This window comes from Amycolatopsis tolypomycina (assembly GCF_900105945.1).
In the GTDB taxonomy this organism is placed as follows: domain Bacteria; phylum Actinomycetota; class Actinomycetes; order Mycobacteriales; family Pseudonocardiaceae; genus Amycolatopsis; species Amycolatopsis tolypomycina.
The window spans coordinates 3352414-3410084 of record NZ_FNSO01000004.1; the positions used below are offsets into that span (position 1 = coordinate 3352414).

A 57671-nucleotide genomic window follows, 5' to 3' on the forward strand; every position below is an offset into this window, starting at 1 on the left:
AGGTCAGGCGTCCGTCGGACAGGGCGCCGTAGACCGACACGGTGGTCGCGGCCGGGCTGCTCAGCTCGTCGACGATGCGCTGCGCGTCCGCGGCCTGCGGCTGGTAGCGCTCGGGGAAGGCGGAGCGCTGGACCCGCTGGCAGACCTCGCCGATCGGGGCGGTGCGCCAGCTGCCGTTCGGGTAGAAGTCCGCCATCACGTCCAGGAACGCGTTGGTGGCCCAGGCCGGGTTGAGCCGCTGCGACTCGGTGCCCCAGGAGTCGAGCTGCTGGAACAGGCCGAGGCTGCTGTGGTCGACCTTCTCGCTGATGTTCTCGATCAGGGACTCGACGATCGTGGTGGTGATCGCGATGACGGCCGCGCGCTCGTCCAGCCCGCGGGCCTGCACGGCGTCGATGACGGCACGGGCGCACGAAACGCGGTAGGGCGTCATGTGGCCTTTCAGGGTGCCGGTCAGGACGCTGTTGAGCCGGGTGGCCGCGGCGGTGTCGGCCGCGGTCGGGCCGCCGGGGACGCAGGCCGCGGTCTGGTAGGCGGCCAGCTGCGCCATCCGGGCGGCCATGGTGTCGGCTTCGGTGGTGGCGTTCGCGGCGGTGGCGCCGGCGGTCAGGATGGACAGGGCGGCCAGGGCCGCGGCGATCGATCTGGTGGTACGCAAGGGAAACTCCAGGGTTTGTGGAGGGCGGTGCCGCGGCCCGTGCCGCGGCACCGCCGGGAAAACGGGGGAAGGTCAGGCGCCGGGCGGGGAGACGTAGCCGGAGATCAGCACGTTGTCGCGGCCGGAGCGGGCGGTGTCGGGGTCGATCACCTTCCGCGTCACCCTGCTGTCGACGTTGCCGCCGACGACGGTCAGCGTGCCGTCGGGGTGCACGGAGGTGATCACGTCGACGTGACCGCCGGTGGTGCCGTCCGGCGCGCCGTAGATGACCCAGTCACCGATCTTCGGGCTGCCGTGCGTGCTGCTGGAGCGGTACTTGAACAGGTCGTGGTCGACGCCCCACTTGCCGAGGGCACGCGCGATGAACGTGCCGCGCGGGACGCCGGAAACGCCCGCCGCGGACCAGGTCCAGGTCGCGAACATCGCGCACCAGTCGAGCGCGCCGCGGTCGCAGGCGTCGTTGTACTTGTCGCAGCTCGCCTCGCCGGTGCCGACCTCGCCCGTGGCGAGCGTGGCGATCTTCGAGCGCAGCGGCTTGACCGGGGTGGTGCTGGTGCAGCCGGCCGGGTCGGCCGAGAGCAGGTACTGCGTCCAGCCGCGCGAGGCGACCGGGTCGTTCAGGTGGTAGGCGATGTCCGTGCCGGAGCCGTCGGCCGGGTCGTCGTCCTCGTACCAGTACATGGCGCCGTCGGGGTTCTTGCCGTAGTACAGGCCGCCGCCGGGGGAGACGAGGTTTTCGAAGCTCTGCCAGCCGGCGTCGTCGAGCTGCGCGCGGGTGTAGGTGGTGCCGGTCTGGGAAACCGTGTAGCTGATCAGCTGCCCGTCGGCCGCGGTCGCGATGAGCCGGTCGTCCCCGGACGCCGAAAGCGTCTTGAGCGCGAACCCGCCGCTGCCGATCTCGCGGCGCTGGCCGATCTGGTTCGCGCCGGGCTTGGGCGCGGAAACGAGGTACTGCAGCAGGGAACCGCCGGACGTCGTGCCGTAGAGGTGCCCGTGGCCGTCGTAGGCCAGCAGGTTGTGGGTCCACCCGTGCTGGACGTCGATCGGGTCGTTGAACGTGAGGCTGCCGCTGTTGGTGACGACGTCGACGCGGTAGAGGACACCAGCCGGGGACGTCACCAGCAGCGTGTTGAAGTTCAGCGTGGCCAACGCCTTCGGGGTGAACCCGAGCGACTTCGAGGAGACGACGACGTGCGTGATGTTGCCGTTGTCCGGGTCGATCGTGGTGTAGGAGAGCCGGCCGTCGGGCAGCACGCCGTAGACCGAGACCCCACCGGCGCACGACGCGGCGGCGGACGCGGGAGCGGCGGTCAGCACGGTCGTGGTGAGGCCGCTCAGCAGGACGGAGAACGCCAGCAAAGCGGCGCGCATTCTGTTTCCGAACATGGGAAAACCCCTCATCGAATGGAAAGATTTGCGTCGGCCACGACCCGGGAAGGCGGCTCGACGCGGCAGAGCATATGAGGGTTTTCCGGGGCGCCGCATGAGCGAATCCGGCCGCTGGCCGCATGCGGACACGGCGACGTTCAGGAAACCGTCGCCGCGATCCTCAGTGCCTCTTCGACGGCGAACGCGCCTTCGAGCCGGTAGGTGACCGCGCCGCGCTGCCAGAGCAGCGACTGCGCCGAGAGCCGGGCGGTTTCGGTGCGCCACTGCCCGGTCCGGTCGACGTACATCAGCTCGTGCGGCCGGTCGATCCAGATCGCCGGTGCCCCGGCGACGCTCACCCGCCGGCCGCCGGACATGCCGAGGAACTTCTCGAAGACCGGCCCGAGCTGCCCGTCGAACTCGTCGATCCGGACCGTTCCGCCTTGGTACAGCAGCGAAACCACGCGCGTGGGGGCACCGGTGACCCGCACGTCGTCCGGTGGCCCGAGCGCCGCCGGGACCCCGATCGGGAACGCCGTCAGCCGACGCGCCTCGGCGAGCTCCACCGAGCGCTCGCCGGGCAGCAGGCCCTGGCCGCGTACCGGGGGACCGGGTTCGGTGCGCAGCTCGATCCCGGCAAACCGCAGCAGGTCGGTCACGGTCGCGCGCACGGCGGGGGAGAAGGTGACCGCCGCGGCGAACACCAGCAGCAGCGCCGCGGCGATGCCGGCCCAGCGCGGCACCACCGGACGCCGTCGCGGCCGGGCGGGCAGCCGGGCCAGGACGGCCTCGCGCACGTCGGGCGCCGGCGGCACCTCCAGGCGTTCGCCGAGGGCACGCAGTGCCGCGGCCAGCCGCGCGTCCTGGGGATCAGTCACCGACCGCCTCCTTGGCCGGTTCGGCCAGCAGCTCCCGCAGCCGGGCGAACGCGCGGTGCGCCCGCGACTTCACCGAGCCCCGCGGGCACCCGAGCACCTCCGCCGTCTCGCCTTCGGTGAGGTCGAGGAAGTACCGGCAGACCACGACGGCCCGGTTCTTCTCCGGCAGCGCCCGCACCGCGTCGAGCAACGCGGCACCGGCGGCGTCCGACAGCGCCTGTGCCGCCGGATCGCCGTCACCGACCGGTGCCAGGCTCGCCGCGCGCAGCTCGGTCGCGGCCCGCCGGCGCCGGGAGCGGACGAGGTTGTGCGTCTCGTTCGCGACGATCCGCAGCAGCCAGGCGCGGAACGAGGCACCACCGCGAAACGACGGCAGCGCCCGGAAAGCCTTCACGAACGCCTCCTGGACGACGTCTTCGGCCTCGTGCCCGGCGCCCAGCAGGCAGGCCGTCCGGTGGGCGAGCGCGGTGTACCGGTCGACCAGCGTCCCGTAGGCAGCGCTGTCGCCGTCGCGAATCCGGGCCACCACTTCGTCGTCGTCCGTCGCCCGCCCCTTCCCACCGGTGTTCCACCCTCCTCTACACCGGCCGCGGCCGCGAGGTTCCGCGGGAACCGGATCGCTTCCCGCGGTGTAGGGCGGGCATGAAACTGCGACTCCTTTCCGTGCTCGGCGCCGTCCTGGTGGCCATGCTGGTGCCGGCACCCGGCGCGCGGGCGGGCAACTGGGCGGTGACCTACCCCGACCCGCTGCCGGACACGTTCCGGGCCGGTCAGCCCTACACCGTCGGGTATTGGGTGCTGCAGCACGGTTCCCACGTCACCGACGGGGAGCTGGGCGTGACGGCGCTCGTCTTCACGCCCGAGCAGGGCGGGCCCGTGGTGTTCCCCGGGGTCGCCCTGCGCGAACCCGCGCACTACGCGACCGCGGTCGTCCTGCCCCACGACGGGGTGTGGCGGGTGTCGGCGCGGCAGGGCATCTTCGCCGACTACGAAATCGGCACGCTGACGGTGCCCGGTCGGCTGGCGGTCCAGCCACCCCCGGCCCCGATGGCCTGGGCCGAAAAGCAGCCGTGGGGCGCGATCCGGCCCCCGATCGCCCCGAACGACGGCCGCACCGTGCCGATCCGGACGTTCGCGCCGACTGCGGTGGCGGCCACGCCGGAGGCACCGGCGTCGCTCGGGGCCGTGCTGGCCGTGGCCGGCCTCGTCGTCGCCGGGGGAGCCGTGCTGCTGGTGGGCGGCCGCCGCGTGCGGCGACGGCTGCGCAAGGACGCTCGGTCGCGGATTCGAACGTCATGAACGACTCTTTCATGACGTCCCACGTCATGAAAGAGTCGTTCATGGCATCCGCTCCAGCAGCGTGTTCGACGACCGGACGAACGAGTCGGCGCAGCCGCACGAACCCCGGGTCGTCAGCCGGGTGGGCAGGGTGTGCAGCCCGCTCGGGCGCGGTTCGTCGCCGAGGGCGCCCACGAGCAGCTCGGCCGCCAGCTTGCCCATCTCGAAGATCGGCTGCTCGGCCGTGGTGAGACCGGGACTGGTGTAGGCCGCGTACTCGATGCCGTCGAACGAGGCGACCGCGAGATCGTCCGGGACCCGCAGGCCGTGGTCGGTGGCGGCGCGCAGGAGGCCGAGCGCGGCGAGGTCGCTGGTGACGAACAACGCGGTCGGCGCGTGCGGCCCGGCCAGCAGCGCTGCGAGCGCCTCGTAGCCGGCCCGGCCGCCGAACGGGCGGCGCAGCACCGGCAGCGCGGTGAGGCCGGCCTCGGCCAGCGCGCGCTGGTACCCGGCCACGCGGTCGCGGGAGGTCGAGACGTCCGGACCGCTCAGGCAGGCGATCCGCGTGTGGCCGTGCCCGATGAGGTGCGCGACGACCTCGCGCGCCCCGTCGACCGCGTCGGCCACGACGGTCGGCACGTCCCCGTCGCCGAACGACCGGTCGACGAACACCACCGGCGTCGGGATCTTCGCGTACTCCGCGCGCAGCGCGGGACCCGTCGTCGACGGGATCGCCAGCACGCCCTCCACCTGCCGGTCCAGGAACGCGCGCAGGTAACCGAGTTCGCGCGTCTCGTCGTCGGCGGCATTGCCGACCAGCAGCGGGTAGCCGAACCGGTGCGCCGTCTCCTCGACCGCGCGGGCGAGCAGCGCGAAGTAGGGGTTCGCGCTGTCGGGGATGACCAGCCCGAGCGCGTGGCCCTTCGCCATCCGCAGGGACCGGGCCACCGTGTTGGGCCGGTAGCCGAGCTCGTCGATCGCGGCGAGGATCCGCTCGCGGGTTTCCGGGGCGACGCGCCGGGGCCCGTCGTTGAGCACGTAGCTGACCAGCGCCGGAGACGTCCCCGCCCGCCGGGCGACGTCCGCCCGCGTCACCGCCATCCGAGAAACTCCGTTCTTCAGCCCGAGTCTTGACAAGCAGTGTGCCAGAGCACAGGATGCCTCATCAACACGAGTTGACGGCGCCTCAGCCCGTGTTCGCACTCAAGAATCAACACGTGTTGATTCGCTCTGACCAGGGAGAACACTCATGGGAAGCTGGAACCTTCGCCGCATCGTCGCGGTGACGGTCGCGGCCGCCGCGGTCGCCGGGATGACCACGGCCTGCGGCCGCGGTGGTGACGACGCCAAGCAGGCGAGCGGTCCGAAGATCGCCATCGTCACCCGCAACTTCACCAACCCGTACTGGGCCGCACTGCGCGACGGCGCGCTGGCCGAGGGCAAGCAGCGCGGCGTCGAGGTCAACGTGCAGGCCGGCACGTCCGAGACCGACGCCGACGGCGAGAACGCGAAGATCTCCACCCTGGCCGGCCAGGGCTACGACTGCTTCGGCGTCGTCCCGGTCAACGCGAGCAACGTGATCACCCCGCTCGTGCCGGTGGCGCGCGCGAAGAAGACGATCCTCAACCTCGACTCGCAGATCGACCCGGCCGCCTCGAGCGCGGCGGGCGTCTCGTACGCGTCGTTCATCGGCTCCGACAACGTCGCGGCGGGCACGCTGGCCGGGCAGAAGATGCTGACCGCGCTCGGCGGCACCGGCAAGGTCGTGATCCTGCAGGGCATCGCCGGCGAGCAGAACGGCATCAACCGCGAAAAGGGCTTCACCGAGGCGACCGGCGGCAAGCTCGACATCGTCCAGCGCGCACCGGCCGACTACGAGCAGGACAAGGCGCTGCAGGTCACCGAGGCGATCCTCAAGGCCCACCCGGACATCACCGGCATCTTCGCCGCGAACGACACCATGGGGCTCGGCGCCGTCCAGGCGATCAAGAACGCCGGCCTGGCCGGCAAGATCAAGGTCATCTCGGTCGACGGCATCAAGGACGCCCTCGCGTCGGTCAAGAGCGGCGACCTCTACGGCACGATCACCCAGTACCCGTACGCCGAAGGCCAGCTCGCCGTGCAGGCCTGCATCGCGGCGCACTCCGGCAAGCCGATCCCGCAGCGCGTGGTCGCCCCGATCGCCTTCATCGACAACGCGGTCGTCGACCAGCAGCTCGCTTCGTTCCCGAAGCCGTTCGCGCCGTTCGACAACCCGCTCGCCGCGCTGGTCGCCGGATGACGGCGACGGCGGCCCGGCCGCGTTCGTTCGACCTCGCCCGCGCGGCCGACTACGCCGCACCCGGAGCGCTGGTCGTGGTGTGGGTCGCGTTCTTCATCGCGACCCCGCACTTCCTGACTCTCAGCAACATCGGCGACCTGCTGGTCGCCTCGTCCATCCTGGCCGTGCTGGCCCTGGGCCAGCAGTTCGCCGTCGTGGTGGCCGGGATCGACCTGTCGGTGGGCGCGAACCTGCCGTGGGCGGCCGCGCTGCTCGGCGCGACCGCGACCGCCGGTGTCCCGCTGGGCCTGGCGATCCTCATCGCGATCGCGGGCAGCGTCGTCGTCGGCCTCGTCAACGGGTTCCTCGTCGGCTACCTGAAGATGACCGACTTCATCGTCACACTCGGCTCGCTGAGCGTGGTCAGCGGCATCACCCTGCTGCTGACCGAGGGCAACACGGTCGCGGTGTCCTCGTCGTTCCTGCAGGCGATCGCGCTGGACGGGATCGGGCCGGTGCGCTGGTTCTGGCTGATCGCGCTGGCCGCCGCGGTGCTGGTGTGGTTCACGCTGTTCCGCACCCGCGCCGGCACGCACCTGCTCGCCGTCGGCGGCGGCTCCGACGCGGCGCTGGGCTCCGGCATCCCGGTGCGGCGGGTGCGCCTGGCCGCCTACGCGGCGTCCGGCCTGCTCTGCGGCGTGGCCGGGGTGATGCTGGTGGCCCGCAACGGCGGCGCGGACCCGTCGCTGCAGACCAACTACCTGCTCAGCTCGATCGCCGCGGTGGTGCTCGGCGGGTCGTCGCTGTTCGGCGGGAAGGCCTCGGTCGTCGGCTCGGTGACCGGCGCGGTGCTGCTGACCAGCCTGGTCAACGGCTTCACGATCATCGGCATCTCCCAGTACTTCCAGACGATCGCCGTCGGCGCGGTGGTGCTGCTCGCGGCCCTGCTCGCCCGGTTCCGGAAGTGAGGCGGCACATGACAGAGACGAAGTACCTGATCGAGGCCCGCGACCTGGTGAAGTCGTTCGACGCCGTGCGGGCGCTCGACGGGCTGACGGCGGGCTTCGCCGAGGGCGAGGTCACCGCGATCGTCGGCGACAACGGCGCCGGCAAGTCCACGCTCGTGCGCTGCCTCACCGGCGTGCACCCGCCCACCGAGGGGCAGCTGCTCTTCCGCGGCGAGCCGATCCGGCTCGCCTCGCCCCAGGCGGCGCGCGACCTCGGCATCGAGACGGTCTACCAGGACCTCGGCCTGATCGACGACCTCGCGGTGTGGCAGAACCTCTTCCTCAACCGCGAGCTGCTGCGGCCGATCCCGCTGCTGGGCGTGCTCGACCGGCCGCGGATGATCCGGGAAAGCCGGGACATCCTCGGCGGGCTCGACGTCAACGTGCCGTCGGTGCGCACGACGGTCCGGCGCATGTCCGGCGGGCAGCGGCAGAGCATCGCCATCGCCCGCGCGGTCACCTGGGGCAAGTCGATGGTGATCATGGACGAGCCGACGGCGGCGCTCGGCGTCCGCGAAACGGCGGCGGTGGAGAAGCTGATCCTGTCGCTGCGCGACCGCGGCGTCACCGTGCTCATCATCAGCCACGACCTCGAGCAGGTGATGCGGGTGGCCGACACCGTCGTGGTCCTGCGCCGCGGGCGGGCGGTCGCGCGCCGTCCGGTCGCCGACGTCACGGGCGACCAGCTGGTCGGCCTGATCACCGGAACCCTTTCGGAGGCCGCGTGAAACGCACCGGCCTGATCAACGGGCAGCTCACCCGGGCGCTCGCGCAGCTGCGGCACACCGACCTGTTCGCCGTCAGCGACTCGGGCCTGCCGGTGCCCGACGGTGTCGAGGTGATCGACCTCGGCGTCGTCTACGGCACGCCGGACTTCTTCACGGTCCTGCGGCCGCTGCTGGCCGAGGTGACGGTCGAGGCGGCGTGGGCGTCGGAGGACGTCGTGGCTGCCAACCCGGACGTCCACCGGGCCCTCGGCGAACTCGTCGAGCCGGAGCTGCTGCCGCACGCGGAGTTCAAGGACCGGCTCGGGCAGTGCCGCTTCGTGGTCCGCACCGGGGACGCGACGCCGTACGCCAACGTCCTGCTGCGGGCGGGGGTGGCGTGGTGACCGGAGCCGTCGTGGTGGTCGGCGCGGTGAACGTCGACCACGTCGTCGTCACCGGCCGGCTGCCGCGCGCCGGCGAGACGGTGGTCGGGCCCGCGATGGTGCGCCACGGCGGCGGGAAGGGGGCGAACGCCGCGGTCGCGGCCGCCCGCTTCGGCGCGCCCGTCCGGCTGATCGGCGCGGTCGGCACCGACGACGTCGCCGCGGGCGCGCTGGCCGAGCTCGCGGAAGCCGGGGTCGACGTCGCGTTCGTCGAACGGCTCCCCGAGGTGCCCACCGGGGCCGCGGTGATCGTCGTCGACGCCGCGGGCGAGAACCAGATCGCCGTCGGGGCCGGCGCGAACGCCCACGTCGACCCCGACCGGGTCCGGGCCTCGCTGCGGGCGGCTCTCCCGTCGTGCGGCTGCGTGCTCGTCAGCACCGAGATCCCGGAGGCGGCGGTCGCCGCGGCCGTCGAGGAGGCCACCGCGGCCGGGGTGTGCTGCGTGCTCAACCCCGCCCCGGTCGTCCCGGTCGTCGCGGACCTGCTGCGGCACGGCCCGATCCTCACCCCGAACGGGGGCGAGGCCGCCGAACTCGCCCCCGATCTCGCGACGCTCGCCGCGCGGTCCGGGGCACCGGTGGTGGTCACGCTCGGCGGCGACGGCGTCCGCTACGCGCTGCCGGGCCGACCGCCGGTCGAGGTCGCTCCACACCGGACGACGGTGGTCGACACGACCGGCGCCGGCGACACGTTCAACGGCGTGCTCGCCGCCCGCCTCGCGGCCGGCGACCCGCTGGACCGGGCGGTCCGGACGGCGAACGTCGCGGCCGCGCTGTCGGTGACGGCACCCGGCGCCCGCGCGGGCGGGCCGACTCCGGCCGAAGTGGCGGCGGCGCTCGTGCCCGCCCGGCGGTGACGGCTCAGGAAACCCTTTGCACCCGGCAGGTAGCACGCTGCGGTGGCCGGAAACGGCGTGGTTTCCTGCCACCGCGGTTACGCCGATCGGGTCAGCCACGGTGGCCCGGTTTCCCTTTGTATCTGAAGCAAAGCTCATCGCCCCTTTAGCAATGAGCTCAGGCAGAGGGAGATGGCAATGGGTCGCCCCGAACGCCCGCTGGATCCCACCGCCGGGCCGGTCGCCGCCTTCGCTCACGAGCTGCGGGTGCTGCGGAACCGGGCGGGCAACGCCGGCTACCGGGAACTCGCCAGGACAGCGCACTTCGCCCCGTCGGTGCTGTCCACCGCGGCCAGCGGGCGGCGGCTGCCGACCCTGGCCGTGACACTGGCGTTCGTGTCCGCGTGCGGTGGTGACCGCGGGGCGTGGGAACAGCGCTGGTGGAGCGTCGCCCAGGAGGCACGCACGAAAGCCGTGCGGCCGGCCCAGCTCCCGCCCGGCTCGAGAACCTTCGTCGGGCGTGCACCCGAACTCGCGGCCGCCGCCGCGGCGATCGAGGCGGGCGGGCCGGGGAGAGCGCCGGTCCTCGTCACCGGTCCGATCGGGACCGGCAAAGCCGCCTTCGCGGTGCGGCTGGCCGAAGAGGTCGCCGCGGCCTTCCCGGACGGGCAGCTCTGCGCCGACCTGGGCGGCACCGGGCCGGGTGGCCGGTCGACCGACGACATCGTGCGGGGCTTCCTGCGGGCGCTGGGCGTGCCGGCCTCCGCCGTGCCCGACGACCCGGTGCACCGGATCGACCTGTACCGGTCGCTGCTGGCCGAACACCGGCTGTTCGTGCTGCTGACCGGCGCCGGCACCGAGGCACAGGTGCGCCCGCTGCTCGGCCGGACGGCGCGCAGCCAGGTCGTGGTGACCAGCCGCGCGCGGCTGCCCGCCCTGGAGGACGCGCACCGGGTGGAGCTGGCCGCCTTCCCCCGCGCGGATTCGGTGGCGTTGCTCGGGCGGCTCGCCGGCACGCACCGGATCCACGCCGAGCACTCGGCCGCGGACGCGATCGCCGCGCTGTGCGGGGATCTCCCGCTGGCCGTCAGCGTCATCGGGCGCCGGATCGCGGTCCGGCCGGAATGGACGATCGCCGCCACCGCCGCCCGGCTCGCCGGCCGCGAACGGCTGCTGGACAGCCTCGGCGTCGGGGACGTCACCGTCCGCGACCGGTTCACCGCGGCGTACGAGGGGCTTTCCGCCGCGGCGCGGGCGGCCGTCCGCCAGTTCGGCTCGGACGCCGCGACTCCGGCCGCCGTCGCCGCGGCGCTGGGCGTGGCCACCGAGACCGCCGAAGAGCTCCTTGAGTCCATTGTGGACGCCGGGTTGCTCCGGCGCGCCGACGTCGCCGGCCGCTACCCGATCCCCGCGCTGGTCAGGGCCTTCGCCGCGGAGCGGTGAGCTGGCCGAGATTCCCGGATCGGCGGGAAGAGTTCCCCTACCCACCGGGAACCGGCCGAACCTAGCCTTTGCGCATCGGGCCGACGGCGCTCACCGTCCGTTGTGGACACACGGTGCCGCCGGCCGTCGCGAGTTCGTGACCACGGAGGTGACTGTGCGACCGACCAAGGAGGTGGCCGGGTGACCGGCAGTACGCGGACCGGCGTCTTCGCCGTGCTGCGGGCGACCCCCGCCCCGGTCAGATACCTGCTGGCCGGCATGCTGGTCAACCAGCTGGGCGCGTTCGTCCAGACGTTCCTGGTGCTGTACCTGACGTTCCGGGGCAGCTCGCCCGGCTTCGCCGGGGTCTGCCTCGCCGCCTACAGCGTGGGCGCGATCTTCGGCGCCATGCTGGGCGGCGAGCTGACCCACCGGTTCGGCGGCCGGACGACGATCGTCGCGGTGATGACGTGCGCGGCCCCGCTCGTCGCGTCGATCCCGCTGGTCCGGGGCGTGCCCGCGGCGCTGCTCGCGGTGGTCGCGCTGTCCGGCCTGGCCATCCAGGCGTACCGGCCGGCGGCCGCGGTGCTGCTGGCCGAGTCCATGCCGGAAGAGCACAAGGTCATGGGCTTCTCGATGATGCGCATCGCGCTGAACATCGGCGCCGCCGTGGCCCCGCTGCTGGCCGCCCTGCTCATCCTGGTGAACTGGGACCTGCTGTTCTGGCTGGACGGCGCGACCGCGGCGCTGTGGGCGCTGCTGGCGTTCACCCTGCTCCCACGGCAGTCCGGCGCCGGCCACCGGACCGAGCCCGACGGCGGCCCGGCGAAGACCGCGAGCGCCCGGGCGGTCTACGGGACGATGCTCCGCGACACCCGCTTCCTCTGCTACCTGGTCGCCGGCGTGTTCGGCATGATGGTCTACGCCGGATCGGTCGCGGTGCTGCCGCTGAACATCGTCTCCGCCGGCTACCCGGTCGGGCTGTACAGCACGGTGCTGGTGATCTCCTCGGTCGTGCTGATCACCTGCGAACTGAAGATCACCACCTACATCGTCCGCATCCCGAAGTACGTCGCCGGGTTGGCAGGCAACCTCGTCAGCGCGCTCGGGTTCACCCTCTACGGCCTGCTCGCGCAGCACCCGTTCTTCGTGCTCGCCGGGGCGCTCTTCGCGGTGTCCGGGCTGATGATCCACGGGCCGAGCACGGCCGCGCACCCGGCCACCTTCCCGGTGCGGGTGCGCAGCCGCTACATCGCGACGAAGGAAACGCTGTCCGGCCTGGCCGCGACGATCGGCCCGGTGCTGGGGCTGTTCGTCTTCACCCGAGCGGGCGGCCCGGTGTTCTGGGGCTGCTGCGCGCTGCTGTCGGTCGCGGCCGGCTCGATGCACATCTACGGGCTCCGGACGCCGCCGGTGCCGGCCCCCGTCCCCGAACCGGAAGCCGTGGGAGAGCGATCATGACCGAACCCGAGGGCGTGCTGCTGGTCATCGGCAGCGGGCTGCGGACCTACCGCGAGTACCTGGTCGAGTCGATCCACCGGTGCGCCCGCCGGGCCGGGCTCGGCCTGGTGCTGCTGAACAACCTCAAGCCCACCTGGCAGCGCGGCTACTTCGACGAGATCGTCCACGTCGACGTGTTCGACGCCGGCGAAATGCTCGCCGCCGCCCGCGAGGTCGCCGCCCGCCACCGGGTCGTCGGCCTGATGTGCTGGGACGAACCCGTCGTCCTCGCCGCGGGCGAGCTCGCCGCCGAACTGGGCGTGCCCGGCCTGAGCGTGCCCGGGGTCCGCGGCTGCCGGGACAAGAACCGCACCCGGACCGTGCTGACCGCCGAAGGCCTGCTGCAGCCGGGGTACGCCCTCACCACCGGCCTCGACGAGGCCCGCGCGGCGGCCGCCCGGATCGGCTACCCGGTCGTGCTCAAGCCGCGGGCCATGGGCGCGAGCATCGGCGTGGTGTTCGCCGGCGACGAGTCCGAGCTGGACGCCGCCTTCGCCGTCGCGATGGGCGCGGCCACGGTCGACCAGAGCCGCTACGGCGGCGCCGCGATCGTCGAGGGCTTCGTCCGCGGGCCGGAGATCAGCATCGACGCCGCCGTGCACAAAGGTGAGTACCTGCCGATGTTCGTCGCCCGCAAGCACACCGGCGACCCGCCGTACTTCGAAGAGGTCGGCCACGTCGTCGACGCCGGCGACCCGCTGCTGCACGACCCGCAGCTGCTCGACGTCCTGGCCCGCGCGCACCGCGCGCTCGGCGTCGAAGACGGCATCACCCACACCGAGGTCCGGCTGACCGACCGCGGCCCGCTGATCATCGAGGTCAACGGACGGCTCGGCGGCGACCTGATCCCGTTCCTCGGCAAGACGGCCACCGGCATCGACCCCGGCGAGGTCCTGTTCGCCGTCGCCACCGGCCACCGGCCGGCCATCACCCCGACCCGGCACGCGGTCGCCGGCATCCGGTTCGGCTACCCGGACCACGACTGCCTGGTCCACGAGATCACCGTCCCGGACAACGCACCCGGTCTGGTCCTCGCGGCACCGATGATCGACCGGGGGACCACCCTGCGCCTGCCACCCGGCGGCTACCTGGCCCGGCACTCGTTCGTGGTGTGCGCGGCCGACGACCCCGTCACCTGCGGCCGGCGACTGGACGCCGCCGCCGCCTCGGTGCGGGTCGACGCCGATCCGGTCGACCCACCAGAACCCGGTACCGCCTTCGAAATGCCCGCCGGGCTGCTCGACGTCGACGAACACGAGGGAGTTTCCGCATGACCATGACCGAGCCCGCCCGCACCGATGTGCCGCTGACCGGCGCGCAGATCCTCGAGAACGCGAAGGCGCTCGCGCCGGTCCTGCGCGAACGCGCCGCGGAGATCGAGGCGAACCGGAGCCTGCCCGACGACGTGGTGCAGCTGCTGCGCGACGCCGGCGTCTTCCGCATCGGGTTCAGCCGGGAATGGGGCGGCCCCGAGATGACGTCGATGGAGCAGACCGAGGTGATCGAAGCGCTGTCCTACGGCGACGCGTCCGTGGGCTGGTGCGCCAAGCTCGGCTCCGACATCGGCCTGCACGCGAACTTCCTCGACCAGGACGAAGCCCGCCGGATGTTCACCAGCATCGACATGCACTCGGCCGGGGTGCTCCCGGTGACCGGGCACGCCGAGCGGGTGCCCGGCGGCTACCGGCTCACCGGCCGGTGGGGGTTCGGCAGCGGCTCGACCCACGCCGACTGGGTGGCCTCCGGCGCGATGGTGTTCGAGAACGGCGAACCCTACGCCAGCCCCGACGGCAGCAACCCGCACGAGTCGCGGCTGTTCATGGTGCCGCAGGAGGACATCCGCTCGCTCGACAACTGGTACACCCTCGGCCTGTGCGGCTCCGGCAGCAGCGACTACACGATCACCGACGTGTTCGTGCCGGAGAACCACACCCTGACGTTCGACAACCCGAAGGTCCCGAACGGGCCGCTCGTGCAGCCGGACGTGATCCAGCGCAGCATGTGCGGCGCCCCGCTCGGCGTCGCGCGGGCCGCCCTGGACTACGTCCGCGACCTCACCATCGAGCGCGTCGACATGCTCAAGGGCTCGCCGTGGCGGATGAGCGGCCTCGCCTGGAAGGACAACGAGCACATCCAGATCACCCTGGCCGAGTGCGAAGCCGACTACAGCACGACCCGGGCCGGGGTGTACCGGGCGCTGGAGCGGCAGTGGGAGGTCACCGCCGACGGCATCGGCACGCTCGACGACCTCACCCCCGACGAGCGGGTCGCGCCGGCCTTGACCGGCTGGCAGGCGTTCCAGATGGCCAAGCGCGTCGTGCTGCGGCTGTGCGACCTGCTCGGCACGGCGGCGATCCGGTCCGGCGACCCGATGAACCGGTGGCTGCGGGACGCGGTGACCATGGCCATGCACCCGACCGCGCGCGACCGCGTCACCCAGACCGTGGGGGCGCACCTGGTCGGCGCGAAGCCGTCGATGCGGTTCATGCTCGGCATCGTCGACAAGCCCAAGACCGAGACCGATGCCTGAGCGGCCCGTCCTGGTCGTCGGGTTCGTGACGCCGGTGCTGCTGGCCCTCACCGGCGTCGAGCCCGACGGCTCGGTCGTCCTCGTCGAAGAGCCGGACGTGGTCCGCAAGCGCGACCTGCGCGCGAAGCTGGCCGGGTCCGCGCTGGTCCGCGAGCTCGTCGAGTGGGAGCACACCCGGCCCGGCGCGGCCGACGAGTTCCACGCCGCCCACCCGGACCTGGACCCGGTCGCGGTCATCCCGCTGATCGAGTACGCAACCCCGTTCGCCGCCCGGCTCGCCGAACGCTACGGCGTGCCGGGCGCGGGCCTCGGTGCCGCGCTGGTCCTGCGGGACAAGGCCGTGCTGCGCCGGGTCAGCGCGGCCGCCGGCCTGGCCAACCCGGAGAGCGTCACCGTGACGAGCCCGGCGGACGTGCGGGCGTTCCAGCGCGCGCACCCGGGCCCGGTGGTGCTCAAGCCGGCGAACCGGCAGGCCGCGGTGGGCACCCAGATCGTGCACGACCCCGCCGACGTCGAGCAGGCGTGGGCGAACTGCCTGGAGCAGGACGAGGGCATCTTCGTCCCGGACCGGCCGATGGAGCTGCGGATGCTGGCCGAGCGGTACGTGCCCGGCGCCGAATACAGCGTCGAGATGCTCGTGCGCGGCGGGGAGCAGCTGTTCGCCAACGTCACCGGCAAGCAGCTCTACCCGGGCCCGCGGCCGGTCGAGCTGGCCCACATCGTGCCCGCCGACATCCCGGACGAGCTCACGTCGACGCTGGCGGGCGTGACCCGCCGGCTCCTCGCGGCGGTCGGGTTCGCCGACGGGATCGTGCACTGCGAGTGGATCGTCGGCGACGACGGCGTCCCGTACCTCGTGGAGTGCGCGGGCCGGATCGCCGGGGACGGCATCATGGAGATCATCGACCACGCCTACCCGGTCAAGCTGCTGCGGGCGTACTTCGCCGTGATGCGCGGCGAAACCCCGCCGCCGCTGCCCACCCGGGCGACCGGTGGCGCGGCGGTGCGGTTCGTCCCCATGGAGCCCGGCGTGATCGGCGCCGTGGCAGGCCTCGAGGAGGCCCGCCGGGTGGCGGGCGTGTTCCTGGTCGACCTCCAGGTCGGCCCGGGGCACCGGTTCGCCGGCCTGCGCAGCTCGTGGGACCGCGCGGGCCTGGTGATGGCCGAGGCGGACAGCCCGGCCGAGGCGCTGCAGCGCGCCGAGAAGGCCGCGGGCCTGGTGCGGATCGAGACGCGCCCGGAGTAGTTGTTCGCTGCCAAGGAAAGAGGCCTTCGCCGATGGTCCGGCGAAGGCCTCTTTCGCGTGGGCGGATCAGCGGCGGAGCCGGCGGCCCACCCCGACGGCGGCGGCCGAGAGGGCGGCCACGCCGAGCGTCTGCAGGATGCGGTGCTGCCGGCTCGCCCGGTGCTGGGCCTGCAGGTACGGGATGGTCGTGTTGGTGACCATCGCGTGCAGCGGCATCCAGCGGTGGCGCAGCAGCTTCTCCAGAACCGTGTCGCACGCCCGTTCCAGGCGGACGCCGGGGGACCGCACGGTGTCGCGCAGCTCGGCGAAGTTGCGGTGGGACATGGCGGCGAGGGCGTCGGTGTTCGGCTTGCGGCGGGCGTAGTACCGGCCCAGCGCCGCCGCCGGGTCGGCGGGGTGACGGGCGAGGCTGTCGGTCAGCTCGAGCGCGTCCTCGAAGGCCGAGTTCATGCCCTGGGCCAGGAACGGGTAGACGGCGTGGCAGGCGTCGCCGATCAGCGCCACCTTGCCCTCGTGGGTCCACGGCGCGGTGCTGACCGTGACGAGGTTGAACGTGGGCCGGTTCAGGAACTCCTCGGCGAGGCCGGGGACCAGCGCCAGGACGTCGGGGAATTCGCGGCGGAACAACGTCTCCACGTCCGCGGTGGTGCGCAGCGCGTCGAAGCCGGTCGGGCCGTGGAACGGCAGGACGCACGAACAGGTGAAGGACCCGTCGCGGTTGGGGTGGGCGAACATCATCGTGTCGCCGCGCGGCCACAGGTGGAAGACGTCGTCGGCCATCCGGTGGGTGCCGTCGGCGGCGGCCGGGATGTGCAGCTCGCGCCAGCCCCACTCGAGGTAGCTCTGCGAGAACTCCGCGCGCAGCTCGTGGTGCATGAACCGGCGCACGGCGGAGAACGCGCCGTCCGCACCCACCACGACGTCCGGCCGCACTTTGAACGTCTGCCCGTCCGGGGCCTCGAAGGTCGCCGACGGCAGTTCCCGGTCCACACCGGTGCACCGCGTGTCGAACACGAACCGCACGCCGGGTTCCCGCAGGGCCGCGTCGACCAGCAGCGCGCTGAGGTCCCGGCGCTGGATGGCGAGGATGCCACCGTCGCCGTAGGACGAGAAGCGCAGGCTCGCGTCGGTGTTGTGCAGCAGCCGCCCGCGCATCGGCACGACGAGCCGCCGCACCTCGTCCGCCAGCCCGAGGCGGTCCAGCGCCGCCAGGCCGCGCCGGGACAGGCCGAGGTTCATGGACGTCACCGCGACGGACGTCCCGCGCGGGTCCGGCCGGCGGTCGTACACGGTCACGACGTGTCCCTGCCGGCCGAGCGAGAGCGCGAGGAACGCGCCGGCCATGCCGGCCCCCACGATCGTGAACTCCACTACGCACACTCCTTGTCGTTGACTCGGCCGAGAATTTCCCGGGCGACGAGCGGGGCGGCGCCGAACCCGGAGCCGCCGCAGGCGGAGCGGGCCCACACCGACGGGTGCAGGCGGGCGAGCACGGGACCACCGGTGCCGGCGTCGGCCGCGTAGTGGCAGTCCTTGGTCCCGGCCACGACGTAGTCCTCGGCACCGGCGAGGATCGGCTCGGCGAGCAGCCGGCGGGCCCACGGTCCGGGGTCGTCGGCGTCCGCGGTGGTCGCGACCTCCCGGCACACGGCGTCCGAACTGATCTTGAGCAGGGTGCCGTCGCCGGGCGGCAGCAGCCAGGCACTGCGTTCGGCCCCGATCCGGCCCACGCCGGGAGCCGTCGCCCACCACTTGGTCAGGTGCGACGGCGGCCGCAGGTAGACCATGGTCTGCCGGTGCAGCACGACGGGCGGCCCGGCCAGGTCCCTGGTCCACGGCCCACCGGCGAGCAGCACCACGTCCGCCTGGAGTTCTTCGCCGTCGGCGAGGACCGAGTGGTCTTGGACGCCGGTGACGGCGCACCCCGGCCGCAGGGTCACGCCGGGGTGCGCGGCGAGCCAGCCGACGGCCGCGCGGAGGAACCGATCGGCCAGCAGCACGGCGCCACCGGGATCGAAAACGCCGCTGGTTCCGTCGGGGAACAGCACCGGCGGCAGGGCCTCCGGCGCGACGGCGGTGGCCGGAACGTCCGCCTGGCGGGCGGTGTCGAAGGCCCGCGCGAGTTCGTCCGGCGTACCGGCGGTGACGACACCGACGGGCCGGACGAAGTCCGTTCGCAGCAGGGATTCCAGCTCCGCCCACCGGCGGCGGGCCTCGGCCATCCGCGCGGTGCCGTCGACGTCGTCCGGGCGCAGGACCCGCAGGGCCCGGTGCTGGTCGGACGACGTCGACGCGGGGTTCGGGACGGCACCGCGGTCGAGCACGGTCACGCGGTGCCCGGCCCTGGCGCACCCGATCGCGGTGACGAGCCCGGTGACGCCGGCCCCGACGACGGCGACCGCGGCCATCAGCGCGCCGTCGCCCCGGCCGGTCCCGTGCGCCCCAATGTGGCGTTGGTTGCGTTGGACGCACCGAACGCCACATTGGGTGCGTTGGACGCACCGAACGCCACATTGGGTGCGTTGGACGCACCGAACGCCACATTGGGTGCGTTGGACGCACCGAACGCCACATTGGGGCGCTTGGGCGGGGCCGTGACGGACAGCCGCGGCAGGCGCTTCGGTGTCACCGTGTCCGCGTCCGGATGGCCCGGCAGCATCGTGTCCGGCAGGGCCGCGGCCGCGAGGTCGATCAGGATCGGCGCCGCGCACCGCAGGAACACCTCCACCTGGTGGCACAGGTCGCCCGCCGTCCCCTCGGTCACGGACGAAGCCAGCCGGTCGAGGCGGCCGAGCTGCTCGGCCAACGTCGACGCCGCCGCCGTCAGGCTGAACCGCGGCAGCTCGTAGGCGTCGGCGAACCGCTCCACCATCCGCTTCGCCGTCCGGCGGGCCTCCGCCGACACCGGCAGCGGACCGCGGTCCACCCAGCGGTCGACCGCCGCCGCGACCCGGTTCCACGGGCCCGTCAGCCGCGTTTCGCCCACCCGTGCCAGAGCTTCGCGGGTGAAGTCCGTGCGCTGGTACTCCGGGCTCGTCGCACACAGGTGGAACCGGATCAGGTCGCGCGGCACCTCGGTCGCCAGCTCCCGCCCGGACACCACGTGCCCGCGGCTGGTGGAGAACTTCTCGCTGGCCAGCTCGTAGAACTCGTTGGTCAGGTACTGCGCCGGCAGCACGTGCTCGCCGAGCGCGGTGAGCAGCGCCGTGCCCACGATCGCGAACGGGTAGGTCGCGTCCAGGCCGAGGAAGTACACCACCGTCGTGCCGGCGCCGGACCGCCAGAGCTCGTCGTCGGAGCTCAGCACCGCGCCGCGCCGCTCGGCGCCCAGCGCCGTGGTGAACATGCTCCACGGCATGCCCTCCATGTGCGCGTAGAACACCTGCCCCGCCACCTCCGGGAACGGCGCCGGGATGCCCCACGACGCCGGCTGCGTGATCGGGAAGTCCGGCAGCGGCCGCGCCAGCGCGGACCCGATCAGCCGGGCCATGCCGGGCCGCATCGGCGTCCGGGCGAAGTACTCCTCCAGCTGCGCGCGGTACCGCTCGACCGGGAACACGAGGATGTCCACCTCGCGGATCTCCAGCGGCTCGTCCGGCCGCGCGGTCGAGCGCGGGCCGATCAGGTCGCCCGGGGCGATCGGCAGCCCGCAGCTCTCGCAGATCCCGGCGCACCCCTCGGCGAGGCAGAACGGGCACCCGCCGGTGACGTAGGCGTCCATCAGGTACTCGCCCGTGCTGCGCAGGTACGGGAACGCCACCGTCCGCAGCTCCAGCAGGCCGCGCCGGTGCAGCCGCTCGTAGAACCCGGTGACCAGCGCGGTGAACCGGTCGCCGAGGCAGCCGAACCCGTCGATCTCGACGCCCATCGCGGCGAAGGTCCGCAGCACCTGCTCGGACGAGCGCTCCCGCAGGTCCTCCGGGGCGACGCCGAGGCGCTCGGCGGCGGCGACGACGTAGTTCTGCGTGAAGTGCATCCCGGTGCCGTACAGCGCTTCCCGGCCGGTCGCGCGGGCGTAGCGGGTGCAGACGTCGGCGGCCAGGAACGGACCCGCGAGGTGGCCCAGGTGCAGGTCCCCGTTCGCCGTCGGCGCGGGCGAAATCACCACGAGGCGGTCCATCAGACGGCCTCGCGCTCGCCGCCGCCGCGGCGGGCGAGCAGGTCGTCGACGATGTCGTGGGACCGGTGGGCCAGCACGCTGATCAGCGAGTCGGCGATGCCGTGCGTGGCCTCGTTGACGCCCTGCAGGTACACCGCGCCCCACGCGGACTCGCCGAGGTCGACGCGGTAGCAGCGGCTGACCGAGATCTCCGCCAGCCCGACGTGCTTGGCCAGGTCGCGCACCAGCGCGGGCATCCGGTTGTCGAAGCCGGTGCCCAGCAGCACCAGGTCGCAGTGCAGCGGCTCCACCTTGCCGCTGGTGCGGTCACGCAGGTCGAGCACGACCTCGTCGCCGTCGACCCGCGCGCCCACCACCTCGGTCAGCGTCCGCACCTCCGAACGCTGCTGCCCGATGCCGCGCTGCTGGTAGAGCGTCGTGTACATGTGGTCGAGGAACGGCGGGGCCGCGCCGGCGTAGTTGGTCAGCCGCATCTCGTCCAGCACCTGCTGGCGGACCTCGGGCGGGCTGTCGTAGAACCGGTCGACGAACGACGGGAAGAACAGCTCGTTGACGAACTTGCTCGTCTGGTAGTTCTGCGGCCCCACGGACCGCACGATCATCGTGCGGGTGCTGTTGGGCAGGTTGTCGTGCAGGGCCATGAACATCTCCGCGGCGCTCTGCGCCCCGCCCACGACGACGGCGCGCAGCGGCGCGTCGGCGGGCAGCTGGGCGATCCGGCGGCGGTACTGGGCGCTGTGGATGAGCCGGTCGGCGGGCAGGCCGGCGAAGACGTCCGGCACGTGCGTGTCCCGCCCGCCGCCGACGACCAGGTCGCGGCAGCGGATGGTGTCCCCGTCGGCGAGGGTGGCGATCCAGCCGACGATCGAGCCGTCGTCGTCGCGCGCGGGTTCGACGCTCCGGACTTTCGCGTCGTACCGGATGCGGACCTGCTCCAGTGACTTCGCGACCCACTGCAGGTAGTCGGAGAACTCCCACCGGAACGGGTGGAACGTCCCCAGGTTGACGAACTCGTCGAGTCGCTGCTGGTCGTGCAGGAAGTTGAGGAACGAGAACCTGCTGCGCGGGTTGCGCAGGGTCACCAGGTCCTTGAGGAAGGAGACCTGGCTGCGCGCCCACGGCATCAGCAGGTCGCGTTGCCACTTGATGTCCGGGCCCTGCTCCAGCAGCAGTGTCTGCCGGGCGAGTTCCGGGTGCCCGGACTCCTCGACGGCCACCGCGAGCGCGAGGTTCGCCGGTCCGGCTCCGATCGCGAGCAAACCCACCTGTACTTCGGTCACAGATACACTCCGATTCTGGGAATAGGTCGGCGTGCCGCGTGCCGCCGCCAGCGATCGTAAGGAGCCCGCTTTCCCGGGTGGTAGGGAAAATTTTCCCCGCCGCCGGGGAATCTTGCCGGGTCGCCGCCGCCCCTCGGTTGCGCCGATCGGAGTGATCGCGGCGAATTGATTGCGATCAAGAACATTGATTGCGATCAATTATCCCTAACGAAGCCACTCAGCCGTCCGATACGAAAGGTGTACACGTGCTTCCACCGGGAGGAGCCGATCGGAACGGATCGGCAGCGGTCGACGTAGGGGGAACGATGAGTCAGGCCACCGATTTCGGCAACACCGTTCGGCTGTGGCCGGCCGAACACCTGGACCCCGCGCCGGTGACCGTGCTGCTCGCCGACCCGCAGCCGTCGGTGCGCCACTGGGTGCGGGCCGCGCTGGAGCGCGCCGGCGGGGTGTACGTGGTCGGCGAGGCGGCCACGGCGAACGGGGTGCTCGCGGAGACCGCCCGGCACCGGCTGGACGTGCTGGTCGTGGATCCGCTGCTCGGCGGATCGGGGCCGGGCGACGTGATCGGCCGGGTTTCCCTGGTGTCACCGGGAACGAAGGTCCTCGTGCTGAGTTCGGCCGACGACGACACCGCCGTCCGGACGGCGATCCACGCCGGCGCGCGCGGGTACCTGGTCAAGGGTGCCGACGCCGAGCAGCTCGTGCGCGGGGTGCGGGTCGTGGCCGCGGGCGAGGCGATCGTCGGCCGGGCGATCGCCGCCCGGTTCAGCGCATTGGTGCGGGGCGGAGGTCCCGAGCCGTATCCCTTTCCGCAATTGACGACCCGGGAACGGCAGGTGCTCGACCGCATCGCCGCCGGCCGGTCGAACGCGGTGATCGCGCGCGATCTCGGGCTCGCGTCCAAGACCATCAGCAATCGCGTGTCGGCAATTTTCACGAAACTCGGAGTAGCCGATCGGGCACAGGCGATAGTGCTGGCTCGCGACGCGGGACTCGGCCGCGGGGAATTCACCGGCGATCGGGAACAGTTCCCCTATCGCCGGGAAACCGGCCCGACCTAGCGTCGGTCGGCGTCGGACGCCCGACCGCCGGACCGCGCTGATCGGAGTGGGATGTGACTGAACAGGACCTTGCCCTCGTGGACATCCGCAGGCTGGAGCCCGAGCACCTGACGCGGGCGTACGGCCTCGACATGAAGCTGCTCTACCCGTGGGACGGGCTCACCGCGCCGTTCCGCGGGGCCTGGTGCGTGCTGCGCCCTGGCGACGCGTCGGTGGCACACGCACACCACGAGCACGAGATCTTCATCGGCATGGCCGGGCGCGCCGAAGTTGTCACAGGTGACCGGCGGCACGCGTTCGCGGCCGGGGACATCGTCTTCCTGAAGCCGGGCATCGAGCACCACCTCGTCAACGACCCCGCCCACGGCGAAGACTTCTCCTACTACGCGATCTGGTGGGACCGGGAGATGTCGGCCGAGTTCGCCGCCCACGACGCCGGTGAGGCGGGGCCGGCGTGATCGACTACGACGGGCGGAAGTTCCGCAAGGCCGGCGCCGAGGCCGTGGCCGTGTACCGGCAGGAGGACGACGTCGTCTGGGCGGAGTTCGCCGGGGGAGAGGTGCGGCGCGGCGCGCTCGCCGGCACCCAGCGGGAGGACGGCGTCCTCCACCTCGGCTACACGGTGGTGCTGGCCACCGGCGAGGTGATCTGCGGGCACACGGTGAACACCCCGGAGGTCGCCGAAGACGGCAGGCTGCGGCTGCGCGAGGTGTGGGAGCGCTACGGCCCGCACGCCGCCACCGGCGTCTCCTACCTCGACGAGGTGAGCTAGTGTCCCGGCGCCCCTCCGACGCGGACTGGCGACGTCTCGAGCGCGCGGTGACCGGCCGCGTGCGCCGGCCCGGCGAGGCCGGGTTCCGCGCCGCGAGTTCGCCGTTCAACAAGCGGTTCGCCGGGATCACCCCGGCCGGCGTGGTGTCCGTGGCCGGCGCCGCGGACGTGCAGCGCGCCATCGCCTGGGCGCGCGACACCGGCGTCGACGTCGTCGCCCGCGGCGGCGGGCACAGCTTCGCCGGTCATTCGGCAGGCACCGGCCTCGTCCTCGACCTCGGCGCGCTGAACACGGTGACGGCCGACGGCGCCACCGGGCTCGTGACGGCCGGGGGCGGCGCGCTGATGACGGACGTCTACGCCGCCATCGAACCCTGCGAGATGGCCTTCGCACTGGGCAACAGCGCCACCGTCGGCATCGGCGGGCTCACCCTCGGCGGCGGGTGCGGGGCCACGTCCCGTGTGTACGGGCTGACCGCCGACGCGCTCGTCGCGACCACGATCGTCACCGCGGACGGGCAGCTGCGGCACTGCGACGCCGAGAATGACGCCGACCTGTTCTGGGCGTGCCGCGGCGGGGGCGGCGGGAACTTCGGCGTCAACGTGTCCTTCACCTTCCAGGCGCGGCCGGTGACCGACTGCGCCACCTACGTACTGCTGTGGGACGGCGCGGACGCGGCCAAGGTCTTCTCCGTCCTGCAGGACACCGTGCGGCTCGCCCCGGACGAGTTCGCGGCCCGGATCGGCGTCAGCAAGGCCGGTGGGGACACGATCGTGTCGGCCATCGGGCAGCACCTCGGGCCGGCCGCGGACCTGCGGGAGATCCTCGACCCGGTGCTGTCGGTCGCGCCGCCGGTCCGCGCGGTCATCGAGGACCGGACCTTCTGGCAGGCCAAGGACGACCTCCGGCACGAGACCGCCGAGGGCGCGTTCGCGGCCCGCACGAACATCGTCACCCGGCCGTTGCCCGACGAGGCGATCGCCACGATGCTCGGCTTCGTCGAACGCCGTCCCGGCAGCGGCAACCCCGACGGCGGCGGCGCCGCCCTGTTCTCCTGGGGCGGGGCGATCAACCGCGTGGGCGCGACGGACACCGCCTTCGTCCACCGCGACACGATGTTCCTGCTGGCCATGGACACCTCGTGGGCCACGGACGACGACCCGGCCGTGGTCGAGGCCAACCTCCGCTGGCTGGCGGACCTGGGGGAGGCGATGGCGCCGTACGTGTCCGCCGGCGCCTTCCAGAACTTCACCGACCCGGACCTCGCGGACTGGCGCACCGCCTACTACGGCGTCAACTACCCGCGGCTGGCGCGGATCAAGGAGCAGGTCGATCCGGACGGGGTCTTCACCTTCGCGCAAAGCATCGGCTCATGATCGGCGACGACAAGGTGCACATCTGGACGGCGGCCGAGGTCACGGCCGGCGCCGTCCCGGCCGAGCACCTCCCGCACCTGCGCGAGATCCTCGCCTGGGCGTGGCGGTACCTGGTGTCCCCGCACCCGGACCTCGGCCGGAAGGGCCCGGTGTGCCCGTACACCCAGCCGTCGCTCCACAAAGGACTCTTCCACCTGGCCGCGCTGAGCGCCGCGCCCGGCGACGTCGACGTCCACGCCGCGGTCGGGAGCCTGCGCACGTGGTACGAGCGGCTCTCGGCAGGCATCGCGCCGGAGCACCGGGAACTGCTGACGATCCTGCTCGTGCTGCCGCAGCTGGACCGCCACGACGCCACCCCGCTGGACGACCTGCAGCGCGAGGCCAAGGACGGGTTCGTCGCCGACGGGCTGATGATCGGGCAGTTCCACCCGGTGTGCGACCAGCCCGGCCTGTGGAACGACGGCTTCAAGGCGCTGCGCGCGCCGGTGCCGCTGCTGGCCGTGCGCAAGCTGGTCGTGTTCGACCTGCCGTTCCTGATGGGCAGCACCGCGCACGCCGAGAGCTACTTCCGGCGGTTCGCCCCGGACATCCCGCCCCGCATCCGCGCGCAGCTGGTCAAGCGGCTGGTGGGCACCGAGAAGTCGTTGCAGACGGCCTGAGCACCCCAGGAGAGACTTTGCGGCACTACCTCATGGTCAGACCGGCGTACTTCGACGTCGCGTACTCGATCAACCCGTGGATGGACCCCGGCAAGCCGACCGACGCCGGACTGGCGGTCGCGCAGTGGGACTGGCTGCGGGACCTCTACCTCGACCTCGGCCACCGGGTGGACCTGCTCGACCCGGTGCCGGGACTGCCGGACATGGTGTACGCGGCCAACGGCGCCACCGTGGTCGACGGCCGGGTGCTCGTCGCGCGCTTCCGCCACCGGCAGCGTCGTGGGGAGTCCGTGGCGTACCTGAAGTGGTTCGCCGGCCACGGGTACCGGGACGTCCGGCAGGCGCGGTGGGCCAACGAGGGCGAAGGCGACTTCCTCGTCGCCGGCCCCCGGATCCTGGCCGGCTCGGGGTTCCGGACCGACCCCCGGGCGCACGCCGAGGCCGCGGCGTTCTTCGGCCTGCCGGTGGTGGGTCTCACGCTGACCGATCCGCGCTACTACCACCTGGACACCGCGCTGGCCGTGCTGGCCGACGACGTGATCGTGTACGCGCCGGAGGCGTTCAGCGAAGACAGCAGGCGCCGGCTCGAACAGCTGTACCCGGACGCCGTCGTCGCCTCGGCCGCCGACACCGCGGTGTTCGGCCTGAACGCCGTTTCTGACGGCCGGCACGTCATCCTGCCCCAGGCGGCCACGCGGCTGATGGCGCAGCTGCGCGAGCGGGGCTTCGAGCCGATCGGCGCCGACCTGTCGGAGCTGCTCAAGGGGGGCGGCAGCGTCAAGTGCTGCACGCTGGAACTGCGTCACGGGGGAGAAGAGCATTGAACAGATCACTCGCACTGGCCCTCGCCGTGCCGTTGCTGGGCGCGATCGCCGTGCCCGCCACGTCGGCCCAGCCACCGCTGCCGGTCTCCGAGTTCTCCGTCCTGGCTCGTGAAGGTGCCGGCGGGTACGACGTGGCGGCGGCCGAGAAGGCGATCTGGGCGGCGGGCGGCACGGTCGTCACGAGCAACGCGGCGGCCGGCCTGATCACCGCGGCCGCGCCCGCCGGCGGGTTCCTCGAACGGGTCTCCGGCGACCGCGCGGTGTTCGGCGCCGCCAAGGCGAAGTCGATCGGCACGGTGCCGAAGAGCGGCAAGGCCGTGCCCAAACCCGATGTCGTCGAGGCGGACCCCGGCCGCGCCGCGCCTCGGCCGGGGTCGTCCGCCGGCCTCGACCCGCTCGACGACCGGCTCTGGGGCCTGAAGTCCGTGCGGTCGGACCTCGCGCGCACGGTGCAGCCCGGCGACCGGCGGGTCAAGGTCGGCGTCATCGACTCCGGCATCGACGGCACGCACCCGGACCTCGCGCCGAACTTCGACCGCGCGGCGTCCCGCAACTTCACCAAGGACATCGTCGCCGACGGCAACGGCGTGCCGGTGGACGGGCCGTGCGAGTACCGCGGCTGCGTGGACCCGGTCGACGTCGACGGCAACGGGCACGGCACCCACCTCGCCGGCACCATCGCGGCGGCCGCGAACGGCTTCGGGGTCTCCGGTGTCGCGCCGAACGTGACGCTGGTGAACCTCCGCGCGGCGCAGGACTCGGGCTTCTACTTCCTGCAGCCGACGGTCGACGCGCTGACCTACGCCGGCGACGCGGGCATCGACGTGGTGAACATGTCCTTCTACATCGACCCGTGGCTGTTCAACTGCCCGGCCAACCCGGCGGATTCCCCCGCGGAACAGGCCGAGCAGCGCACGGTCATCGAGGCGACGAAACGCGCCCTGAACTACGCGCACCGCAAGGGCGTCACGATCGTGGTCGCGCTGGGCAACCAGCACAGCGACCTGGCCGCGCCGCAGCCGGACGCGACGAGCCCCGACTTCCCGTCGAACAGCGCGCACCCGCGCACGGTGGACAACGCGACCTGCCTGACGCTGCCACTCGAAGGACCGCACACGATCGGCGTGGCCGGATTCGGGCCGTCCCAGGCGAAAGCGGACTACTCGAACTACGGCGTCGAGCAGATCTCCGTGTCGGCGCCGGGCGGGTACAAACGCGACTACTTCGGGACGCCGTGGTACGACAGCCGCGACAACGAGATCCTCTCGACCTACGCGCGCAGCGCCGGCGTGGCCGCGGGGTACATCGACGCGGCCGGGAACATCACACCCGCGGGTGCCGCGGTGGGCATCCGGAAGGAGACGGCGGCCGACGGGCGCGCCGGCTACTTCCGCTGGCTGCAGGGCACGTCGATGGCGGCCCCGCACGCGGCCGGCGTCGCGGCACTGATCGTGTCGCAGCACGGCCGGCCGACGGGCGGCGGGTTCGGGCTGAACCCGGACGTGGTGCAGCGGATCCTCGAGGAAACGGCGTCGAAGATCGCGTGCCCGGTCCCGCGCACAGTGGACTACTTGAAGGAAGGCCGGGACGCCTCGTACACGGCGACCTGTGAGGGCGACGCCGCGTTCAACGGCTTCTACGGCCACGGCGCGGTCGACGCCTGGTCGGCCGTCACCCGCCGGCCGTGACCTCCCAGCTGCCGTCAACCCGGAACTGCAGTCTCCGGTGCGTGGCCTGGGCGGCGCGGGCCAGCGGCACGAGCGCCGCGGCCTGCGCCGGGGCGACTTCGATCCGGCGTCCCCAGCCGTAGTCGGCCAGCCCGATGCCGGTGGGCGTCCCGTGGAACGCCGTCCGGCCGTCGCCGGGATCCGCGCCGCGGACGAATTCCGAGACCTTGTCCGCGCCGAGGAGCGCGGCGGCTTCCGCGAAGGTGATCCACCGGTAGTTGATCGACGACGGGCCCTGGCCGGTTTCGTCGGCGTAGTAGATCACCCGGCCGTCGGCGAGCAGCACGTCGGCGGCCGTCACGAACGCCAGGTAGTCCTGCGGGTGGGCGCGGCGTTCCCACAGGTCCCTGTGCTTGGTCGCCCGGGGGTGGAGGGACACCTCGAGAACGCCGTGCCGCCGCGTGAAGGAGCGCACCAAGCCGTCCCGGATCAGGTCGAGCACTTCGTCCCTTGCCAGAAGCTGCTTGCCGATCCGGGAAATCCGCCGGGACCGCCCGTACACCACCACACTCGCGAACACCACGGCGATGTTCACGACGCCGATTCCCCACAGGACCCACCACACCGGCACAGCGCCTCCCAGGCTCGTTCGGCCCAGGATGCGCCGACGTCGGACACTGCGTCAAGACACAGTGTCCAGATTTGCTGTCCGGGTATGCTCCGGCCGTGCCTTCAGTAACCCGGCCCGCGGGCAGCAGGCGGCAGAACCGCCGCGAAGAGCTGGAGCGGCGCCTGTTCGCGGCCACCGAGGAGCTCGTCGCCCAGGGCGACGGCTTCACCGAGCTGAGCGTGGAGCGCCTCGCCGCGGCGGCGGGCATCTCCCGGTCCACGTTCTACGTCCACTTCGAGGACAAGGGCGACCTGGTCCGCCGGCTCGCCACCACGGTGCTGGCCGAGCTCCGCGAGGTGTCGGCCACCTGGTGGGCGACGGCCGACCCGGCCGGCCTCACCGCGGCCATCACGGCGATCGTCGAGGTGTACCGCCGCCGCGCGGCGGCCTTCACGATCATCACCGAAACAGCGGCGTACGACCCGACGGTCGCGGCCGAGGTGCGCACGCTGATGCAGTCGATCATCAACGCCACCCGCGAGGCGATCGAGCGCGGCCAGGCGGCGGGCGTGATGCGCCGGGTCCGCCCGGCCGAGACCGCGGCGCTCCTCACCTGGATGGTCGAGCGCGCGGGCTACCAGCTGGTCCGCACCACGGACCCGGCCCAGGACGAGAACGTGGTGGAAGCACTGACCGACATCATCCGGGCGACGCTCTACACCGCGACCCCCTGACGGCAGCGCCTTCGTCGACGAGATTCGTTGATCGCGCGTCGCACCTTGTTCGCCGGTCGAGACGCTCGGGGGAGTCGCCGGGCCGGTGTCAACGAACCTCGGACGCGCGACACTACTTGCAGAACGACAGCGTGGGCCGGATCCAGGTCCGCAATCACCGGTTGCACGCGGGGTGGCGGGCGGTCCCGTCCGCCGGCCCCGGCCGGTCGCTAGGCTTGACCGGGCCGCGAGCCTGGGAGGGAAGCCGGCGATGTCGTACAGCTACTACGTCTACGTGAGCGACAGCAAGGTCGACATGCTGTTGCCCCAGATCGACCCGAGGGCGGGGGCGAAACGCAAGCTCGAAGTGGGCGTCGACCTCAAGGTGCTGTCGGCCAAGCGCACCGGCGAGTCACCCGCCGACAACCGGTACAGCCGCCTGCTGACCGTCGTCGAGTACCTGCGTGACCACGGTGATCTCGGCTCGGTCGACGAGCCGGGGCAGTTCTTCTGGGGCCTGCTGCCGATGCGCTGGGGCGCGTTCCCCGGTGATCCGACCGGCTCGCTGGTGTTCTTCGGCGGGCGCAGCGACGACACCGTCGTCGGGCTGGGCGGCTCGGCCCGGCACGTGTGCGACTCCGTCCCGGACGCCGCCGCGCACGGGGTCGGGCGCTCCATGATGGCCTCGATGCTCGACGGCCTCGGCGTCACCTCGGAACTGGAGGACGAGTACGTCGCCGACGCGCTCGACAGCGACCTCGACCGGGCCGACCGTGCCGCGCTCGCGCGGGTCCAGGGCGCCGTCGGGAGCCTGCGGTGGCCGGCGCAGAACGTGGAGTTCGTCGCGAAGCGCCTGCTGCACGGCGACAGCCCGGACGGCTCCGCCAAGTCCGTGCTGCTGGGGACCCCGCTGTACGTGGCCACCGTCGACTGACGCCGATGGAGGTGTGGCGCCGCGGTGACGTGATCCTCGACCTGTACGAGGTCCTGGACGTCGTGCGCACCGGCGGCCGCGGGCTCGTGCACCAGGTGCGGCACCGCGGCTGGGACGTCGACCTGGCGGTGAAGACGCCGCGGCGGGCCCTGCTCCGCTCGCCGGAAGCCGTCCGGGACTTCGAACGGGAAGCCGAGGTGTGGGTCGGGCTCGGCCTGCACCCGCACATCGCGAACTGCGTCTACGTCCGCACCCTCGACGGCGTGCCGCGGGTCTTCGCGGAGTGGGTCGACGGCGGCAGCCTGGCCGAGGCCGTCCGGAGCCGGAGCCTCCACGAGCGCGGTCTCGGGGCGCTGCTGGACGTCGCCATCCAGGCCGCGTGGGGGCTCGACCACGCGCACGAAAACGGCGTCGTGCACCGGGATGTCAAGCCCGCCAACGTGATGCTCGCCCGCGACGGCACGGTGAAGGTCACCGACTTCGGCATGGCCGGCGCCGATCCGTCCGACGAGCGCGGCGGCCTGACGCCCGAATACTGCTCGCCCGAACAGGCGCGGTCGCTGCGCGGGCTCACCACGGCCACGGACGTCTGGTCCTGGGCGGTCACCGTCCTCGAAATGTTCCTCGGCAGGCGGCCGCACGAGCACGGGCCCGCAGCCGGTGGCGTCCTCGAGAGCTCCGCCGGTGACGCCGCCCTCCCGATGCCCGGCGAGGTGGCCGACCTGCTGCGCGAGTGCTTCGCCGAGGACCCGGCCGCGCGGCCCGGCCGGTTCGGGCCGCTCGCGGAACGCCTGGTCCGGGTGCACGAGCGGGAAGTCGGCCCGTACTCCCGCAGCGTGCCGCCGTCGGCGACGCTGCTCGCCGACGGCCTGTCCAACCACGCCCTGTCCCTGCTGGACCTCGGCCGCCGCGACAGCGCCGAAGAGCTGTGGACCCGGGCGCTGCAGGCCGATCCGCACCACCCGCACGCCCGCTACAACCGCGGCCTGCACCGGTGGCGGACCGGGCTGCGCACCGACGCCGAACTGGTCGACGAGCTGGAGTCCCTGCGGTTCGGCGAGCCGGGCGACGGCGTGGGGGAGCACCTGCTCGCCCTGGTGCACCGCGAACGCGGCGACCCGGTCGCGGCGGCCGCGTTGCTGCGCGACGCCGTCGCGCGGGCGCCCGGGGATGCGCAGGTCACCGCCGAGCTCGGGTCGGTCGAATACGCGCCGGCGCCCGCGCAGGCCCTCCTGCCGGGGGAGCACGAAGACTGGATCACCGCACTGGCGGTGACCCCGGACGGCCAGGTCGCGGTGTCGGCCGACGGGTCCGGCGGGCTGCGGATCTGGGACCTCGCGGCCCGGGAATGCCGTCAGGAGCTGCACCTCGACGGCTACCGCGCGTCGGCGCTGGCGGTGCGGGACGACGGGCAGCTCGTGGTCGTCGGCGGGGGCGTCGGCCGGGCGCTCGTCCTCGACCTGGCCGCCGCAACCGGGTTCGAACTGCCCGGCCACCCCGGCTGGGTGGGCCTGGTCGCGCTGACCGCGGACCAGCGCCACGCCGTGACCAGCGGCTTCGACGGGGAGACCGTCACCTGGGACCTCGAAACCGGTGAACCCGTGGCCGTCCGGGAGTTCGACCAGAAGGCGGAGGTCCTCGGCGCGCACGGCACCCTGTGCTCCGTCGTCGACCACCGGCGCAGCACCTGCTCGGTGTACGACGTCCGCACCGGGGAGCTGGTGCACCGGTTCGACGGGACGCGGATGGCGGCGCGGTTCAGTGGCGACGGCAGGCTCGCCGTCACCGGCCTCGGCAGCACCGACGTCCGCCTGGTCGCGCTGCCCTCCGGCGAACCCCTGCGAGACCTCGGGACCGGCTTCGGCAGGCTCGCCGTCAACCTCGACGGCACCGTCGGGTTCTCCAGCGGCGGCCGCACCGAGCCGTCGCGGGTGTGGGACCTGGACACCGGCCGGTGCCGGCTGTCCCTCGACTCCGTGCCCGGCACCAAGCAGGTCGTGCTCAGCGCGGCCGGGCGGGTCGCCGTGACCGCCGAAGGGAAGTCCGTGCGGGTGTGGCACCTGCCGCCCGCCGGGCCGCCGGCACCCTGGAGCTACGTCCGCCCGCACGCGGCCCCGGACGTCGCCGCCACGGCCGCCCGCGCCACCGAGCTGGTGGCCGAAGCGGCCGAACTGGCCGGCGCCGGGCGGCTCGGCGACGCCGCGGACCGGATCCGCGCGGCCCGGGCGCTGCCCGGGTACCGGCGGCACGCGGAGCCGGTGCGCCTCTGGCGGCGACTGGGCGCCCTCGGCCGCCGGACCGCGCTGGCCGACGCCTGGGCGGCGGGCCGGATCGACCCCGCGGGACGCGCGTCGTGGGCGCTGGAGTTCAGCGGCCGCAGCCCCACCGCGCTCGCCCGCAACGGGAACGCCTCCGAGGCGTGGGTCTTCGACGTCGAGACGGGCGAACTGCTGCACACGCTCAGCCTGCACACCGGGCACCTCAGTGCCGCGGCGATGACCGCCGACGGCCGGCTCGCGGTGTCCGGCGGCGAGGACGGCCGGGTCGTCGCCTGGCGGCCGCGCGACGGGCGGATCGTCCAGCTGTTCACCAGCCCGCGCGACCGGGTCTACTACGTCGCGATCAGCGAGGACGGCCGGGTCGTGCTGTCGGGCACCGCCGACGGCGTGGTCGCGGCCTGGGACGTCGGCAGCGGCCGGGCCCTCGGCCGCTGGGAGGCGCACGCGCAGGCGATGCAGAACGTCGCCGTCAGCGCCGATCACCGCTACGCGCTCTCGCTCGGCCAGGACGTCAGCGTGAAGGTCTGGGACCTGGCCGCGGGCGAGCTGCAGTGGGTGCTGCGCGGGCACCACGAGTGGATCGGCACGGCCCGGTTCAGCGACGACGCCCGGTTCGTCGTCACCGGGGGCGCCGACGCCGCGGTGCGCGTCTGGCGGCTGGCCGACGGGCAGTGCGAGGTGGTGCTCACCGGGCACACGGACGCGGTGACCGACGTCGTCATGAGCCCGGACGGGCGCCACGTGCTGTCCGGTTCGGTCGACGGCACCGTCCGGCTGTGGGACGTCGCGGCCGCGAGCTGCGTCCACGTCCTGACCGGGCACGCCGCCGTCGTGCGGCAGCTGGCCGTCGTCCCGGACTTCCGGCTCGCGGCCTCGGGCGGGGAGGACCGGACGGCCCGGCTGTGGGACCTCACGACCGGACGGCAGCTGCGTGCCTTCACCGGCTTCTCGGACGTGGTCACCGACGTCGCGCTGGCCCCGGACGGCGCGCTGCTCCTCGCCGGCGACGAAGGCGGGCGCCTGCTGACCTGGGCCCTGGACTGGGAGTACGACTTCGCCGCGGCGACCGGCGTCCTGGGACCGGAAGCCGAGCCCGCGTTCGACGAGCTGCGGGCCGAGGTCGCCGTCCCGCTGCCGACCCGCGCGGACAGCCGTCCGGCGCTCGTCGAGACGTTCGCCCGCCTCGGCGAGCGGGAGCGCAACGCCGTCACCCGCAGCCTGGAGCTGGCCGGCGAGCTGGGCAAGATCCTCGCGCGGGACGACACCGGGTACCGGCTGTACATGCACGCCGTCGCCGAGGAATCGGCGGCCCGGGAGCCGGCGCGGGCGCCGAGCGTCGCCGAACGGCTGGTGCTGCTGCTGCGGCCGCCGGCGGAGCTGAACCGCGGCGAGGAGTTCTGGGCCGGCTTCTTCGCCGAGCAGCTCCAGGACGACCTCGTGACGCTCGCCCGGTGTGCCGCGGTCCTGCGCGGCGAGGGCGACCTGGCGCCGGCCGAGCAGACGTGGCAGCTCGTGGTCGACATCCGCTCGCACCTGTGGGACGCCGGGCACCTGGAAACCCAGTCCGCGATGCTCGGCTGGGCCGCGGTCCTCGCCGACCTGCACCGCGAGCCGGAGGCTCTGGCGCTGGCCCGGGCGGTCACCGGGGAACGCGCCCAGGACCTGGGCCCCGGCCATCCGGCCACATTGGAGGCGGCCGCGGTCCTCGCGCCGCTGCTGTCGGCGCGCGGCGAGCTCGCGGAGGCGGAACGGACCTACGACGACCTGCTGCCCCGGCTCACCCGGCACTTCGGCCCCGACGACGCGCGGACGCTCGAGGCCCGGGTGGGGCTCGCCCGCGTGCACCGCCTGCTCGGCCGGCCGGCCGAGGCCGAGCCGGTCCTGCGCGAGGTGCTCCGGAAACGGCGGCTGCGCCTGGGCACCGAGCACCCGGAAACCCGCGCCGTCCAAGCCGAGCTGGATACCTTGGGGACCCGGCCGGACGAACCGGACCAGGCGAAGCGGAGATGGTGGAGGCGGCGATGATCCCGGGGGCGTTCGGCACCGAGGTACTGGTCACCGGCAAGGAGTTCATGGCGGAGATCGGGGCGTTCTTCCCGGTGAGCATGACCGTGCGGGGCACCGCGTTCGAGGCCGTGTTCATGATGCGCGATGGCGAGCTCGGGCACCGGACGACCGGACCGTACACGCCCGACCGGCCACCGGTCGACGCGATGAACTGGGCCCGCCTGCGCACCGGAACCGCGATGGCCGGGCACTTCCCGCGCTTCCGGATCGACGCGAGCGGACTGTGGCCCCGGATCGACGTCGAGCTGCTCGGGACCGACGTCCGCGGCTTCATCGTGATGCCGGAGGCGGTGACCGCGGAGGCAGTGAACGCGCCCTACCTCGGTGCGTGGCAGGAGCAGATCTCGTCCTCCGTGCGGATCGCGCTCGACTGGCTCGCCGGCTGGATCGCGAGCTGCCACCATGAGGCAGGCGGCCCGGAGCCGTCGATCGACCTGGACCTGGTCTACCGCCCGGACGAGGACTACGAAACCCGGCTCGCCGGCCTCGACGAGCGGGTGCGGGAGCTCGTCCCCCCGGTGCGGACGGTGCTGGAACTGCGCTGGCGGTCGGCCACCCCCGCCCAGCGCAAGGCGTTCGCGAAGTACCTGAAGGGCGCCCGGAAGACCGGGCCCCGCTCCGACCGCCGGCTGAGCCTCCGCATCGGCGACGTGACGCTGGAAGTGGTGCTCTGACAGCGCCACGGGGGAGGCCACCGGTGTCATGAAAGAGTCGTTCATGACACCGGACGTCATGAACGACTCTTTCATGACGTCCGGAGCGGGCCGGGGCGGCTACGAGACGCTGAACTGCCCCGGCTCCGGGTGCGGCTCGGCGAGGATCCACCCGGCCGTCCCGCGCGCCGCGCGCAGCTTGACCCGGGCTCCCGCGTGCGCGTCGCCCAGCAGCTGCCTGGGCACCGCGACCTCGAGGACGTCGCCGGCCGAGGCGGCCAGCAGGTCGGCCTTGCCCTCGACCGGTGCCGAGCCCTCGATCCGCATCCGCACCTCCTCGTGGCCCGGCAGCGCCGGATGGGCGCGGCGCGCCTCGATCGTGCCGGTCAACGCGGTGAGGTTGTCCCTGACCTGCGACATGGCGCCTCCCTGAGCAGCTCGGCCAGCGTGCGGCCGATCGGCTGGCCGCCGCCGTCCTCGAAGTAGCTGTACGCCGGCATCGGGTTGACCTCGAAGCACACGTACTCGCCGTCGGGGCGGCGGCGCAGGTCGATCCCGCACAGCGACAAGTCCAGCAGCTCGGCGAGCGCCACGCATCTTTTGGCCACCGGGTCCGGCAGCTCGACCGCCGTCAGCTCCGCGCTCAGCCCGGACCGGCGCGCGTACCGGTAGTCCAGCGCCTCGCTGACGATCTCCGTCGGGAACACCGCGCCGCCGACGACGTGCACCCGCACGTCCACTCCCGGCACGTACGCCTGGAACTGCGTCGGCAACGCCCGGACCAGCTCGAGCCGCGCGCCGGTGCGGTCGTCGAGCTCGGTGACGATCGAGCGGATTCCGCTGACGGACTTGAACACCACCCGCCCGTGCCGCGCGCGGAACGCGGTGACCTCGGCCGGATCGTCGGTGACCAGGGTGTCCGGCACGGTGAACCCGGCGGCGCCGATCAGCCGCGCCTGGAACGGCTTCGACGTGTTCGAGTGCATCGCCGAGGGCCGGTTCACCACCAGCGCGTCGGTCAGGTCGAGCCATTCGACGAACGCGTCGTTGAACTCGGCCGCGTGGCTCCCGCCGGCCGGCAGCTCCAAGGGCCGCGCGTAAACCGCTGTCACGTCGCGAAGATCGAGGTGTTCGCCGCCGAGGACGACCGTGCCGCCGGCGCCGTCTGGTCCGTAGTGGACGGACAGGTCGTGGTGGCGCAGCGCCGCCTGGTCGATGAACCGGTGGTCCACGCCCAGCTCGGCGGTGGTCTCGATGCAGCGGGTCAGCGGGGTGTCCTCGGCCCGGCCGTAGAAGAGGATCACGACGCCACCTCCACCAGGTAGCCCGCCACCACCGCGACATCGGCGGGGTCGTGCAGGCCGGGCCGCGGGTCGACGGCGGACAGCCGCACCGCACCGGCCTCGCGGACGAACCGGAACTCCAGCAGCGGGCAGCCGGTGGCCCGCGCGACCTCGGCACAGCCGTCGCCGAACCGCCGGGCCAGCGCGCCTGCCGTGTGCCGCCCGGCGACCAGGACCGAGCCCGCCGGGGTCCGCGCGGCCGGCGGCGCCGCACGATGGCCGGCGCGGGTGCCGACGGTGCGTCCGATGTGGACCACCGGCAGGCCCGCCCGGCGCGCCGCGAGCAGCCAGTACGGCAGGGCCGCCGAAGCCGCGGAACCGTTGCCGTTCACCGGGTTCACCACCGGGCAGGGCAGCCCGGCCAGCCAGCTGACGAACAGCGCGTGCAGCTCCATCGCCGCGTAGTCGCGGTCCCGGGCGCCGGCCCGCGCGAACCGGACCGGCGCGACGCCGTCGATCCGGTTGAGCACCGCGGCCGGCGAGCAGGGCACGCACCCGCCGCCGGCCAGCCGGATCTCCGTCGCGGCGGTGCCGTCCGGGGCGACGGTGTGCACCCAGCGGCTCGCCACGGCCAGCCGCCGCGGCGAGACGACGGTGACCGCGGAGCCGCCCCGGCGGGCGGCGACGGCCGAAGCCACCGCCGCCGCGCCGGAATCCCCGTCGTCGGCCAGTACCAGGACCGTCATGACCGTGGCGGCGCGTCGAACTCGCGCTTCGCCTCGGCGTCCCCGGCCGCCATGCGTTCGGCCGCCGACGTGGTCTCCTGGCCGTAGTCCGGTCCGCCGATCAGGTCCGGCCGCAGCTCCGCGCCGATGAACGGCTCGGCGGCCTGGCCCTCCAGCGCCGCGACGCGCGCGGCGAGATCGGCGACGGCGGACTCGAGGTCACCCTGCTCGCCGGGCGCGCGGCCGACGGGCGGCCACTCCTGCTCCTTGATCTCCTTGATGTGGTCCTTGCGGTCCTTGAGCGGCTCCTTGAACTCCTTGCGGACGTCCTTGCGGTCCTTCCACGGTTCCTTCAGGTCCTTCGGGAGATCCTTGCGGTCCTTCGGCCGGTCCTTGAGGTCCTTGAGGATGCTCTTGCCGCACCGGACGGTCACCGACGCCGTCATGGTCGCCGCCGACGCCGAGATGCCGGTGACGGACACGCAGGTCTCGACCCCGGCGTAGGAGTCGGAGCTCGGGGTCGTCGTGTGCGAGAACGCCGTGTTGCCGGAGCTGCCGGGGTACGGGTCGCCCGCGTCGCCGCGGTTGTGCTTGAGCTCCAGGTCGCGCTTGCCGTCCGCCTGCACCAGCCCGACCTTGTAGTGGTTCTCGTCGGTGTTGCCCGGCTGGGCGTCGTCGATGTGCCAGATCAGCAGGCCCTCGCCGGGCAGCTGCGCGTCGTAGCCGGTCTTCTGCCGGTTCTCGACCAGGAAGTACTCCGAGCCCGCCCCGCCGTCCTTCCACAGCCGCAGGACGTTGTGGCTGGTCTTGACGTCGGGGATGCTCACCGTCTGGTTGGTGGTGACGCCGGTGACCGAAACCCAGCCCTGGTTGGCCTTGCACCACGCCGACGGGTGCGCGGGGACGTCGCCGCCGCCGTTCCACGAGCCGCCCGCCATCAGGCACCAGTTGCCGATGCCCTCGGAGGTGTCGTCGACGTCGTAGAGGTCGGGGAACCCGAACAGCAGGTGCCCGAGCTCGTGGGCGCAGACGCCGAGCTTCGCGTCCTCGGGGATGGTCAGGTAGCCGTAGATCTTCGTCGTGTCGGCCTGGTAGGCGGCGGGCAGCACCCACTTGTGGGACCAGATGTCGCCGGGGCTGCCGGTCTGCTCCCCGCCGCGACCGGCGTGGACGATGATGAACGCGTCGACGAACCCGTTGCCGTCGTTGTCGTACGGACCGAAGTCCACCGCCGGATCGGCGGCGACGGCGGCGTCGCGCGCCAGGTCGCGCGCGCGGGTGGTCCCGGTCGGCCGGCCGATGCCGAAGTTCCCGTTGGCGTACCAGGCCAGCGTCTGCGGCATCCGGTAGGTGCCGACGACGTCGCCGGTGATGTCGACCAGCCCGTTGGTGACGTCGCGGTAGTACTCCTTCACGCTGCCGTTCGGCAGCACACCGGTGGAGAAGAACAGGTCACGGAAGTGCTGGGCGGTCGCGGTCAGCTGCTTGTCGGAGAAGTCGACCAGGACCACGATGACCCGGACGCTGCCCCGCAGGGGCGCGCGTTCCATGGCGGCGTTGCGGATGACCGCCTCCGGCGTGCCCAGCGGGTATTCGTCGGGCGGGATGATCGTGCCGTCGTCGAGGCCGATCGCCCGCGACTTCCGGGCCGGGCCGACGAACCCCGCGAGCGTCTCCGGCGCGTCGCCCCGCAGGCGGTCGAGACCTTCCTTGAGCCGATCCGCCAGCTCGGGATCGGGTGCGACGAAGCAGTGTTCCGGTGTTTCCATGACTTGGCCCTCCTCGTGACCGCTCGGACCCCTTTCCGAGCGTTGGGCCGGACGGCGGAATACACCGGTTGCGGCAGAAGAGGGCAAAAGTCATCGATTCGTGATCGCCGGCCGCCACGACGACGGAATTCACCGGGATGGGAGGCGGGCGGACATTAATCGACCGGGCCGTTCTCACGCGACCTTGATCACGACCTTCCCCGCGGCGTGCCCCTTTTCGACGGTGGCGAGGGCGGCCGGGGCATCGGACAGCGGGTGGACCGCCGTGACCACGGGCGCGAGGACTCCATCGAGGGCCAGTCCGGCGGACCGTTCGAGGTTCCCCCGGTCGAGGCGACGCTCGACGAACCGGCCCCCGAGCTCGGACACGGACATGTCACCCACGGCGATGACGTTGCGGGCGTCCCGGGCCAGTGGGGCGACCGTGCGCAGCGAGGCGCCGCCGGCCAGGTCGACGATCCCGTCGAAGCCGTCCGGAACCAGGTGGCGTGCCGCGGCGACGACGTCCCCGGCGGTGTAGTCGACGAACCGGACTCCGATGGCCTCGGCGTGCTCGCGCTTGGCCGTGCTCCCGGTGCCGACCACCCGCAGCTCGCGTCCGACGGCCAGCCGGGCGACGGCGAGGCCGACTCCGCCGCCCACCCCGTTGACCAGGATCGTGGCGCCGGCCGGGAGGCCGAGCTGGTCGAGCGCGTCCACCGCGGTCGTCCCGGCCACCGGAAGCGTCGCCGCCACGGTCGGGGAGAGGCCCGCCGGGATGCGCGCGGTGTTGGGTGCGGACAGCACCGTCGTCTCCGCGTAGGTGCCGCCACCGGTGAGCGCGAAGCCGAAGACCGCGTCACCCACCTCGAGCCCGTCGGTGTCCTCGCCCAGTGCGAGCACGGTTCCGGCCGCCTCCATGCCCAGCACGCGGGGGAACGGACGTCCCCCGTCGAGCCCGGGGACCAGACCCGAGCGCACGAGGTGGTCGAGGGGATTCACCCCGGCGACGTCGACCCGGATCAGCACCTCGCCGCGACCGGGAGCGGGATCGGGACGCTCGAAGAACTCCTGCACCTCGGGCCCGCCGTGCCTGCCGAAACCCCACGCCTGTCCCATTTTTCGCTGCCTCCCGGCTGACCGGCCCGGTGGTTCCGGGCGTTGCCGCCATCCTCACCGCTGACATCGGTGTGAGGGGCAACCGGCTGAGGCGCAGGTCACAGGCGCGTCACCGGGTCGCGGACAGCTCCGCCCGGTGCCGGCTGTTGGCCTTGATCAGCACGTCGAGCGCATCCCGGGTCTCGACCAGGTGCGCGATTTCGGCGTCGATCCGCTCGCGCTCGCGCAGCATCGCCGCGGACGTCTCCTCGGCGACGTCCAGGTCGCCCGGGACGTCCACGCAGGGCAGCACCGTCGCGATCACCCGGCTGGACATCCCCGCCTCGAACAGCTGCCGGATGAGCGACACGCGCTGGACCACGGCGTCGGGATAGTGACGCTGCCCGGCGGCGGAGCGGGAGCTGGTCAGCAGGCCCTGCTCTTCGTAGTACCGCAGTGAGCGCGGGCTCACGCCCGTGCGCTGGGAGAGCTCGCCGATTCGCACCCGGAAAGCCTACGCCCGGGCCGGACCCGGTTCGTCTGCCAGGATGCCGGGATGCCGCCTCGCGTGCCTTCGGCCGACCCCGATCGTCTCGCCCGCTGGTGCCGGGCGCACCTGGGCAGTTCGCCGGTCGAGGAGATGTTCCGGTCCGGGCACCTCTCCGCCGTCATCGGGCTCCGGCTGGCCGACGGCCGCGAGGTCGTCGTCAAGGTTCGCCCGGACGCGCCGCGGGTGGCGGTGTGCGTCGAGGTCCAGCGTCGCCTGTTCCGGGCCGGTTATCCCTGCCCGGAGCCGCTCACCGGCGCCATTCCCTTCGACGGTCACGTCGCCACCGCGGAGGTCCACGTCCCCGGCGGCGCCGTGCTGCCGTCCGCCGGTCACGCGGCGTCCGCCTTCGCCGAGGCGTTCGCGTGGCTGGTCCGGGTGGCGCCCGCTCCGGACGAGCTGCCGCCGCTCGGCCCGGCACCGTCGTGGGCGGCCTGGAACCACGGCGGGGACGGCCTCTGGCCGCGCTCGGAAGACTCCGACATCGATCTCGACGGGGTGCCCGGCGCCGAGTGGATCGACGACGCCGGACGTCGTGCTCGCGACCGGTTGCGGGTCGGCGGGTCCGGCGCGGTGATCGGCCACTGCGACTGGCTCGCCGGCAACCTGCGCTGGCACGAGGACGCGCTCCTGGTGGTGCACGACTGGGACAGCCTGACCGTGGACAGCGAAGACATCCTCGTCGGCTTCGCGGCCGCGCTGTACTCGACCGCCGACGCGGACAGGCTGGCCACGGTCGAGGACACGCGGCGATTCCTCGTCGCGTACGGCCGGGCGCGCGGCCGGGAACTCAGCGCCGGCGAATGGCAACGCGCGTGGGCGGCGGGCGTGTGGACCAGGGCCTTCGACGCCAAGTTCCAGCACGCGGCCGGGCTGCCCGTCACCTCGCTGTCGGCGGCCGAGGCCATCGAACGCCTCCGCCGGTTCGACGACCTCTGATCCCTATTCCGCGGAATTGCACCTCCGGCCCGAGTCCCTTTTCTCCCGCCGGATACGCTGCCGCGGCCGAGCACACGAACCGATGGGGGACAAGGCATGGACAGCACTTCCGGCACGGACAGAGTTCGCGTCTACGAACCCGTTCCGAATGTGCCGTCGGGCGCCGAATCGTTGTTTGCCGGGTTTGTCCAGAAATTGACCGAACTGACCATTGTCCGCATGGGACTCAGCGGCGCGCTGGTCCTGCTGGGCGTGCTGCTGATGCTCACCGGAGGGTGGGGGAGCACGCTGCCCTACTTCTACTTCGGCGTCTTCGGCGGTCTGCTGGCGATGTGGACCTACGTCCTGGTCCTCTACCGGCGCGTCCGAAGTCTCTTCGGGGAGCCGTACCACCGGCTCGACATCGCTGCGGACGGGTTGTTCACGAAGGGGTCGCGGGTCTCGGTGCGCCTGCCGGACGGGCGCTGGCTGCGGACCCGCCTCACCGACGGCCCCCGCGTGCAGCTGGCAGGCCAGCGACGGCTGTGGGTGCTCGGCACGGGCCGGCGGGTGTTCGTCCGCGTGCCGGGCGCGATGTGGTTGCGGGCCGCGCGGATCGAGGACGCACCCGTGGCCGGGGCGGTGCCCGCCGAGCTCGTCGCACGCCACCCCACGCCGCCGTCGCACGATCCGGTGATCGCCGCGCACCGGGCGTTCCAGGCCCGCCGGTCGGCCGTCAGCGGGGTGGCGTTCCTGGCGGTGGGCGCGGCGGGGCTCGCGTTCGCCGCGTCGGCGGCGGACCCCGGCTCCGGCGGCATCGCGGACGCGGCCGGCGTGGGCGGCATCGCCGGCGGCAGCGCGGTCTTCCTGATGCTGGGACTGCTGATGGCCGTCGGCAGCCTGCGGATCCGCCGCCCCATCACCGAGGACGGCTGGGTGGAACTGCGGATCGCGCTCGACACGCCGTTCGTCCCCCGGGCCCGCAGCGCGGTCCGGCTGACGGGCTGGGCGCTGTACCCGGACGGGCGCCAGACGCGGTTCCGGCTCACCGCGGACATCTCGCTGGCCGCGAACGTCGCGATGACCGGGCAGCTGTGGTTGCTGGGCTACCCGCAGCCGGGCAAACCGGCCAAAGCCGGCCTGCCCGGCCACCCCTGCCTGGGCAGCTTCCGCCCCGCGTGACGGAGGCTTCAGTCGCACCAGCCCCAGCCGCTGGTGGCGACCGCGTTCGTGCCGTTGTCCCCGGTCCGGTCGCCGACCCAGCCCGCGTAGCTGATGCACTGGGCCGCGTACCGCGGTCGTACAGGTTCCGGCTCGAGTCCTCGGAGTCCCGGTACAGCCCCCACTTGCTCCCGCCGTCGGTCGTGGCCGGCAGCGAGGAGATGACCCGGTATCCGGCACCACGGACTTCAGTCGCAGGTCCAGCGCAGTGCGGCGTGCTTGCTGTCGGTGTTGCCGAAGATCACGCCGTCGTCGCCGACGACGTACACGTCCGCGTAGCCACCGTCCGGGAAGGGGAGCAGGCCGAGCAGCTTGGTGTCCTGCCAGACCGCGGACGGTCCGATCAGGTTGGTCAGGCTGCCCGCGATCAGCCCGTGCTTGTTGGTCGCTTCCGCCGTCCCGCCCTGTTCGAGCGGTCGCGGGTCGGCCGGGCCGTGCCACGCCAGGGCACGCGACGCGGGCCACGAGTCGATCGCCGTGCCGACCACGACGCCGTTGCGGATCTGCCGGATCAGCACCGGACGGTCTTCACCGGTCAGCGGGGTGACCACGCCGGCCCGCCAGAGCCCGCCGAGCTTGTTGTCGGGGGCGTGCAGCAGCACGGTGCCGTCGTCGTCGAGGTCCATGCCGTGCCGGTCCGGCAGGTCGATGACCTGCGGTCCCGCGGCCAGGACCGACCACAGGACGCTGACCCGGTGGCCGTCCCCGAGATCGGTGGCGGAGGCGAGCACGTCACCCCGGTCGTTGAGCGCGACGGCCGAGTCGAGCCGGTAGCCGGCCGGGTCGGGCAGGCGGGTCAGGGTGCCGGGACCGTGGTGGCCGCCGCTGAACAGGTAGACGCCCCAGCTCGTCCCCGGAAGACCACCGTCCAGCAGCACGGTCCCGGCGGAGTTCTCGTCGGCGACGTTCGGGTAGGCGAACGGCGCGAGCGCGTCCGGAATGCGGGGCTCACCGTCGGTCCAGAGGACGACCTTGCCCTGGTTGACGTTCCGGTCGAGGACGTGCCCGGCGTAGTTGCCGTGGCTGTCGGTCCCCGTGATGGTGACTTCGGTGTCGGAGTAGCCGTCGGGCGCCACGATCTTGTGCGCCGTCCAGCTGCAGGCCGCCGCCGCAGTGGCGGCCGGTGCCATGACGGCGGCGCCCAGGGCGAGGACCGCGACGGTGAGCGCGGCAGCACGTCGGAACATTCGAATTCCCCCTCGGAATCGGTCGATGCCGACTCCACGCCTCGCCCCGTCCGCCGGTTGAGCCGCGTCACCCGTCCGGCGTGACCGCCACCCCTATGCGCCGCGGGCGGAGGTCACGGGGCCCAGGGCGCCGCCACGGTCCAGCTGCTGTCGGCCGTCAGGGTCTGGGGCCGTTCGGCGCCCGTGCCGCCGCCCGAGGCGATGTACACCTGGGCGTCGTAGTGCCGCAGGAACGCGCCGGGGAAGTTGAGCGACTCGAACGTCACGCCGGTGCCGCCGACGCCGGGCCGGGTGCAGAACGTCGCGTCCGCGCGCAGCAGGGCTGTGCCGTCGTCCGGGGAGATGCGGACGCGGCCGGCCTGGTGGCGCAGGAACTGCCCGGGGTAGTTCACCGACTCGAAGGAATAGCACGAGGATTCCCCGAGCCCGCGCCGCACGGTGAAGGTGGCGTCCTGCTTGAGCAGGGCACTGCTGCCGTTGGTGACCACCGCGGTGGCGGCGAGGCCGTCCTGGTGGCGCACGTACCGGTCGGTGTAGCCCCACGTCGTCACCCGCAGCGACTGGCGCGCGTTCACCGAGAGGGCCCGCGAGCTGCGCCACAGCGCCGGCGCCGAGACGTTCCAGGTCGCGTCGGCGGCGAACCCGGTCGCGGTGTCCCACGGGTTCGTCCCGCCGCTGACGGCCAGGTACACCGTTTCGGCGTAGTGGCGCAGGTACCGGCCGGGGAAGTTCAATGACTCGAACGACGTCCCGCCGGCCGCGAGTCCCGGCCGGGCGCACCAGGTGGCGTCCGCGGCGAACGAACCGCCGGTGTCGCTGTCGATCCGGATCCGGTTGTCGGCGTGGCGCAGGTACTTGCCCGGGAAGTTGACCGGCTCGAAGGAGAAGCAGCGCGGGTCCGCCAGGCCGGTGACGGTGCGGAACGAGGCGTCCTGCCGCGGGCCGTCGGCGCTGCCGGTGGTGAGGACGTCGGTGCGGGCGAAGGAGTCCGCGTGCCGCAGGTACCGGTCGGTGTACCCGGGCGTGGTGACGCGGAACGAGCGGACCTGCCCGAGGGGGAGCGGCACGGCCGCGTTCAGGTTGCGCGAGGCGGCGATCAGGTCGGCGTGCGCGGCGCGGATCAGGCCGGTGTCGACCTTCTGCACGCGGCGGTCGTAGGTGAACAGGCCGTTGTACTCGCCTTCGACGTCGGTGAGCTCCGTGTAGACGAAGGCCGAGAGTCCCTTGGTGGTCATCAGCTGCCGTGCGTCCCGGACCATCCCGGTGTAGCGGTCGTTCAGCTGCGCCGCGCTCGCCATCTGCTCGTAGGCGAAGAACTTCCCGGTGGGGCTGTACTCGTGGCCGGGGTTGCGCAGGCCGAGCCCGCCGAACTCGCCGAGCACCGACACCCTGGTCCCGGCGGGCCGGGGCGCGTCCGGCCCGGGGTAGAGGTGCCAGTCGATGATGTCGCCGGTGCCCGGGTCGCCCTTGGTGTAGCAGCAGTTGAAGCCGCTGTGCGCGTCGAGCAGCCGGGTCGGGTCGTAGTTCTTCAGGCTGGTCGTGACCCGTTTCGTCTCGTCGAGGTTCCACTCGCCCCAGCCCTCGTTGAAGGGCACGTAGGTCACGACGGCGGGGGAGAACCGGTGTTCGTCGACGATCTCGCGCGCCTCGGTCTCGAACTCAGCGATCTGCGCCGGCGTGCGGGTCGCGTCGGCGAACAGTGTCGACGGGATGTCCTGCCACACCAGCAACCCGAGCCGGTCGGCCCAATGGTACCAGCGTGCCGGTTCGACCTTGATGTGCTTGCGCACCATGGTGAAGCCCAGGTCCTTGTGCTTGCGCAGGTCCGAAGCCAGGGCTTCGTCGGTGGGTGCGGTGTACAGCCCGTCCGGCCAGAAACCCTGGTCCAGGGTGCCGATCTGGAAGGTGAACTCGCCGTTGAGCGTCGGGCGCAGCACGCCGTTGACGTTCTTCGTGCCGATCTCGCGCATGCCGAAGTAGCCGACGACCTGGTCGACCGGCGCGCCCGAGGCGTCCCGCAGCGAGACGCGCAGGTCGTAGAGGAACGGATCGTCCGGTGACCACCGCCGCGCGTTCGGCACCGGCACGGAGAACTCGGTGAAGCCCCCGGTCGCGGTGCCGACGACGGCGCCACCGGTCATCGCCTCGGCGAGCACGGAGTACCCGCTGACGTCGCCGCGGCCGGACACCCGCACGCGCGCGGTGTCCGTCGCCAGGTTCGGGACGATGTCGACGGACAGGATCGACGACGGCGCGGTCGGTTCGAGCCAGACCGTCTGCCAGATTCCCGAGGTCGGGGTGTAGAAGATGTCCGAGGGAGTGTTGGCCTGCTTGCCGACCGGCTGCTTCTCGCCGCGGCCGTCGGTCGGGTCGTAGACGCGGACGACGAGTTCGTTGGTACCGCCGTTGAGCCGGGCGGTGATGTCGGCTTCGAACCGGTCGTAGCCGCCCTTGTGCGTGGCGACCTGGACGCCGTTGACCCACACGGTCGCCTCGTAGTCGACGGCGCCGAAGTGCAGCTGCACGTGCCGCCCGGCCCACGCCTGCGGCACGGTGAAGGTGCGGCGGTAGAACATCAGGTCCCGGTTGTCGTTGCGCATGATGCCCGACAAGGCCGACTCGACGGGGTAGGGCACGAGAATGCGTTCGGGCAGCGTCTGCCCGAGCGGCGGCGCGGCATAGCGGTCGACGCTTCCGTTCGCGCCGGTGGCGGGGTTGAGGAACTCCCATTCACCGTTGAGGGACTGCCAATCGGGCCGGGTCAGCTGCGGCCGCGGGTACTCGGGCAGCGGGTTGCCGGTGTCCACCTGCGAGGTCCACGGCGTGGACAGCGGCGGCGGCTTGGGCGCGACCACGGCGTTCGCCGCAGGCGGCACCGGCCCGGCGACGACCGCGCACAGCAACGCGAGAACCAGCACGACAAGACGGCGCATCGGACTCGACCCCCTCAGGCGCACGAACCCACGGACAGGCCTGAAGAGCACGGCCGTGGGCCGATCGGATCCGAAGGTAACACAGGAGACGGGCCAACGGAATGAATGTGGAATCTACCGGAATTCGTCGGCGTTGTTGAATTCGCAAAGGCGTTCCACGCCGCCGCGCTCGCCTATTGGCGGGAGGCGCCGGCGGGCCCGGATCGCGTCTTCGCGGCTCGGGCCCACCGAACCCGAGCTGGAGGAAATAGCGCCAGGCGACGATGTTCGGGACGTTCGTGAGGTCGTGCGGGTCGGCGTCGGGGCGGCTCGGGTCGCAGGGCACCAGCCCGGCCGCCGCGAGGATCATCGCGACGCCGAGCGTGCCGAATCTCCCTTGCCGGCGACGGCCTGCTCGGCCTTGGCGACCTGTTCGTCGATGCCGTGCAGGGTGCGCCGAGCCCGGTCCGCCCGGTACCGGCAGTAGATGATCTGGTCGCGGCGCTGGTCCTTGGGGCCGGCAGGCCAGGGCTGGGTGCAGATGTGCCCGCCGGGATCTGCTCATCCGGGTGCTCGTGGCGCCACGCCTGGACCACGTACGGCACGTCGGGTATCCGCGCGCCGAGGATGAGCACCCTACTCAAGATCATCGATCTTGAGCCAAAGTCAGGTAAGGTGACGGAATGGTCATGCGGGTGGCAATCCCCGTGCTGCCGTGCCGAGATGTGCAGGCAGCGCGGTCGTACTTCACGGACGTGCTCGGATTTGACACCATATTCACCTGGGAGACCCCACCTAGCTACGCGGCCGTGATCCGCGACACCGCCGAGTTCCACCTGTACGCCGAAAGCAGCGTCGGCCCGGCCAGGGTGACGGTTGTCGTCGACGACGTCGATTCCTGCCACGACGAGCTGCGCGCCCGCGGCGCCGACATCGTCGAGCCACTGGCTGACCGGCCCTACGGGATGCGCGACTTCAACGTACGGACACCCGATGGGCACTTGTTGATCTTTAGCCAGCCGCTTACCGAGTCCGGGTGACCATCGGCGGACCAGCCGGAAGCATGACCGGACCTCGTCGATGAACAACGCCGGCTGCTCGAACGCCGCGAAGTGGCCGCCCTTGCCGGGCTCGTTCCAGTACCGGATGTTCGGGTCGACCAGCCATCGCAATTTCTTGGCCACGGACAACATATCTGGATCAGGAACACTGGATGCGCCGTTCACCGCGTCTATGGTCAATGCCACCGAATAGAACAGCAGTACTGCCGATATGACGAAAACTGCGCCGGCGAGATTCTCCAGTACTGCCAACCGTGTTCGGGATGCGGTGATCCCGGTGATCACGGCGTAGTTGAAGCTCGTGAGGACGCGGGCGACCGGATCGATGGCGTGGGGCCTGCTCACCTCGGCCCACCGGGAAACCGCCGCTGCCCGAGCCGTCCCGTACGGACGCCGCACCTCCGAGCAGAGACCACCAAGCGCCTGAAACGTTCCAGCCAGATTCGATCTGGCAGGCCTCTCGCGCCCACAAGGTGAAGCGAGAGGAGGCAGCCATGGCGGAGCCACTGCGAGTGGCGGTCCTGATCGGCAGCACCCGAGAAGGCCGGGCCGGCGCGGCGGTAGGCCACTGGTTCACCACCACGGCCGCACGGCGGGCCGGGCTCGACCTCGATGCGCTCGACCTCGTGGACGCCGACCTCCCGGCGGCGTACCCGGCCGCGCCGACCCCGGCCTTGACCCGGTTCCGGGAGCGCATCGCGCGGGCGGAGGCATACGTCGTCGTCACGCCGGAGTACAACCGCAGCTTCCCCGGGCCGCTCAAGCAGGCGATCGACTTCGCCTATGACGAGTGGCACGCGAAGCCGGTCGGCTTCGTCTCCTACGGCTACCGTGCCCGTGGCCGGCACGCCGTCGAACACCTGCGGGATGTCTTCCTCGAACTGCACACCGTGACGATGCGCGACGTCGTCGCCCTCGATCTGCTCGAGCCGGCGTTCGACGACGAGTACGTGACCGCCCTGCTCGACGAACTCACCTGGTGGGGGCTCGCGTTGCGCGACGCCCGCCGGAGCCGCCCCTACTGCGCATGAAAGGTCCGCAGATGAACTCACCCGCGATCGAAACCACCGGGCTGGTCAAAGCCTTCGGCGACACCCGCGCCGTGGACGGGGTCGACCTCGTCGTGCCGGCCGGCACCGTCTACGGCGTCCTCGGGCCCAACGGTGCCGGCAAGACCACCACCGTCAAGATGCTGGCCACGCTGCTGCGTCCGGACGGCGGTGAGGCCAGGGTGTTCGGCCGTGACGTGGTCCGGGAGGCCGACGCCGTCCGCGGGCGGGTCAGCCTCACCGGCCAGTACGCGTCGGTGGACGAAGACCTGACCGGCACCGAAAACCTGGTGCTGCTGGGCCGCCTGCTCGGCCACACCCGGCCGGCCGCCCGCGACCGGGCCGCGCAGCTGCTCGCCGCGTTCGGCCTGACCGCGGCCGCCGACAAGCAGGTCAAGCACTACTCCGGCGGCATGCGGCGGCGGCTCGACATCGCCGCGAGCATCCTCAACACCCCGGACCTGCTGTTCCTCGACGAGCCCACCACGGGGCTCGACCCGCGCAGCCGCAACCAGGTGTGGGACATCGTGCGCGCGATCGTCGCGCAGGGCACCACCGTGCTGCTCACCACCCAGTACCTCGACGAAGCCGACCAGCTGGCGTCGCGGATCGCGGTGATCGACCACGGCCGCGTGATCGCCGAAGGCACCCAAGGGGAGCTGAAGGCCTCGGTGGGCGCGGGCGCGGTCCACCTCCGGCTGCGGGACGCCGCCCAGCGGGAGGCCGCCGAACGCGTGCTGGCCCGGGTGGTCGACGCCGCCATCCAGCGCGAGCCGGACCCGGTCGCGCTCACCGCGCGGCTCACCGCGGCGGCCGGCGACACCGCCGCCGCCGAACAGTCCGCCCGCGCGCTGGCCGAACTCGCCGCCGCCGGGATCACCGTGGACACCTTCTCACTCGGCCAGCCCAGCCTCGACGAGGTCTTCCTGGCCCTGACCGACCACACCGCCGGCGGAGAGGAAGCGGCATGAGTGCCACCGCAGTCAAGGACACCGAACTCACCGCACCGAGGGCCGAAGACCTCGCCGCGGTGCTCGTCGCGACCGAGCGGCCGCCGCGGCCGGGCGCGCTGTCGACGTCGGTCACCTTCGGCTGGCGGGCCGTGCTGAAGATCAAGCACGTGCCCGAGCAGCTGTTCGACGTCACCGCGTTCCCGATCATGATGACGCTGATGTTCACCTACCTCTTCGGCGGCGCGCTGGCCGGTTCGCCGGGGGAGTACCTGCAGTTCTTCCTGCCCGGCATTCTCGCCAGCAGCATCGTGATGATCACGATGTACACCGGCATCTCGATCAACACCGACATCGAGAAGGGCGTCTTCGACCGGTTCCGCACCCTGCCGATCTGGCGTCCGTCGGCGATGGTCGGCTACCTGCTCGGCGACGTGCTGCGCTACCTGATCGCGTCCGCGGTGATCATGGTGGTGGGCCTGATCCTCGGCTTCCGCCCCGGCGGCGGGTTCGCCGGCGTGGCGGCCGGGGTGGCGCTGCTGCTGGTGTTCTCGTTCGCGTTCTCCTGGGTGTGGACGATGTTCGGGCTGCTGCTGCGCACCGAGAAGTCGGTGATGGGGGTCAGCATGATGGTGATCTTCCCGCTGACGTTCCTGTCCAACATCTACGTCAGCCCGTCGACGATGCCCGGCTGGCTGCGGGTGGTCGTCGACATCAACCCGATCTCCCACCTGGTGACGGGCGTGCGTTCGATGATGGCGGGCGCGTGGGACGTCCCGGCGGTGCTCATCACGCTGGGCGCGTCGGTGCTGCTGGTGGCGGTGTTCGGCACGCTGACCATGCGGCTCTACAACCGCAAGTGACCGCGGGTCAGAGCCGCCAGCGGACTGCCGGATCCGGGGCGTAGCGGCACGACGAGCCGGTCGTGATCGAGGACGTCAGGTGCCCGGCCAGTTCCGGGTGGAGGTCGGCCAGCTTGCGGAGCGTGTCCCGGATCCGGGCCGTCACGGCCTTGCGGGCACGCTCCGCCTCGTCGCCGAGGCGGCGGGTGCGGCCGCCCAGCCCGGCCGCCGCGCGCAGCTCCGCCAGCAGGGCCTCGCGTTCGCGGTCCAGCTTCGCCGCCCGGGCGTCGTCGCCGCGGTCCGCCGCGCTGTCGATCTCCTCGTCGAGGTGGCCGAGGCGGCGGCGGTAGGCGGCCTTCGCCGTCTCGTCCAGGACCGGGTCGGCGCCGATCCCTTTTGCTGCCACCACCGTTTGGCCGCCTTCGGGCGCGAGGAGCCGGACCGCGGGCACGTCGGTACCCGGGAGCCCGAGCAGGATGTGGAGGTCTCGCAGGCCTTTCGCGTCCGGCACCCGGACCTCGCGGCCGGCGAACCGCAGCGACCAGACCTCGTCGGTGCGGCGGAACTCGTTGGCGGGCACCGGTTTCGCCTCGACCGGCTCGGGCGGGGAGACCAGGTGCGGCATGTCGAGTTCGGCGGCCTCCGCGCGCACGGCTTCGAGCAGGGACGCCGCCCGCGCGGCGTCCCCCGTCGTGCCTCGGGTGACCAGCACCGCGGCGAGCCGGGCGCGGATTTCCGCCGCCCACGGCCGCAGGCGCATCCGGTCCGCCGACGCGGCCGCCGCGCCGAGCCGCGTCACCGCTTCGTCGAGGCGGCCCAGCGCCGCTTCCAGGAGCCCGGCCCACAGGTCGACCGGTCCGCTGATCTCGCAGCCGTACAACGCGACCAGCCATTCCCCGGAGTACGGCGCGAGCTCGCCGAGGAGCCGTTCGCAGGCCTCGCGGTCACCGGTCAGCGCGGCCACCTGGGCCTGGCAGCGCAGCCACAGCGGGGCGAATTCGCGGGAGAACGGCCCGGCGACGACGGCCGCCTCGCGGGCCGCGGCCGCGTCGCCCCGCTGGGCGGCGGTGAGCACGGCCAGCAGGTCGGGGTGCGGGTGGTCGCCGGCGGCCACCCGCGCGGCGTGGGCGGCCAGGTCGTCGAACCGGCCCTGCAGCAGCAGGTAGCTCCAGCGGACGTGGTCCATCATGAAGCCGAAGTCCTGGCCGAACCGCGCCTCGACCTGGTCCAGGTCCGCGTGCGCCTCGGCGAACCGGCCGCGCTGGGCGCGGATGATGCTGCGGTCGAGCAGGCCCGCGAACTCGGCACCGGGCAGGCCGCTGCCGTCGGCCAGCGCCTGGAAGGCCCGGAACTGGTCGAGGTAGCGCGGGTCGCCCTGCTCCAGCAGCGCGACCCACTTGAGCGACGACGCGAAGTACGCGTTCTCGCGGTCGCCGGTCCGCTGGGCCAGCACGGCCAGCTCGTCGGTCAGCCGCTCCCGTTCCCGCGCGGTGCCCGGCCCCCAGATCAGGTCGTGCCGCGCCCACAGCGTGAACGACAGCTCCTGGTCGTCGTCGCCGTCGCGCGCCAGCATCGCGGCCCGTGCGGCGAGCTCCAGCGTGACGCGCTCGAGCGACAGCGGCTCCGCCGGTTTCCCCGCCAGCCGCTCGTACGCCGACACGAGCAGCTCCGACGTCAGCTCGAGGCGCGGGCCGGCCGGGGCGGTGCGGGACAGGGTGAGCGCGGCCCTGGCGAGCAGCGCGTCGTCGTCGAGCTCGCGCACCAGCGCGACCGCGTCTTCGAACTGCCGCCACGCTTCGTCGTTCTCGCCGCAGCGGCTCAGCACGGTGCCGAGGTCGAGGCCGATCACGATGCGCCGCCGCGGGTCGCCGGCGCGTTCCAGGGCGTGCCGGTAGTGGCCGATGGACTCCTCGGTCGCCAGCCGCGCGCTCGCGTCGCGCGCCGCGGCCACCAGCAGGTCGGCCGCGCGGCCGGGGTCGACCTCGGCGCCCGCGAGGTAGGCGTGGCGGGCCCGGTCGGCCGCGAACACCAGGGGTGCCAGCTCGGGCGACGCGTCGAGGGCGCGGACGACCGCGGCGTGCCGCCGCCGGGCTTCGGCCGGGGCCAGCTCGGCGTACCGCGACTCCCGCACCAGGTCGTGGGCGAAGGCGAACCGGCCGTTGCCGAGCGCGGTCACCAGCCGGGCCGCGGCCGCGTGGGCCAGCAGCTGGTCGACCTCCGGCGCCGGCGCCCCGGCGAGCGCGGCGAGGACCCGGCGGTGGAACTCCCGGCCGAGCACCGCGGCGTCGACCAGCAACCGCGTGACCGGCGTCGGCAGCAGGGAAAGGCGCCGCCGCAGGGCGTCCCGGACACCGGGCGCGACGGCCGACACCGGGCTGCCGCTGTGCCACAGCCGCGCGGTCTGCTCGACGAAGAACGGGTTGCCGCCGGTCCGCAGGTGCACCTCGGCGGCCAGCGCGGGATCCGGCTCGGTGCCCGCGGTGCGGCTCATCAGCTCGGCCACTTCGTCCGGCGCGAGCCCGGTCAGCGTCACCGTGGTCGCCTTCGCCACGAGAGGCAGGACGAGGTCGTGCAGCCGGTGGCCCGGCGCGTCGACCTCGACGTCCCGGTAGGCGCCGACCAGCAGGAGCCGCTCGAACCAGGTGTGCCGCGCCGCGAACTCCAGCAGCCGCAGCGAAGCCGCGTCGGCCCAGTGCAGGTCGTCGAGCACCACGACGACCGGACGGTCGTGAGCCGCGGCGGCCAGCGCTGTCGTGACGGCGTCGTGCAGCCGGAAGCCGTCGTCGGCCGGTGCGCCCACGGTTTCGCCGAGCAGCGCCGACAGCGTGGTGGTGTCGGTCCGCGCCCACTCGTCTTCCGGCAGTTCCCGCCGCAGGGCGCGCACGACCTGCACCCACGGCCAGTACCCGGGCGCGCTGCCGGAGTCCCAGCAGGCGCCGGCGAGCACGAGCGCCCCGCGCCGGCGCGCCTCGTCGGCCAGCCCGGTGACGAGGGTGGTCTTGCCGATCCCGGCCTCGCCGGTGACGAGCACGAGGCCACCGTGGCTCGCGACGGCCCGGTCAAGCTCGGCCCGCAACGCCGCGGCGGGGTGCGCTCGCCCGATCAGCGCGCCAGTCATGTCCGGTTCCTCCCAGGTCCGGCGTCGAGCATCTCACGCAGGCCCGTCGCACGACTTCCCGCCGCTCACGTGAGGATCCCGACCAAGGTGTATAACGTCGTGTACGGCACCGGGACGATCAGTGGCTAAGGTCGCGGCAGCTTGCCTGCCAAAGCCTTCCCAAACGCCGCAGCGACGTCACAAGCACCACCGCCGGTCTTCAAGGCGAAGATCCGGATGTGTTCCGTGCGCTTCGCGTCGAACTGGCGGTGGTGCCACGACACCGCGCAGCTGTCGCCGGTCGGGTTGCGGGTGCCGGTGACGCCGCCGAGGTCGACCGGGCTCCCGTCGTCCGGCACGCTCGAGTAGCCCTTGTCGAAGGTCAGCCGCAGGGATGTCGTCGCCGTCCATTCGCAATCGCGCAGCCGGTTGAGCTTGACTTCGCGGACCGGGCCGAGCACCGGCGTCACCGCGGTCTTGTCGAGCACCGAGCACGGGTCCGTCGCGAGCAGCGTGCCGGGCGGCAGGTCGTACCCGGTGCCGCCGCGGATGCGGTCGAGGACTTTGGCGAGGGTGGTCTTCGCCAGGCCGCACGTCTCGGCCAGCGCCGTCACCCCGAGTTCCGGCTGCGCGGGGACCTGGACGCTGGCGTCGCACGTGCTGCCGCTGATTTCGGTGAACAGCACCGGACGGCCGTCGAGGTCCTCGGCCGGCCTGCCGGCCTCGACGTAGATCTGGTCGCCGAGCTTGATCGAGATCTTCTGGCCGGACTTCGTCCGGTATTCGCAGCGGTCGAAGTACCCCGAGTCCGGGACGGCGCTCAGCTTGCCCGCGTCGGGGACGCTGACGCCGTTCAGCACCTTGCACGGGTCCGTGCGCCGCAGCGTTTCCAGGCTTGTCGGATCGAGGTTCGCGCCCGCGGTCGGCGGATCCGCGTCGGCCCGCGCCACCAGCACGGCCACCAGGCTGCCGACGGCGAGCCCGGCGACGGTCGCGAGGGCGGTCACGACCGGGAACCAGCGGCGACGTCGGGGCGGCGCGGGCGGCGGGATGGGCAGTGGCGCGGGCGCCGGCCAGGACAGCGCGGTGCGGACCGCGGTGTCCTGTGCGTCGATCAGCCGGTGGACCGGGTCCGGCCACGGCCGGGTTCCGGGCGTCACCGGGCCGAGGAAGTCGAGGATGCGCTGCGGTGCCGGCCGCCGGGCCGGGTCCTTGGCCAGGCACGGCTCGACGAGGGTGCGGATTTCGGGTGGCAGGCCGGTCAGGTCGGGGCTGGCGTGCACGACGTTGTAGAGCAGCTGCGCCGTCGTGGAGCCGGTGAACGGGCCGCGGCCGGTCGCCGCCATCACCAGCACGCCGCCGAGGGAGAAGACGTCGCTGGCCGGGGTGAGCGGGCGGCTTTCGGCCTGTTCGGGGGACATGAACGCGGGGGAGCCGACGATGCCGCCGGTGCCGGTGAGGTCGGCGCCGCCCTCGGTGGCGCGGGCGATGCCGAAGTCGATCACCCGTGGCCCGTCGGCGGTCAGGAGGACGTTGCCGGGCTTGAGGTCGCGGTGGATCAGCCCGACCCGGTGGATCTCGATCAGCGCGGTCGCGAGCCCGACGGCGAGCCGGCGCACCGCTTCGGCCGGCAGTGGCCCGGTTGCTTCGACGGCTTCCTTCAGCGACGGCCCGGTGACGAACACCGAAGCGAGCCACGGGGTTTCGGCGTCGGCGTCGGCGTCCATGACCGCCGCGGTGAAGGCCCCCGAGACCCGTTGTGACGCCAGCACTTCTTGCCGGAACCGGCTGCGGAAGTGAGCGTCGCGCGCGAACTCGGCGTGGACCTGCTTGAGTGCTACGAGGCGGCCGTCCGGGGCGACGCCGAGCAGGACGCGGCCCATGCCGCCTTCGCCGAGTGCGGCGACGAGGCGGTACTTCCCGGCTTGCCGGGTGTCGCCCGGTTCCAGTGGCTTCACGGCTTCGGCAGTCCGGGCCGGGCCGCCTTGGCGAAGTCCTGTACCTGGCGGCAGGTCTGCTCGATGGTGAGCGTGCTGGCGGAAGTGGCGTACCGGACGATGACGTTCTCCGAGGCTTGTTCGCCGACCTGCCGGTGCGGCCAGGTCAGGGTGCAGGTGACCGACGCGGGGTTGTCCTGGTCGGCGGTGAAGGAGGCGGTGAGCCCGCCGAGGTCGACAGTGCCGGCCTTGGTGTGGGAACCGTCCTTGGCCGCGACGGGCGGGTACCCCCGTTCGAGGTTGACGCTGATTTCGCCGCCGGCCGTCCAGCGGCACTCGTGCAGGCCGCGGGGTTGGACCTTGGTGATCGGGCCGGCGATCCGCTGTGTGGTCGCGGTGTCGACGAGGCCGCAGGGGTCGACCGCCGCGAGACTTCCCGGTGGTGCGGCCGGAACGTTCCCCGCGCGGAGGCGGTTCAGTGTTTCGGTGAGCGCGGACTTCGCGGCGTCGCATGGTTGGGCGAACTTGCCTGGCCCGAGGGTGCCGGCCTCGATGCCGATGGTGTCGGCGGGGCGGTCGGTGATCGGCACGGAGGCTGTGCAGCCGCTGCTCTTGACGTCGAGGCTGAGCGGCAGGCCGGCCAGTTCGCCGGTGGGAGTGCCCTTGGCGGCCGACGGGCCCCCGATCGTCAGCTCCATCGACTGGCGCTGCGCGGTTTGGAAGGTGCAGGAGAAGAGGTGGACCGCGCCCTGCGGGGTGAGCTTCCCGATCCCGGGTACCGACGGCAGCACCTGGCACGGGTCGGCGGCGCGCAGCTTGTCCGGGCCCAGCGGGTCCGGGTTCGGCGCGGACGTCGTCGTCACCGGGGCCGGGCTGCTCGCCGGGGCGGCGGTCGCCCCACTGTCGCCGTTGAGCATCGTGACGGCGGTGATCGTGCCGGCCACGAGGATGGCGGCGGCCGTGGCGGCGAGCGTGATCCGCCGGCCGAGCCGTCGCGGCTTCGGGGGCTGGGTCACGGCGGCCGTGACCTCGGCCTGGTGGCGGGCGATGAGCGCGTGGACGGCGGGCGGCCAGGGCCGCTGGACCGGCGGCAGCGGCCCGAGGAGTTCGAGCAGCTGCGCCGGCGTCGGCCGCCGGGCCGGGTCCTTGGCGAGGCAGGGTTCGGCGAGAGCGCGGATGTCGGGCGGGAGGATCCGCAGGTCAGGGTGCGTGTGGACGACGTTGTAGAGCGACTGCGGTGCCGACGCCCCGGCGAAGGGGCTGCGTCCGGTGGCGGCGAGGACGAGGAGTGCGCCGAGGGAGAAGACGTCGCTGGCCGGGGTCAGCGGCCGCCCGTCCGCCTGCTCCGGCGACATGAACGCGGGCGAGCCGAGGATGACCCCGGTGTGCGTCAGGTCGGTGCTGCCCTCGGCGGCGCGGGCGATGCCGAAGTCGATGACGCGGGGTCCGTCGTCGGCGAGCAGGACGTTGCCGGGTTTGAGGTCCCGGTGCACGAGCCCGGCCCGGTGGATCCCGGTCAGCGCGGACGCCAGCCCGGCGGCCAGCTGCCGCACGGCGGCGGGCGGGAGTGGCCCGGTCGCGTCGACGGCTTCCTGCAGCGAAGGACCGGCGACGAAGACGGAGGCCAGCCACGGGGTGGGCGCGTGCGGGTCGGCGTCCATCACGGCGGCGGTGTAGGCGCCCGAGACGAGCCGGGAGGCGTCGACCTCGCGGCGGAACCGTGCACGGAACCCGGGATCGTGCGCGAACCCGCGATGAACCTGCTTGACGGCGGCCAGCCGGCCATCGGGGGCGACCCCGAGCAGCACGCGCCCCATCCCGCCTTCGCCGACCACGGCGAGCAGCCGGTACCGCCCCACCTGCGCCGGCTCACCCGGCCTCAACGGCTCCACGCCCCACCTCCGCGGGCGATCGTAGAGCGTGGGCCTGCGCGGCCGGCGGGGAA

General features: G+C 72.8%; 49 protein-coding genes (1 of these 49 running past the window's edge). 28 read left to right on the top strand and 21 right to left on the bottom strand.

The annotated features are described in order from the left end of the window. From BLW76_RS25410 to BLW76_RS25425, 4 genes are all read right to left on the bottom strand, one after another. Positions 1–658: the start of a tachylectin-related carbohydrate-binding protein gene (locus tag BLW76_RS25410; RefSeq protein WP_208613377.1), read on the bottom strand. The gene continues 665 nt to the left of window position 1, outside the view; the window shows 658 of its 1323 coding nt (coding positions 1–658); its start codon is at positions 656–658; the stop codon falls past the left edge of the window. A gap of 72 nt (positions 659–730) precedes the next feature. Continuing rightward, on the bottom strand, positions 731–2044 hold the full coding sequence (locus BLW76_RS25415; protein ID WP_167384733.1) for a tachylectin-related carbohydrate-binding protein: 1314 nt from the start codon (positions 2042–2044) through the stop codon (positions 731–733). A gap of 140 nt (positions 2045–2184) precedes the next feature. Next, positions 2185–2904, bottom strand: a complete 720-nt coding sequence (locus tag BLW76_RS25420) for a hypothetical protein (protein ID WP_091311640.1) — start codon at positions 2902–2904, stop codon at positions 2185–2187. Beyond that, on the bottom strand, positions 2897–3430 hold the full coding sequence (locus BLW76_RS25425; RefSeq protein ID WP_208613378.1) for an RNA polymerase sigma factor: 534 nt from the start codon (positions 3428–3430) through the stop codon (positions 2897–2899). The genes BLW76_RS25420 and BLW76_RS25425 overlap by 8 nt, the downstream gene beginning before the upstream one ends. Before the next feature lie 116 nt (positions 3431–3546). Here BLW76_RS25425 and BLW76_RS25430 point away from each other — a divergent pair, with 116 nt between their 5' ends. Then, a complete protein-coding gene (locus BLW76_RS25430) occupies positions 3547–4203 on the top strand; it encodes a hypothetical protein (protein WP_091311645.1) in 657 nt (218 codons plus the stop codon). Between the two features lie 39 nt (positions 4204–4242). On the opposite strand, the gene BLW76_RS25435 is transcribed toward BLW76_RS25430, so the two are convergent. After that, entirely contained in the window at positions 4243–5283 is a 1041-nt protein-coding gene (locus BLW76_RS25435; protein WP_091311647.1) for a LacI family DNA-binding transcriptional regulator, read from the bottom strand. Positions 5284–5431: 148 nt separating this feature from the next. Between BLW76_RS25435 and BLW76_RS25440 the strand changes: the two genes are divergently transcribed. The 10 genes from BLW76_RS25440 to BLW76_RS25485 all read left to right on the top strand — a co-directional run bounded on the left by BLW76_RS25440 (position 5432) and on the right by BLW76_RS25485 (position 16133). Then, positions 5432–6463, top strand: a complete 1032-nt coding sequence (locus BLW76_RS25440) for a sugar ABC transporter substrate-binding protein (RefSeq protein WP_091311649.1) — start codon at positions 5432–5434, stop codon at positions 6461–6463. Beyond that, positions 6460–7410: an ABC transporter permease gene (locus BLW76_RS25445; protein ID WP_091311651.1), complete on the top strand. Its 951-nt coding sequence runs from the start codon at positions 6460–6462 to the stop codon at positions 7408–7410. Before BLW76_RS25440 ends, BLW76_RS25445 begins: the two co-directional genes overlap by 4 nt. A gap of 8 nt (positions 7411–7418) precedes the next feature. Further along, positions 7419–8177: an ATP-binding cassette domain-containing protein gene (locus BLW76_RS25450; protein WP_091311654.1), complete on the top strand. Its 759-nt coding sequence runs from the start codon at positions 7419–7421 to the stop codon at positions 8175–8177. Next, complete coding sequence (gene rbsD / locus BLW76_RS25455) at positions 8174–8560, top strand: D-ribose pyranase (RefSeq protein ID WP_091311656.1); 387 nt, start codon at positions 8174–8176, stop codon at positions 8558–8560. Before BLW76_RS25450 ends, rbsD begins: the two co-directional genes overlap by 4 nt. After that, a complete protein-coding gene (locus BLW76_RS25460) occupies positions 8557–9456 on the top strand; it encodes a PfkB family carbohydrate kinase (protein ID WP_091311658.1) in 900 nt (299 codons plus the stop codon). Before rbsD ends, BLW76_RS25460 begins: the two co-directional genes overlap by 4 nt. A gap of 177 nt (positions 9457–9633) precedes the next feature. Continuing rightward, positions 9634–10878 (top strand): ATP-binding protein, encoded by a 1245-nt coding sequence (locus BLW76_RS25465; RefSeq protein ID WP_244170301.1) that lies wholly within the window; start codon positions 9634–9636, stop codon positions 10876–10878. A 180-nt stretch (positions 10879–11058) separates the two neighbouring features. Then, the gene (locus BLW76_RS25470; RefSeq protein ID WP_091311660.1) at positions 11059–12318 is read left to right on the top strand and encodes an MFS transporter; all 1260 of its coding nucleotides are present in this window, start codon (positions 11059–11061) and stop codon (positions 12316–12318) included. Further along, positions 12315–13631 (top strand): ATP-grasp domain-containing protein, encoded by a 1317-nt coding sequence (locus BLW76_RS25475; protein ID WP_091311662.1) that lies wholly within the window; start codon positions 12315–12317, stop codon positions 13629–13631. The genes BLW76_RS25470 and BLW76_RS25475 overlap by 4 nt, the downstream gene beginning before the upstream one ends. Beyond that, a complete protein-coding gene (locus tag BLW76_RS25480; protein ID WP_091311664.1) occupies positions 13628–14887 on the top strand; it encodes an acyl-CoA dehydrogenase family protein in 1260 nt (419 codons plus the stop codon). Before BLW76_RS25475 ends, BLW76_RS25480 begins: the two co-directional genes overlap by 4 nt. Beyond that, a complete protein-coding gene (locus BLW76_RS25485) occupies positions 14880–16133 on the top strand; it encodes an ATP-grasp domain-containing protein (RefSeq protein WP_091311666.1) in 1254 nt (417 codons plus the stop codon). The genes BLW76_RS25480 and BLW76_RS25485 overlap by 8 nt, the downstream gene beginning before the upstream one ends. A gap of 66 nt (positions 16134–16199) precedes the next feature. Here BLW76_RS25485 and BLW76_RS25490 read toward each other — a convergent pair whose 3' ends face one another. From BLW76_RS25490 to BLW76_RS25505, 4 genes are read right to left on the bottom strand one after another with little or no spacing between them, the layout of a single operon-like run. Beyond that, a complete protein-coding gene (locus BLW76_RS25490; RefSeq protein WP_091311668.1) occupies positions 16200–17504 on the bottom strand; it encodes an FAD-dependent oxidoreductase in 1305 nt (434 codons plus the stop codon). Continuing rightward, a complete protein-coding gene (locus BLW76_RS25495; RefSeq protein WP_091311671.1) occupies positions 17504–18541 on the bottom strand; it encodes an NAD(P)/FAD-dependent oxidoreductase in 1038 nt (345 codons plus the stop codon). The genes BLW76_RS25490 and BLW76_RS25495 overlap by 1 nt, the downstream gene beginning before the upstream one ends. Next, the gene (locus tag BLW76_RS25500) at positions 18541–20253 is read right to left on the bottom strand and encodes a class I tRNA ligase family protein (protein ID WP_244170302.1); all 1713 of its coding nucleotides are present in this window, start codon (positions 20251–20253) and stop codon (positions 18541–18543) included. Before BLW76_RS25500 ends, BLW76_RS25495 begins: the two co-directional genes overlap by 1 nt. Continuing rightward, the gene (locus BLW76_RS25505; RefSeq protein ID WP_091311674.1) at positions 20253–21533 is read right to left on the bottom strand and encodes a SidA/IucD/PvdA family monooxygenase; all 1281 of its coding nucleotides are present in this window, start codon (positions 21531–21533) and stop codon (positions 20253–20255) included. The genes BLW76_RS25500 and BLW76_RS25505 overlap by 1 nt, the downstream gene beginning before the upstream one ends. A gap of 305 nt (positions 21534–21838) precedes the next feature. On the opposite strand from BLW76_RS25505, the gene BLW76_RS25510 reads away from it, so the two are divergent. The 7 genes from BLW76_RS25510 to BLW76_RS25540 are packed head-to-tail and all read left to right on the top strand — an operon-like array spanning position 21839 to position 27916. Then, the gene (locus BLW76_RS25510; protein WP_091311676.1) at positions 21839–22597 is read left to right on the top strand and encodes a LuxR C-terminal-related transcriptional regulator; all 759 of its coding nucleotides are present in this window, start codon (positions 21839–21841) and stop codon (positions 22595–22597) included. Positions 22598–22650: 53 nt separating this feature from the next. Continuing rightward, positions 22651–23055, top strand: a complete 405-nt coding sequence (locus BLW76_RS25515) for a cupin domain-containing protein (RefSeq protein ID WP_208613379.1) — start codon at positions 22651–22653, stop codon at positions 23053–23055. Next, entirely contained in the window at positions 23052–23369 is a 318-nt protein-coding gene (locus BLW76_RS25520; RefSeq protein WP_091311682.1) for an avidin-fold protein, read from the top strand. Before BLW76_RS25515 ends, BLW76_RS25520 begins: the two co-directional genes overlap by 4 nt. Continuing rightward, entirely contained in the window at positions 23369–24745 is a 1377-nt protein-coding gene (locus BLW76_RS25525) for an FAD-binding oxidoreductase (RefSeq protein ID WP_091311686.1), read from the top strand. Before BLW76_RS25520 ends, BLW76_RS25525 begins: the two co-directional genes overlap by 1 nt. Next, a complete protein-coding gene (locus BLW76_RS25530) occupies positions 24742–25404 on the top strand; it encodes a DUF6875 domain-containing protein (RefSeq protein ID WP_091311688.1) in 663 nt (220 codons plus the stop codon). The genes BLW76_RS25525 and BLW76_RS25530 overlap by 4 nt, the downstream gene beginning before the upstream one ends. A 17-nt stretch (positions 25405–25421) precedes the next feature. Continuing rightward, positions 25422–26228, top strand: coding sequence for a dimethylargininase (gene ddaH / locus BLW76_RS25535; RefSeq protein WP_244170303.1), 807 nt, complete (start codon positions 25422–25424; stop codon positions 26226–26228). After that, positions 26225–27916 carry a S8 family serine peptidase gene (locus BLW76_RS25540; RefSeq protein WP_091311690.1) on the top strand — a complete coding sequence of 564 codons (1692 nt, stop codon included), beginning with the start codon at positions 26225–26227 and terminating at the stop codon, positions 27914–27916. Before ddaH ends, BLW76_RS25540 begins: the two co-directional genes overlap by 4 nt. On the opposite strand, the gene BLW76_RS25545 is transcribed toward BLW76_RS25540, so the two are convergent. Next, positions 27900–28526: a hypothetical protein gene (locus BLW76_RS25545; RefSeq protein ID WP_167384734.1), complete on the bottom strand. Its 627-nt coding sequence runs from the start codon at positions 28524–28526 to the stop codon at positions 27900–27902. The two genes, BLW76_RS25540 and BLW76_RS25545, sit on opposite strands and share 17 nt — an antisense overlap. Before the next feature lie 95 nt (positions 28527–28621). On the opposite strand from BLW76_RS25545, the gene BLW76_RS25550 reads away from it, so the two are divergent. The 4 genes from BLW76_RS25550 to BLW76_RS25565 all read left to right on the top strand — a co-directional run bounded on the left by BLW76_RS25550 (position 28622) and on the right by BLW76_RS25565 (position 35172). Beyond that, positions 28622–29239, top strand: coding sequence for a TetR/AcrR family transcriptional regulator (locus BLW76_RS25550; RefSeq protein WP_167384735.1), 618 nt, complete (start codon positions 28622–28624; stop codon positions 29237–29239). A 250-nt stretch (positions 29240–29489) separates the two neighbouring features. Then, positions 29490–30152 carry a DUF7019 family protein gene (locus BLW76_RS25555; protein ID WP_091311697.1) on the top strand — a complete coding sequence of 221 codons (663 nt, stop codon included), beginning with the start codon at positions 29490–29492 and terminating at the stop codon, positions 30150–30152. Between the two features lie 5 nt (positions 30153–30157). Continuing rightward, complete coding sequence (locus tag BLW76_RS25560) at positions 30158–34456, top strand: protein kinase (protein ID WP_091311698.1); 4299 nt, start codon at positions 30158–30160, stop codon at positions 34454–34456. Continuing rightward, positions 34453–35172: an ABC transporter substrate-binding protein gene (locus BLW76_RS25565; RefSeq protein WP_244170304.1), complete on the top strand. Its 720-nt coding sequence runs from the start codon at positions 34453–34455 to the stop codon at positions 35170–35172. The genes BLW76_RS25560 and BLW76_RS25565 overlap by 4 nt, the downstream gene beginning before the upstream one ends. A 99-nt stretch (positions 35173–35271) precedes the next feature. Here BLW76_RS25565 and BLW76_RS25570 read toward each other — a convergent pair whose 3' ends face one another. The 6 genes from BLW76_RS25570 to BLW76_RS25595 all read right to left on the bottom strand — a co-directional run bounded on the left by BLW76_RS25570 (position 35272) and on the right by BLW76_RS25595 (position 40510). Beyond that, positions 35272–35571, bottom strand: coding sequence for a hypothetical protein (locus BLW76_RS25570; RefSeq protein ID WP_091311701.1), 300 nt, complete (start codon positions 35569–35571; stop codon positions 35272–35274). Further along, entirely contained in the window at positions 35538–36455 is a 918-nt protein-coding gene (locus BLW76_RS25575; RefSeq protein WP_091311704.1) for an ATP-grasp domain-containing protein, read from the bottom strand. Before BLW76_RS25575 ends, BLW76_RS25570 begins: the two co-directional genes overlap by 34 nt. Next, a complete protein-coding gene (locus BLW76_RS25580) occupies positions 36452–37180 on the bottom strand; it encodes a hypothetical protein (protein ID WP_091311705.1) in 729 nt (242 codons plus the stop codon). The genes BLW76_RS25575 and BLW76_RS25580 overlap by 4 nt, the downstream gene beginning before the upstream one ends. Continuing rightward, positions 37177–38928 carry a M6 family metalloprotease domain-containing protein gene (locus BLW76_RS25585; RefSeq protein WP_091311708.1) on the bottom strand — a complete coding sequence of 584 codons (1752 nt, stop codon included), beginning with the start codon at positions 38926–38928 and terminating at the stop codon, positions 37177–37179. The genes BLW76_RS25580 and BLW76_RS25585 overlap by 4 nt, the downstream gene beginning before the upstream one ends. 174 nt (positions 38929–39102) lie before the next feature. Then, the gene (locus tag BLW76_RS25590; RefSeq protein WP_091311710.1) at positions 39103–40026 is read right to left on the bottom strand and encodes an NADP-dependent oxidoreductase; all 924 of its coding nucleotides are present in this window, start codon (positions 40024–40026) and stop codon (positions 39103–39105) included. A gap of 109 nt (positions 40027–40135) precedes the next feature. After that, on the bottom strand, positions 40136–40510 hold the full coding sequence (locus BLW76_RS25595; protein ID WP_091311712.1) for a MerR family transcriptional regulator: 375 nt from the start codon (positions 40508–40510) through the stop codon (positions 40136–40138). A 51-nt stretch (positions 40511–40561) separates the two neighbouring features. Here BLW76_RS25595 and BLW76_RS25600 point away from each other — a divergent pair, with 51 nt between their 5' ends. Both BLW76_RS25600 and BLW76_RS25605 read left to right on the top strand, forming a co-directional pair. Next, positions 40562–41491, top strand: a complete 930-nt coding sequence (locus tag BLW76_RS25600; protein WP_244170305.1) for a phosphotransferase family protein — start codon at positions 40562–40564, stop codon at positions 41489–41491. A 219-nt stretch (positions 41492–41710) separates the two neighbouring features. Then, a complete protein-coding gene (locus BLW76_RS25605) occupies positions 41711–42652 on the top strand; it encodes a hypothetical protein (protein ID WP_244170306.1) in 942 nt (313 codons plus the stop codon). Between the two features lie 227 nt (positions 42653–42879). Here BLW76_RS25605 and BLW76_RS25610 read toward each other — a convergent pair whose 3' ends face one another. Both BLW76_RS25610 and BLW76_RS25615 read right to left on the bottom strand, forming a co-directional pair. Next, a complete protein-coding gene (locus BLW76_RS25610; RefSeq protein ID WP_091311715.1) occupies positions 42880–43878 on the bottom strand; it encodes a hypothetical protein in 999 nt (332 codons plus the stop codon). A gap of 113 nt (positions 43879–43991) precedes the next feature. Next, a complete protein-coding gene (locus tag BLW76_RS25615) occupies positions 43992–46811 on the bottom strand; it encodes an AbfB domain-containing protein (protein WP_091311716.1) in 2820 nt (939 codons plus the stop codon). Positions 46812–47473: 662 nt separating this feature from the next. Here BLW76_RS25615 and BLW76_RS25625 point away from each other — a divergent pair. From BLW76_RS25625 to BLW76_RS25645, 4 genes are all read left to right on the top strand, one after another. After that, positions 47474–47830, top strand: a complete 357-nt coding sequence (locus tag BLW76_RS25625; protein ID WP_072477610.1) for a VOC family protein — start codon at positions 47474–47476, stop codon at positions 47828–47830. A 515-nt stretch (positions 47831–48345) separates the two neighbouring features. Beyond that, positions 48346–48882, top strand: coding sequence for an NADPH-dependent FMN reductase (locus tag BLW76_RS25635; protein ID WP_091311719.1), 537 nt, complete (start codon positions 48346–48348; stop codon positions 48880–48882). Positions 48883–48893: 11 nt separating this feature from the next. Beyond that, the gene (locus tag BLW76_RS25640; protein WP_091311721.1) at positions 48894–49871 is read left to right on the top strand and encodes an ATP-binding cassette domain-containing protein; all 978 of its coding nucleotides are present in this window, start codon (positions 48894–48896) and stop codon (positions 49869–49871) included. Next, positions 49868–50713 (top strand): ABC transporter permease, encoded by an 846-nt coding sequence (locus BLW76_RS25645; protein ID WP_091311723.1) that lies wholly within the window; start codon positions 49868–49870, stop codon positions 50711–50713. The genes BLW76_RS25640 and BLW76_RS25645 overlap by 4 nt, the downstream gene beginning before the upstream one ends. A gap of 7 nt (positions 50714–50720) precedes the next feature. Here BLW76_RS25645 and BLW76_RS25650 read toward each other — a convergent pair whose 3' ends face one another. The 3 genes from BLW76_RS25650 to BLW76_RS25660 all read right to left on the bottom strand — a co-directional run bounded on the left by BLW76_RS25650 (position 50721) and on the right by BLW76_RS25660 (position 57618). After that, positions 50721–53810 carry an ATP-binding protein gene (locus tag BLW76_RS25650; RefSeq protein ID WP_091311725.1) on the bottom strand — a complete coding sequence of 1030 codons (3090 nt, stop codon included), beginning with the start codon at positions 53808–53810 and terminating at the stop codon, positions 50721–50723. A 125-nt stretch (positions 53811–53935) separates the two neighbouring features. Continuing rightward, positions 53936–55747, bottom strand: a complete 1812-nt coding sequence (locus BLW76_RS25655; protein WP_091311727.1) for a serine/threonine-protein kinase — start codon at positions 55745–55747, stop codon at positions 53936–53938. Next, positions 55744–57618, bottom strand: a complete 1875-nt coding sequence (locus BLW76_RS25660) for a serine/threonine-protein kinase (protein WP_091311729.1) — start codon at positions 57616–57618, stop codon at positions 55744–55746. Before BLW76_RS25660 ends, BLW76_RS25655 begins: the two co-directional genes overlap by 4 nt. Positions 57619–57671 lie beyond the last annotated feature (53 nt).

Coding starts and splice junctions, on each gene's coding strand:
- BLW76_RS25580 (WP_091311705.1), bottom strand. CDS start 37,180: ATGACGGTCCTGGTACTGGCCGACGACGGGGATTCCGGCGCGGCGGCG.
- BLW76_RS25600 (WP_244170305.1), top strand. CDS start 40,562: ATGCCGCCTCGCGTGCCTTCGGCCGACCCCGATCGTCTCGCCCGCTGG.
- BLW76_RS25625 (WP_072477610.1), top strand. CDS start 47,474: ATGGTCATGCGGGTGGCAATCCCCGTGCTGCCGTGCCGAGATGTGCAG.
- BLW76_RS25510 (WP_091311676.1), top strand. CDS start 21,839: ATGAGTCAGGCCACCGATTTCGGCAACACCGTTCGGCTGTGGCCGGCC.
- BLW76_RS25440 (WP_091311649.1), top strand. CDS start 5,432: ATGGGAAGCTGGAACCTTCGCCGCATCGTCGCGGTGACGGTCGCGGCC.
- BLW76_RS25645 (WP_091311723.1), top strand. CDS start 49,868: ATGAGTGCCACCGCAGTCAAGGACACCGAACTCACCGCACCGAGGGCC.
- BLW76_RS25615 (WP_091311716.1), bottom strand. CDS start 46,811: ATGCGCCGTCTTGTCGTGCTGGTTCTCGCGTTGCTGTGCGCGGTCGTC.
- BLW76_RS25450 (WP_091311654.1), top strand. CDS start 7,419: ATGACAGAGACGAAGTACCTGATCGAGGCCCGCGACCTGGTGAAGTCG.
- BLW76_RS25605 (WP_244170306.1), top strand. CDS start 41,711: ATGGGACTCAGCGGCGCGCTGGTCCTGCTGGGCGTGCTGCTGATGCTC.
- BLW76_RS25465 (WP_244170301.1), top strand. CDS start 9,634: ATGGGTCGCCCCGAACGCCCGCTGGATCCCACCGCCGGGCCGGTCGCC.
- BLW76_RS25565 (WP_244170304.1), top strand. CDS start 34,453: ATGATCCCGGGGGCGTTCGGCACCGAGGTACTGGTCACCGGCAAGGAG.
- BLW76_RS25610 (WP_091311715.1), bottom strand. CDS start 43,878: ATGTTCCGACGTGCTGCCGCGCTCACCGTCGCGGTCCTCGCCCTGGGC.
- BLW76_RS25585 (WP_091311708.1), bottom strand. CDS start 38,928: ATGGAAACACCGGAACACTGCTTCGTCGCACCCGATCCCGAGCTGGCG.
- BLW76_RS25445 (WP_091311651.1), top strand. CDS start 6,460: ATGACGGCGACGGCGGCCCGGCCGCGTTCGTTCGACCTCGCCCGCGCG.
- BLW76_RS25435 (WP_091311647.1), bottom strand. CDS start 5,283: ATGGCGGTGACGCGGGCGGACGTCGCCCGGCGGGCGGGGACGTCTCCG.
- BLW76_RS25530 (WP_091311688.1), top strand. CDS start 24,742: ATGATCGGCGACGACAAGGTGCACATCTGGACGGCGGCCGAGGTCACG.
- BLW76_RS25485 (WP_091311666.1), top strand. CDS start 14,880: ATGCCTGAGCGGCCCGTCCTGGTCGTCGGGTTCGTGACGCCGGTGCTG.
- BLW76_RS25415 (WP_167384733.1), bottom strand. CDS start 2,044: ATGTTCGGAAACAGAATGCGCGCCGCTTTGCTGGCGTTCTCCGTCCTG.
- BLW76_RS25570 (WP_091311701.1), bottom strand. CDS start 35,571: ATGTCGCAGGTCAGGGACAACCTCACCGCGTTGACCGGCACGATCGAG.
- BLW76_RS25480 (WP_091311664.1), top strand. CDS start 13,628: ATGACCATGACCGAGCCCGCCCGCACCGATGTGCCGCTGACCGGCGCG.
- BLW76_RS25650 (WP_091311725.1), bottom strand. CDS start 53,810: ATGACTGGCGCGCTGATCGGGCGAGCGCACCCCGCCGCGGCGTTGCGG.
- BLW76_RS25495 (WP_091311671.1), bottom strand. CDS start 18,541: ATGGCCGCGGTCGCCGTCGTCGGGGCCGGCGTCACCGGGCTCGTCACC.
- BLW76_RS25560 (WP_091311698.1), top strand. CDS start 30,158: ATGGAGGTGTGGCGCCGCGGTGACGTGATCCTCGACCTGTACGAGGTC.
- BLW76_RS25475 (WP_091311662.1), top strand. CDS start 12,315: ATGACCGAACCCGAGGGCGTGCTGCTGGTCATCGGCAGCGGGCTGCGG.
- BLW76_RS25640 (WP_091311721.1), top strand. CDS start 48,894: ATGAACTCACCCGCGATCGAAACCACCGGGCTGGTCAAAGCCTTCGGC.
- BLW76_RS25555 (WP_091311697.1), top strand. CDS start 29,490: ATGTCGTACAGCTACTACGTCTACGTGAGCGACAGCAAGGTCGACATG.
- BLW76_RS25430 (WP_091311645.1), top strand. CDS start 3,547: ATGAAACTGCGACTCCTTTCCGTGCTCGGCGCCGTCCTGGTGGCCATG.
- BLW76_RS25635 (WP_091311719.1), top strand. CDS start 48,346: ATGGCGGAGCCACTGCGAGTGGCGGTCCTGATCGGCAGCACCCGAGAA.
- BLW76_RS25500 (WP_244170302.1), bottom strand. CDS start 20,253: ATGGACCGCCTCGTGGTGATTTCGCCCGCGCCGACGGCGAACGGGGAC.
- BLW76_RS25590 (WP_091311710.1), bottom strand. CDS start 40,026: ATGGGACAGGCGTGGGGTTTCGGCAGGCACGGCGGGCCCGAGGTGCAG.